This is a genomic window from Duganella kummerowiae (assembly GCF_053572355.1).
Map to the genome: position 1 here is coordinate 564,115 of NZ_JBKFEH010000008.1, position 57,671 is coordinate 621,785.

Genomic DNA, 57,671 nt, shown 5'->3' on the forward strand with positions numbered 1-57,671 from the left:
GATGCCGGCCGTGGCCACGCTCAGGGCGGCCAGCGCCAGCAGCGTGCTGTCACTATAGACCGTGGCCGCGCACAAGCCCAGGGCGCCGGCCATGGCGGCGCCGGCGATGTGCCAGCGCCGTTCGCCGCTGCGGTCGGAATGGCGCGCGGCCAGCACCATGGTCACGGCCGCCGCCACGTAAGGAATGGCGCTCAGGAGGCCGATCTGGAAAACATTGCCAACACCGCTGTTCCTGACCAGCTGCGGCAGCCAGAAGCTGACGCCGTACAAGCCCATCACGCACAGGAAGTACAGCAGCGCCAGCAGCCACACGCGGCCATCGGCAAACAGCCGGCGCAGCGGCGGATGCCGGCGCGCGGCCTGCTCGCCGGCCAGGGCACGTTCCAGCGCCAGCTTTTCCTCCTCGCTGAGCCAGCGCGCGGCGCGGATGCCATCGTCCAGGTAAAACAAGGTCCAGATACCGAGCAGCACCGAGGGCAGGCCCTCCAGCAGGAACAGCCACTGCCAGCCCGCCAGGTCCAGCAGCCCGGCGCAGGACTGCATGATCCAGCCCGACAGCGGCCCGCCCACCACGCCGGCCACCGCCACCCCGCTCATGAAGAAGGCCACCATGCGCGCACGCCGCTGTGCCGGATACCAGTAGGTGAGGTACAGGATCACGCCGGGGAAGAAGCCCGCCTCGGCCGCGCCCAGCAGGAAGCGCAGGACATAAAAGCTGGTGGCGTCGCGCGTGGCCATGAGCGCGGCGGAGATCAGGCCCCAGCTGATCATGATGCGCGCGATCCAGCGCCGCGCCCCGGCGCGCAGCATCAGCAGGTTGGACGGCACCTCGAACAGAAAGTAGCCGATGAAAAAGATGCCGGCGCCCATGCCGTACACGGTGTCGCTGAAACCGAGGTCTGCCTGCATCTGCAATTTGGCGAAGCCCACGTTGGCCCGGTCCAGGTAGGCCGCGACGAAGCACAGGAACAGGAAGGGCATCAGCCGCCGGCTGACGCGGGCATACAGGGCGTGGAGGGCATCGTCGTTCATGGCGCGATGGTGCCACATTGTGCGCCACATCGCGTGCCACATATTTATGCAAAAACACCGGCGCGAATTATTTTTAAAAAGACCCTTGCGGAACGCGCAAAGCGCCCTGTAGAATACGGCCTCGTTCAGCAGTTGTGACAAACGCTGAAATGTTTTCTGAGGTCTAGCGGGTGCTTAGCTCAGTTGGTAGAGCGGAGCCCTTACAAGGCTTAGGTCGGGAGTTCGAGCCTCTCAGCACCCACCAGCAAGAAACATAAAACGAATTAGGAGTGGTAGTTCAGTTGGTTAGAATACCGGCCTGTCACGCCGGGGGTCGCGGGTTCGAGCCCCGTCCACTCCGCCAATATTCCCTGGGGGCCCGATTCGTCGGGCCCTTAGTCATTTCCGCGCCAGTTTTCGCGGGTCGGCTGCACCAGTTACGAGAGTCCGTGACCATGTCTGTCTCCTTGCCAGGGTGTTTCAACATGAGCGTGGCCAGGCGCGGCGACGAAGACAGTGCGCCTGCACGGCGAGGAGCCGCAACGACGCCATGGTCATGTTGAAACGCCCTGCGCCGCATCCCTACCTGGGTTTCAGGGTACGCCTGGCGCGCCATGCGCTGCGCCAGTTTTCGGTCAGCCTGGGCAACTCCCTGGAAATCATCCTGCTCGGTTTCGGCCCGGTGCTGGTGGGCCTGCTGGCTTGCGTGGCCCTGCCCGGGATGTATGCCGCCACCCAGCCCTGGCCCATCGCGCTGGCCCTGCTGGCGGGGCAAAGCCTGATTGCCTGCCTGCCGGTGCTGCTGCTGCGTAAGCGCCTGCTGCCGGCCGCCGTGCTGCACTGGAGCCGCGCCCTGCCGATACCGCCCGCGCTGCGCTGGCTGGCCGATGGCGCCGTGGCGGCGCTGATCGCGGTGCCGCTGTGCGCCGCCTATGCGGTCTCGATCGCGATCTGGCTGTACCAATGGCCGGACTGGCTGCGTCCGGTGGTGGCGCCGGCGCTGGTGCTGAGCGCCGTGTCGCTGCTGGCCGGATGGCTGCTGGCCACGCTGGTGCTGGCCGTGCGCGCCCGCATGCCGTCCGCGCCGCGCCTGGGCACACGTCTTGCCGCCGCCAGCGCCTATGCGCCGGCCAGCGGTCCCGCCGCGCGCGGACTGAAGGCCGGCCTCAAATCCGGCCCCTATTACTGGCGCCAGCTGTTCTGGCTGCCGTTCTGGCGCGGCGAGAACGTGGTCGGCCTGCAGCAGACCGTGCTGCTGGCGGCCGCCCTGCTCAGCGTGGTGCTGTGGTTGCTGCGTCCGCCCGTGGTGCCGGCCGTGCTGTGGGGCTCCTGCGCCAGCCTGTTCCTGATGCTGCTGACCGACCGCGGCGACAAGGCCGTGACCGAACAAGTCACCCTGCTGCGGCCGGTGCTGGCCGGCTGGCCCATTGCCTCGCAGGGCTTGTTCCGCTGCGCCATCGGCTTCAGCCTGCTGCCCGGCCTGTGCGTGCTGGCCGTGTTCAGCGCACTGGTCCTGGGCCGCACCGGAAACTATAGCCACACCGTGGCCACCGTATGGATCTGCGTGGCCGCCGTGGCCCAGCTGGCGGTGGTGCTGCTGCGCGGCCTGACGGCGCGCGGCCGGGTCGCCCTCGTCATCGGCAGCATATTGATCCTGACCGCCATCGGAAGCGAACTATGGAACTGACACCCATCCTGCGCCTCAGCCAGCTGAGCTTTGAATTCGCCACCCGTCCCCTGTTCCAAGGCTACAGCCTGGCGCTGGGCGCCGGCGTGACCTGGCTGCGCGGCGAGAACGGCGCCGGCAAGACCACGCTGCTGAAACTGGCGGCGGGCGCCCTGCTGCCGCATGCCGGCAGCATCACGCTCGATGGCATCGACAGCAAGGCCAGCCCGCTGGCCTACCGCCTGCAATCTTACTACTGCGGCGGCGACACCCCGCAGCTGCCCTGGCTGACCGTGCAGGAAGTGCTGGACCTGCATCTGGCCCTGTATCCGGACGCCCAAGCCGCCGCCCTGGATGCGGAACTGCGGGCGCTGCATTTGCTGCCCGCGCTGCGCCAGGCGGTCACCACGCTGTCGCTGGGCCAGCACAAGAAGATGCAGCTGGCCCTGGCGCTGTCGCTGCCGGTACGCCTGCTGCTGATCGACGAACCGTTCAATGGCCTGGACGTGGACGCCGTGGCTTATCTGCGCGCCCGCCTGGCCGACCCGCAGCGGCTGGCGCGCCAGTGCATCGTGCTGACCAGCCACCTGGAACCGCAAGTGCCGCTGGCCGCCACGGTACAGCTATGATGGCCCGAGCTGTGATGCCTTAACAACACCGCCATGTGCAGGTGCAACAAAAGCGGCGACAATAGCCATACGTTCAGCTTGGACGTTTTCCCCACCCTGGAGTTATCTTGATTTTCGGCTTCCTCAAATCGCCCGTCCTGTCGCCGCGCCTGCTGCGCCTGAAGGAATCGGCCCTGTTCGCCTCGCTCACGCCGCTGGAACTGCAGATCGTGGACGGCCTCATGCACGAGCGGCGCTACTCAGCCAATGAGGTGGTGTTCGACGAGGGCGAGGAAGGCCAGGCCCTGTATCTGGTGATGTCGGGCCAGGTGCGCATCAGCCGCGAGGTCGATGGCGTGACCGAAGTGGTGGGCGACCTCGGTCCCGGTTCCTTCTTCGGCGACCTGGCCCTGCTGGACAACTCGCCGCGCAACGCCCAGACCCGCGCCACCGAGAATTCCGAGCTGGCCGTGTTCTTCCGCGCCGACTTCATGGGCCTGATGGAAACCGACGCCGTGATCGGCTACAAGATCTCGCTGGCCCTGGCGCGCCACATCGGCACCCGGCTGCGCGAGTGGATGGCCGGCATTCCCCAGCACGAGGCCCTGTGATGCAGGCGCCACGCCAGGAACGTTCCGGACCGGTGGTCTGGTGCGGCATCATTGCCGTCACCTGCGGCCTGCTGTTCCTGCTGCAGCAGGTGCTGTGGCTGGCCATTCCCTTCCTGCTGGCCATCATCCTGTACTACATCCTGACGCCGCCGGTGCAGCGCCTGCTTCGCATGGGCCTGAGCCAGGACGCCGCCGTGCTGCTGGTAGGGACCGTGTTCGCGCTGGCGGTGGCGCTGCTGGTGCTGGCGGCGGCCTACTGGAATGCGGCCGGCGAACCGTCCGAAACGCCGTGGCAGGATACGTTGGGCACCTACATCTCGGGCGGGCTGACCTTCGTGCGCCGCACCCTGTACGCGCTGGAGCAGCAATTCCCCATCCTGCGCCAGGTCAAGCTGGCCAAGACCCTCAACAGCCATATCGCTTCTTTCACCGGAACGTATGTGCAGAAGCACCTGACCGACATCCTGGTGTCGATCGCGGCCTGGCTGCCGTCGCTGCTGCTGGCGCCCTTCCTGGCCTTTTTCTTCCTGCGCGACGGCCTGCGCTTCAAGAAGTTTTTGGCGCGCGCCGTGCCCAACGCCTTCTTTGAAAAGACCCTGTGCCTGCTGCACGAGGTCGACCAGACCGCCCACAACTACTTCCAGGGCCTGCTCAAGCTGACCCTGATCGATACCGTGGTGCTGGCCAGCGGCCTGTGGGCCATCGGCGTATCGGCGCCGGTGGTGCTGGGCCTGATCGCCGCGCTGCTGGCCTGGGTGCCCTATGTGGGCTCCATCGCCGGCTGCATGCTGGTGGTGACGGTGGCTTCCACCGACGCGCCACACGATCCGGCCATCGCCTACCTGGCCATCAGCGTGTTCATCGCCGTGCGGCTGCTGGACGACTTCATCTTCATGCCCATGACGGTGGGACGCAGCCTGCACATCCACCCCTTGATCACGGTGCTGATGATCTTCATCGGCGGCGCCGTGGCCGGGGTGGCGGGCCTGATGCTGGTCCTGCCGCTGCTGGGCGTGGTGATGGTGGTGGGCGAAACCCTGGGCCGGCTGATCACCAACCCCAGGCTGCGCGCACGCCACCGCCACGCGATGGCGTTGCGGGCCAAGCAGGCCAACGCCGACCTGGTCGTTTAGAACCCGTATCAAAAAGACCATGGCGTCGTTGCCGCGCCTTGCCGTGCAGGCGCACTGTCTGCGTCACCGCGCCTAGCCCTGCTCATTTTGAAACGGGTTCTTGGCAGACTGTTTTTCACCAACGGCGGTGCGATTTTTACCTCACCTTTCCGTCGCAGCCAGTAGCTGTGCTCTAATCGGGGTGTCGCTGACGCAGCGATCCAACCGTGGAGGTGGACATGGTAGATTTCGACAGGCGCGGCCTGCTGCTGGCGGCCGGCGGCGTGCTGGCGGCCGGCGCGGCCGGGGTCCCGGCCTGGGCGGCTCCCGAGCCGGGCCGCAAGCTGGGCTACGCCATCGTCGGCTTGGGCGGCTACGGGTTGGGCGTCATCATCCCGCAGTTCAAACACTGCCGGCACAGCAAGCTGGTGGCCCTGGTCAGCGGCGACGCCGCCAAGGCCAGGCGGGTGGCGGCCGAGCATGGGGTGCCCGGGCACGGCATCTACAGCTACGACAACTACGACCGCATCCGCGACAATCCGGACATCGACATCGTGTACGTGTGCCTGCCGGTGTCCATGCACGCCGAGTACACCATACGCGCCGCGCAGGCCGGCAAGCACGTGCTGTGCGAGAAGCCGATGGCGGTATCGTCGGCCGAGTGCGAGGCCATGATCGCCGCCTGCAAGCAGGCCGGCAGGAAGCTGATGATAGGCTACCGCTGCCACTTCGAGGCCACCAACCTGGAAGCGCGGCGGCTGGCGCGCGCGGGCGAGATCGGCAAACTGCGCTACTTCCGTTCCGAGCACGGCTTCACCCAGGGTAATTCCAATTCCTGGCGATTGAAGAAAGCCATGTCGGGCGGCGGCTCCATGATGGACATGGGTATCTACGCCCTGCAAGCGGCGCGCTACATGACGGGCGAGGAACCGGTGTCGGTATATGCGCACGAAACCACCGACCGCAGCGACCCGCGCTTCCGCGAGGTGGAGGACATGATCGAGTTCCAGCTGGAGTTCCCATCCGGCGTGATCGGCTCCTGCATGTCCATGTACAGCGCCAACCAGAACCACATCCTGCTGATGGGCGACAAGGGCCGCATCGAACTGGAGCCGGGCACCGGCTACGGCGGCAACCGGCTGTGGGTGGGGCGCGGTCGCGAGAACGAAGTCACGCCGCCGCCCGGCCCCGGCGCTACCCAGTGGGCGGGCCAGCTGGACCATCTGTCGCTGTGCGTACAGCAGAACAAGGAGCCCATCGTGCCCGGCGAGGAAGGCTTGCGCGACATCCGCATCATCGAGGCCGTGTACCGCTCGGCGCGTGAGCAGCGGCGGGTATCGCTGCGCAGCTCAATCAGCTAAGACGCTACCCGTTTCAACTCATCCAACAGACTGGGATGAGAAGAGAAAATCTCCCATTCCGTGCTGTCGATCGCGCGCAGGGCAACTTCGCATTGCTGAAAATCCTCATTTTCGAGCATGCCGATAGTCAGGCGATCAATATTCAACACAGCGACCACCAGGCAATCGATCGTGTATTCCAAACCCTTGGCAAATTTGCACACCTCGCTCCAAGTCTGCAACAAACCGGTAGGTTGCTCGTGCAACTGCCGCTGAAATTCACCAAATGATAGCGGCGCAGGCATTTTCCCGACACCATCAAATTCCACGATACTCCACACCCAGTCGTTTGCCGGAATCTTTCTCAGCAAGTCGGCCAATTGAACACGCGTGCCGTTTGCCCGATACATGGGCACCGTCAAGGCCGCCATATCGCCACCTTCTTTCCGCAAAGGCTGCGCCGGGCCATGCTGCGCTGTGCCGCCGGTTGGGTTAGGGACATAGCGGTGTTCATGCGGATTGGTATGGCTCCCAGGCCGGCCATGGTCTGTAAAATCAATATCCTTGATGGGCCGTCCATCGGTATCCCATACCCGAGCCTGATCGTATTTTCCATATCGTCCGTCCTTTTGGCCCAACTGGCTATATGCGCCCTCTGCCTCCGGATCACGCAGTGGCGCGCCATTTGCATCGCGGGGCAGCTCCCGGTCAGGAAAGCCGCTCCCTTGACGAGACGCCTTACTTCCATGTCGGGTGGCTGATGTCATGTTGAGGATTTGACTGCAAAAATCCTCATTCGACCAGCCGTCAAATCAATAAGGTGAACCGCTGACGCCCAGGTGGATTTGCCACAGCGCGGCGGCGCCGGTCAGGTAGAGGGTTTGGCCGTCCTTGCCGCCAAAGGCGGCATTGGTGATGTTGGCGTCGACGTGGATCGTGGCCAACTGCCTGCCCTCGGGCGTGAAGACGCGCACGCGTTTGGCTGCGTGCTCGGTCACGTAGATATTGCCGTGGCAGTCGACCGCCATGCCGTCCGGACCGTTCAACCCTGTCACCAGGTCGCGCCCGGCCTGCGGTTCGCCGTCGCGGATGGGGTGGGCGCGCAGGATGCCGTCGGCCGCGTTCACGTACAGCACGTCGCCGGCCGGCGACAATGAAATGCCGTTCGGATTCCTGCGGCTGCCATCGACCAGGGTCACCTTGCCATCCGTGGCGACCCGGTACACGCCCGTCACCGGTTGCCCGCCCGGCGCCGCCGCCTTCTGGTAGTCGGGATCGGTGAAGTAGATCACGCCATCGGCCGCGATGGCGATGTCGTTGGTGGAGTCGAACACTTCGCCCTGGTAGCGCTCGGCCACCGGGGTGCGCTTGCCGCTGGCGACCACGTAGCGCGACAGGGCCTTGTACTTGTGGGTGGCTGCGATCAGGTCGCCACGGGCGTCCACCGCCAGGCCGTTGCTGCCGCTATCCTCGATCACGGTGCTGACCGTGCCGTCGGCGGCCAGCTTGCGGATGCGCGAGGCGAACGGCGGCTGCACGTTGAAGTCGGAAAAATACAGCGCGTCCCTGATCCACACCGGTCCCTCGTACAGCGAGGGTTCCGCCCGCGAGGGCGCGGCGGCGGCCACGCGCTGCGCCGTCAGCTCGCCGGACGGCGCCTTGCCGCAGGCAGGGGCCGCGGCAGCAGCGCCGCCGGCCAGCGCCAGCAGCATGGCGCCCACGGCGCGGGTCAGGGAAAAAGCAGACTCAGCCATTTGCCATCCTTTCCGAAAAAGGGAATGCCATGGTAGCACCCGCATAAAAAAAATGCCGCCCCAGCCAGCGGCTGGAACGGCATACATGGGCAATCAGTACCGGACTCAGGCGGCCACGGCGGCCTGGGCGGCAGGCGCTTCCGCCGCTTCCTCGTCGCCCGAACGTATCAGGTGGTCGAAGGCCGACAGCGCCGCTTTCGCCCCCTCGCCGGTGGCGATGATGATTTGCTTGTACGGCACCGTGGTCACGTCGCCGGCCGCGAACACGCCCGGCACCGAGGTCTGGCCGCGGGCGTCGACTTCGATCTCGCCGTGGCGCGACAGGGCCAGCGTGCCTTTCAGCCATTCGGTGTTGGGCACCAGGCCAATCTGCACGAACACGCCTTCCAGCTCGACCTTCTTCGCCTCGCCGGACACGCGGTCGGTATAGCTCAGGCCGTTGACGATCTTGCCGTCGCCGTGGATCTCGGTGGTCTGGGCCGAGACGATCACGGTCACGTTGGGCAGGCTGCGCAGCTTGCGCTGCAGGACCGCGTCGGCACGCAGCTCGGCGCCGAACTCGATCAGGGTCACATGCTTGACCAGGCCGGCCAAATCGATGGCCGCTTCCACGCCGGAGTTGCCGCCGCCGATCACGGCCACGCGCTTGCCCTTGAACAGCGGGCCGTCGCAGTGCGGGCAGTAGGCCACGCCGTGGTTGCGGTATTCCTTCTCGCCCGGCACGTTGATCTCGCGCCAGCGGGCGCCGGTGGCCAGGATCACGGACTTGGCCTTCAGCACCGCGCCGGAGGCGGTCTGCACTTCGACGATCTTGCCCGGCACCAGCTTGGCGGCGCGCTGGGTGTTCATGATGTCGACTTCGTATTCCTTGACGTGCTGCTCCAGCGCCACGGCAAATTTCGGGCCGTCGGTTTCCTTGACCGAGATGAAGTTCTCGATGGCCAAGGTGTCCAGCACCTGGCCGCCGAAGCGCTCGGCCAGCACGCCGGTCTTGATGCCCTTGCGGGCCGCGTAGATGGCGGCCGCGGCGCCGGCAGGGCCGCCGCCGACGATCAGCACGTCGAATACGTCTTTCTTGCTCAGTTCGGCCGCCTGGCGCACGCCGGCGTTCTTGTCCAGCTTGGCGAGGATTTCCTCGACATTGGTGCGGCCCTGGCCGAAGTGCTCGCCGTTCAGGAACATCATGGGCACGGCCATGATCTGGCGCGCCTCCACTTCTTTCGGGAACACGCCGCCGTCGATGGTGGTGACCTTGATGCGCGGGTTGATCACCGACATGGCGTTCAGCGCCTGCACCACTTCCGGGCAGTTGTGGCAGGACAGCGAGATGAAGGTCTCGAATTCGTAATCGCCGTCGAGGTTGCGGATCTGCTCGATCACGGCGTCGTCAAACTTGATGGTGTGGCCGCCCACCTGCAGCAGGGCCAGCACCAGGGAGGTGAATTCATGGCCCATGGGCACGCCGGCGAAACGTACGCCGATGCCGGTGCCGGGGCGGTTGATGCTGAACGAGGGTTTGCGCTCGTGGTCGTCGCTGCGCTCGACCAGCGTGATCTTGTCGCTCAACAGGACGATGTCCTGGAGCAGATCCTGCATCTCGCGGGATTTGGCGCTGTCGTCGACCGATGCAACGATCTCAATCGGTTGCACGACCTTTTCCAGGTAGGTTTTCAACTGGGCTTTGAGATTTGCATCCAACATGATATTTCCTTCTCTGTAAGAACTTTAAGCGTATGCCGGTCCCGGATGCCCGGGGAGCCGGCATCGCGGGTACTACAGTGTTTGTTGAATAGGCTTCAACGTCGATCCGTTAATTAGATCTTGCCGACCAGGTCCAGCGACGGGGTCAGGGTGGCGGCGCCTTCCGACCATTTGGCGGGGCACACTTCGCCCGGGTGGGTAGCCACGTACTGGGCGGCTTTCACTTTGCGCAGCAGTTCGGAAGCGTCGCGGCCGATGCCGTTGTCATGCACTTCCAGCACTTTGATCAGGCCTTCGGGGTTGATCACGAAGGTGCCGCGCAGGGCCAGGCCTTCTTCCTCGATCATCACTTCGAAGTTGCGGGCCAGGGCGCCGGTCGGGTCGCCCACCAGCGGGTATTGCACTTTCTTGATGGCTTCCGAGGTGTCGTGCCAGGCTTTGTGGGCGAAGTGGGTGTCGGTCGAGATGCCGTACACTTCCACGCCCAGTTTCGAGAATTCAGCGTAGTTGTCCGCCAGGTCTTCCAGTTCGGTCGGGCAGACGAAGGTGAAGTCAGCCGGGTAGAACACGAACACCGACCATTTGCCTTTCAGCGATTCCTCGGTCAGATCAATGAACTTGCCGTTGTGGTAAGCAGTGGCCTTGAAAGGTTTGACTTGGGTGTTGATCAGGGACATGGTGTTTTCCTCGTGGGGTTGTGAATCAATGAGACGCCAGTGTAAAGGCTTTTATGCGATTTGCAAAATTGATTGTCGCAATAGTTTCGATTTGTTTTTACTATCGAAACACGCTGCGCCGATTATTATCGCCGTTCCGGCGTGGATGTGGAGCAGCTCAGGCGGCGGGCTGGGTAGCGATGGTGACGCCGACGATCTGCGGCGCGCCAAACGGGCCGGACAGGGAGAAGGCGGCCACGCTGCGCTGCTCATCCCAGTCGATATGGCGCTCGCGTCCAGGGCCGCCGAACACGAAGGGACCGATGCGGAAACCAGTGGCGGCCGCCCACTTGGGGCGGTGGGCGGCATAGGTTTCGGCCGAGACCGCCACCCGCACGCGCGGGTTGAGCACGGCCAGCATGCCGGTCTTCATCAGCGGCAGCAGGCCGCCCTGGCCCAGCACATGGTTCCCCCCCTGGCCGGCGGACCGGGAAAAGCCGCTCAGGTAAGGGCCGTCGGCCAGCGGCGCCACGCCGGAAAACCAGCGCTCGGGCGTAATGGCGATGTGTTCCAGGGCCGCGCTTTCCACCGTTACCGACAGCTGCAGGTCGGCGTAGAACTCGTCCAGGCGCTGCCATTCGCCGTGCAGGTGGATGGCGAAGCAGGGGTGGTCCACATCATCGGCCTGGCCGGCCCAGGTGTAAACCCAGTGCTGGGCCTGGCCCTGCTGGCGGTAGCGCAGCGGGGCGGCCATGCCGGCGGCATGGCGATCGGCCCAGGCGCGGCTGTCCGCGCTGGTGTGCCAGGCAGGCACGGCGGGGAAGGCGGCCCCGGCCTCGCTCAGCGGGACACGGTGGCGCTCGTCGGCGTACGCGCCCACGGCGGCCGCCAGCAGCGGGCTGTCGCAGGCGTCCAGCAACCTGCGGTAGTCGCCCAGGTCGCCCGCCATCCAGCCCAACTCGTTTGCGATCTGGGTCCGGTAGACGCTGCCCGTTTCGGTATTCAGCCAGGCCATGAAGGGCAGGCGCGCGGGCCCGCTCAGGTAGGCGCTGTGGGCCTCGGCGATGGTGCACTCGACCATGCTGGCGTCCGACAGCAGGGTCACCTGGGCCGCTTCCAGCGCCGCCTGGCGCGCCCCGCCGGCCTCGGCGGCCAGCACGCACAGGAACTGGGCGTAGGCGTGGTCGTAGGCCGGTGCGGTGGAGTGGTACTCCGCCACCGCGCTCCAGGACGGGATGGCGGCGCAGAAGTTGTACTGGGCGGAGTCCATGCGGCCTGCGTCAGTGTGCCAGTCCCAGGGCACCGGCTGCGACAGCAGCTGGAACGAGGATGGGTCCAGGCCCAGCGGCGCCCGCATCAGCAGGCCGTACAGGACGGCGTAGGCATGCTGCTCTTCCTTGAGTTTTTGCGGCGACAGTTTGCTGGGTCGCACACGCAGGGGGTACAAATTCATCGCACGAACATTCATGGTGGTCACTTCCTGGAGCGGAGTCGCGGTGATGGCGCGTGCTGCCAGCTAGTCAAGAAGCATGCCAATGCTGAAACGGCCGATTTCGCCGCCGGCTGCGCCCGGCGGGGTCTCGACGGGGTCTCGACGGGGGCTCGACGATATGTCAATGACATGTAAAATGGCATGTCAATGACATAGCCCCACAATCCCACTACCACCGCGCGTGCATACAACCGACCCCGACCTCACCCTGACGTCCTATCTGGCCGCGCCCGGCCAGGATGGGGTGCGCCTGCTGGCCCTGACCGTGCTGTGGCATCCGGAGGCGGCGCGCATCGGCGAACAGCATGTGCTGGCCGACGGCGCCGAACTGGCCCTGCACCGCTACGCGCCGCCGTTCGCCGCACCGGGCGGGGCGGCGCTGCCGCTCGGGCATCGCGGCATTTCGCGCGAGGCCACCGTGCTGCGGCGCGGGCGCGACGACAGCGTGACCATCGCGCCACCGGCCAGCCGCATGCTGGTCGAGCTCAACGGGCAGGCCTGCGCCGGCGCCGTGACGCTGGAGGCGGCGCAAGTGTCGGCCGGCGTGGTGCTGGGCCTGGGCGGGGTGCTGCTGTGCCTGCATTGGATGGACCGCCTGCCGCAGCACCATGCGGTCTGCGCCTTCCTCGGCGCGGGCGCGGCCGCCATCAAGGTGCGTGAGCGCATCCGGCAGGCGGCGGCGGTGGACGTGCCGGTGCTGCTGCTGGGCGAGACCGGCACCGGCAAGGAAGTGGCGGCCCAGGCCATCCACGCGGCCAGCGCGCGCCGTGGGGCGCCGCTGGTGGCGGTCAATATGGCGACCCTGCAGGAATCGCTGGCGGCGGCCGACCTGTTCGGCGCCGAGCGCGGCGCCTACACCGGCGCCAGCGCCACCCGGCGCGGATTGTTCGCCGAGGCCGGCAATGGCGTGCTGTTCCTGGACGAGATAGGCGCCACCCCGGCGCCGGTGCAGCCCATGCTGCTGCGGGTGCTGGAAACGGGCGAATACCGGCCGCTGGGCGGGGCCGCCGTGGCGCGCAGCCAGGCGCGCCTGATCGCTGCCACCGACCGGGATCTTGACGATGGCGGCTTCAGCCAGCCACTGCTGCGGCGGCTGGAAGGCTATGTGCTGCGTTTGCCGCCGCTGCGCGAGCGGCGCGAGGATATCGGGCTGCTGGTGCGGCACTTTGTGCAAGCGTGGGAGGCGCGCAGCGGAGCGCCGGCACCCGAGTTGCCGGTGGCTTTTGTCAGCGCGCTGTGCCTCTATGACTGGCCGGGCAATGTGCGGCAGCTGGCCAGCGTGGTGCAGCGGGCGCTGATTGGTTTGCAGGGTGGGGAGTTGCCGTCGCTGGCGGAGCTGGCGGGGATACCCGCGCGGGCGGTGCAGGTTGATGAAGGCGATGAAGAAGCTACTCCTGGCGCGCCGCGCCGCCAACTGGCGGACATCGATCACGGCATGGTGCTGCAGGCGCTGGAACAGCACGGCTGGCGCATCCGCGCCGCCGCGCTGGCGTTAGGCATATCAAGGCCGTCGATGTACAAGCTGATCGCCGCGCATCCAGAGATCCGCAGTGTGGAAAAGATCCCGGTGGCCGAAATCGCTGCCACCGTAGCGCTGCATGACGGCGACCACGAACGTTGTGCCTCGGCGCTAAAAACGCCAAGCGAGGCGCTAAGGCGCCACCTAAGGCAAGATAATCAACTCAGGTCTGCTCGCTCTGGCATCCTGGAGGATTGACACCAGTTCCGACCTCACTTTCGGGATCAAAGCACAGTACTCGCAATTCAGCGCGGCCATTCGCACGGCGGATGCGGATAGTCAGGCAGCAAGACAATTCCCAACGGCCGTGTACCTTGGTTACATCCAATTCTCCGGTCCAGTCCTGGATAATCAAATGCCGTCCATCTTTCTGGGGTTTCGTGGTCGTGTGAAACTCCGGATTAATCGATAACACTGCGCCTTTTCCTTGCTCAAACATTGAAGGTAAAGAATACACCGTAGGAACTGTCGGACCGCAAGATATAAGTTGCGGCTCGGTCAGGAAACTACATTGAATAACATCAAAGCCCACAAAATCCTCTTTGCCGCCGCCCACAACTTGCAGACCTACTTGTTCCCCAGGATAAAAATATAGCGAACCTGCGTACTCTCCCTCCTCTGGAGTCGGCGGAATACCGGATGTTGATGCTTGCTGTAGCGACCTATCCAACTTGTAGTTCAATTGATTGCTGATCTGGTCAGCATCAAAACGAATAGTGAGCAAAACACGTTGCGGAACAGGATGAGTCATGGTGAAGTTTCCGTTATAGAGCTGGTGGGGTGGAAAAGCGGATCACGTCGTAGTGCTAGCAAATCAGGTTCTGATGCAATCAATTTCGCAGGGTAGCCTAATTCTTGCGCCTGCCTCAAATGTGAAATAGCCAAGCGCCGCTCTCCAGCCAGTTCACAAGCAACTGCAGCTCGAAAACGCACATCAGCATTGTTCGGCGCTAAACTGACCGCACGGGATATCCATTCCAGTGCCGCCGTGGGCGGTTCCAAATGGGCCAAATAAAGCCCGCGGCGGGAGAGAAATACGGGATCATCCTGAGAACGTTCTAACTCAAGCTGCTGTAATTCCAAAGCCCGTCGGTATGCACGCCGTGAATCCTCCATACGCCCCGGTATCCAACGCAAGGTATCTGCCAAGTTAGCCCATTTTAAAGCAACATTTGGACCACCTCGAGAGGCAGATACCGCGTGCTCGAATGCACTGGCCGCCGCTACATAATCGCCCCTGGCAAACAGGGTGGTACCAAGGTTGCTGTATAGAACACTACTGGGCCGAATTTGCAGCCCCTGTTGCAAGGTATGCAAAGCATCATCTTCTCGCCCTTGACGCAATAAAGCCGCGCTCATGTTGGCATAGGCAAAGCTGGCATCTGGTGCTAGCAGCAAGCTGCGCCTGAAAGCCTGCTCCGCACTCGCATAGTCACCTTGCACATAGAACAGCACGCCAAGCTGATCGATAAAGTTCCTTTCCTGAGGAAAGCGCTGTATCGCCAAATCTATCTGTGCACGCTGCTCCTTATATCGCCGAGTGCGCTGAAGAATGCCAATCTTGACATACCATGCCATGGCCTCATTTGGATCCAGAGACAAGGCTCGATCGATCGTCAACATTGCCTTTTGAGTATCACCTCGCACTAATTGCACGAACGCCAAGGCGGTATACGCCAACGCTAACTGATCATCCAGCTTCAGTGCAAATTGCGATGCTACATCAGCACGTTGGAGCCAAGTCTCATCACGGCCACTGCCATTATATAAAAAGCAATATGCAATCGCACTTCCAGCTACCGCAGCCGCATGACCGGGGCTATGCGCCAGTACACGGTCGAACTGGGCCAATGAAGCCTCTAGCGCCCCGTCTCGATCAAATACCCGTAATCCATCCATTCCCTGCTGCAGGGAACGCTGCTCTGAATACGGCGCCCAATCCTGCACCCACTCGGCCGGCGCCCAGCGCCAGGCGGCGCCCGCGATCAGGACTGCGCCCAAGCTGGACAGCAGCGCGACCCGGGCCCACACCGGCAGGCGGCGTCGGGGCACAGCGCCGGCAGTCGCTACAGGGAAGGCGCGCCGCAGCAGCGCCGTCGGCAACGCCAAGGTCCAGTTGGCCGGCACCACGGCCGAGGCCGGATCGCGTAGGGCCGCCACCCGCTGCGCCACCGCTTCCATGCTGGGCAGGCGGCGCGCCGGTTCGCGCGCCGTCATGTCCAGCACCAGCTGGCGCAAGGGGGCGGCGATGTCCGGCCCGAACGGCCATTGCTCGGAACTCGATTGCATCTGGGCCGCCGCCAGGGCCAGCCCCTGCAAATCGGCGAACGGCCGCGAGCCGGTCAGCATTTCGTACAGGATGATGCCCAGCGCGTAGATGTCTCCGGCCGGGTCCGGCGCCGTGCCCTGCAGCCGCTCGGGCGACATGTAGGCAATGGTGCCTTCCTGGCTGAACGGGGACATGGTCTGGGTCGCCAGCGGGTCGATGTGGCGCGCCAGGCCGAAGTCCAGGATGCGCACCGCGCCGGACGGCTCCAGCATCAGATTCGACGGCTTCAGGTCGCCATGCACCAGGTTCTGCCCATGCGCTTCCTGCATGGCGGCCGCCACCTGGCCGGTGATGTCGAGCGCGCGCGACGGTTCCAGCGGCGCGCCCTGCAGGGCGGCGCGCAGGGTGTGGCCGGGCACCAATTCCATCACGATCGATTGGCTCCAGCCATCCTGTTCCAGCGCGTGGATGCGCACGAAAGCCGCATGCTGCAGGGACGCCGCCAGGCGCGCCTCCTTCATCAGGCGTTCGGCGCCGCCGTCGGCGCTGGCCAGGCGCAGCCGCTTGAGCGCGACCAGGCGCTGCAGCCGCTCGTCCCAGGCCGCATAGACTTCGCCAAAACCGCCTTCGCCCAGGCGCTCGCGCAACTGGTAATGGCCGATCTGGCCGAGCTGGTCCGGCCCGGATGCCACTGCGCTTGCCTGCATGGAGATAACCGCTTCCTTAGAAAGCTGGCAAAAATTTTGCCATTAGGAATGATTATTCAATTCTAAAATATGTTTGTCAATCATCAGCGGACGGCAAAGGGGCCTGGGCCTGCAATAATTGATCAAATTGCTCGGCCGGCACCGGGCGCGCGAACAGATAGCCCTGGCCGTAATCGCAGCCGGCCGCCAGCAGCAGGTCGCGCTGCTCGGGCGTTTCCACGCCCTCGGCAATCACGCGCAGGTCCAGCTTGTGCGCCATCACGATGATGGCCTCGGACAGCGCCATGTCGCTGGAATCGGGCGCCAGGTTGCGGGTGAAGGAACGGTCGATTTTCAGGTAGTCGATGTCGAACTTCTTCAGGTAGGACAGCGAGGAATAGCCGGTGCCGAAGTCGTCCAGCGCCACCTGGATGCCGGCGTCGCGCAGCTGCAGCAGGCGGTCGGTGACGGCGCTGCTGGCGTCCAGCAGCAGGCCTTCGGTGATTTCCACCACCACCGCCTCGCCCGGCAGGTCATGGGCCTGCAGCTGGCGCAGCCAGCCCTGGTAGGAATGGCCCTCGCGCTGGAACTCCAGCGGCGACTGGTTCACGCTGAGCTGGAATTCCGGGTGATAGCCGCTGCGCCAGCGCCGCAGCCAGGGCAGCGACTGCTCGAACACCCACTGGCCGATTTCGGCGATCAGGCCGCTGGACTCGGCCAGCGGGATGAATTCCAGCGGGCTGACCTGGCCGCGCAGCGGGTGGTTCCAGCGTATCAGGGCCTCGGCCTTGTGGATGCGCCCCGTGCGCAGGTGCACGATGGGCTGGAAGTACAGCTGCAGCTGGCCGCCCTTGATGGCGCCGCGCAAGTCGTTGGTCAGGCGCATGCGGTTTTGCGCCGCCACCTGCAGCGCCGGGGTGAAATAGCTGTAGCGGTTGCGGCCGGCGCCCTTGGCGGCATACATGGCCTGGTCGGCGTGCTTGAGCAAGTCGTCCACCTGCACGGCGTCGTCCGGGTACAGGGTGATGCCTATGCTGGCCGACACGAAGGCCTGCTCCTGGCCCAGGGTGAAGGGTTGCAGCAGGCTGTCGATGATGTGCTGGGCGATGCGCTCGACCCGGCCGCCATCTTCACCCAGTTCCGCCAGGATCACGGTGAATTCGTCGCCGCCCAGGCGCGCCACCGTGTCCGACTTGCGCACGCAGGCGCTGATACGGCGCGCCGCATCGACCAGCAGCACATCGCCCAGCTGGTGGCCCAGGGTGTCGTTGACTTCCTTGAAGTGGTCCAGGTCGATGAACAGGATGGCGATGCGGCTGCCGTCGCGCTGGCTTTTCAGCATGTCGTGGCGCAGCCGGTCCAGGAACATGCGGCGGTTGGGCAGCTGGGTCAGGGTGTCGAAGTTGGCCTGCTGCCAGATCAGGGCCTCGGTCTGCTTCTTGTCGCTGACGTCCTCCATCATGCACAGCCAATGCGGCTGGCCATGGCCGTCGGCCGCCGCCGTCACCGAGACCTCGACCCAGGCCGTGTGGCCATCCGGGCGCTGCAGGCGGCGGGTCAGCTTGAAGCCGCCGATCTCGCCTGCCCGCAGGCGCGCTATCTGGGCTTCCACCTGGGGCAGGTCGTCCGGCCGGCCCGGCTCGTGCCAGCGCCCGGCGCGCAATTCCTCGGCGCTGTAGCCGGTGATGTCCAGGTAGCGCGGATTGATGTCCAGCAGCTGGCCGCTGCCGGCGTCAACCAGGGCGATGCCCAGCGGCGCCGCCTCGAACATGGTGCGAAAGCGCAGCTCGCCGGCGCGGATCGCCTCCAGCGCGCGCTTGCGCTCGCGCGCCAGCTGGCTGAAGTGGATGGCGGCCCCGGCCACCAGCAGCACCAGGGCCACCCCGGCCACCCGGTACAGCCACACCAGGCTGGTGCGGGCGCCGCCGTCCAGCTTGTACAGGAAGCCGCTGAAATCGGCGCCGTGCGGCATCAGGCCCAGGCCGGCGTAGACGTCGGCAATGTGGCGCCAGCGGTCCGGGTTCATGTAGCCGATTTCCACCAGCACCGGCTGCACCAGCGGCACCATGGCGCGCGCCTCGTACAGCAGGTGCTGGCGGTCGTGGCGGCGGCTGTACTTGTTGAGGATGAGGTCGGCGATCTCCTCCTGGTGGCCCATGGCGTATTGCCAGCCGCGCATGCTGGCGGCGCGGAAGGCCTTGACCCGCTCCGGGTGGGCGGCCAGTTCGCCCTCGCTGGTGAACAGGTTGTCGCCGTAGAAGTCGATGCCGGCCGCGCGCGGGCTGTAGACATCGTAGGGGAAGCCGGCGCGGTCGTAGAAATCCGGCTCGTTGGTGGTGTAGATGGCCTGGGCGTCCACCTTGCCGCTGATCAGGTCGTCCGGATTGAAGCTGTGTTCGACGCGCTGGATGTCGGCCGCGCCGATGCCTTCCTTCTGCAGGTAGGCCAGCAATTCATCGGCCTCGCTTGCCTCCTCCACCAGCGAATCGAGCATGACGCGCTTGCCGACGATGCGGCGGATGTCCGGTTCCGGCCCATCCTGGCGCATGGCCAGGGCGTAGGGCGTGTGCTGGAACACCACGCCCAGCACCACCAGCGGCCGCCCGCGCATGCGCGCCAGCAGCAGGCTGCTGCTGCCGACCCCGAACTGGGCCCGGCCGGCCAGCACTTCGCGCTCCGGCGCCTGGCCATCCTTGCCTTCGACAATGCGCACGTCCAGGCCGGCTTCGCGGTAATAGCCTTTTTCCTGGGCCGCGTAATAGCCAGCAAACTGGAACTGGTGGCTGTGCTTGAGCTGCAGCACGACCTTGTCCTGCGCCGCGCCCAGGGCGGGCAGCAGCACCAGCGCGGCCAGCCAGCGGCGCGGCGGCAGGAAAAAACGGACAAGGGCGGTCAGGTTGGGCAAGGCTGGGTTCCGAAGCGAAGTCGACAGTGCGGATTGTAGCGCCCCGCCCGGCGCCTACCCAGTCTTCGGGCGCGGGGCGGTGACCTGCCTGTAACCTTTTATTGGTTGGGCAGCATGGCCGGGGTCAGCTGGTTGGTATTGGCGCCGCGTCCCAGCTGGCCCTCCAGCCCGCGCCCGAAGCCCCAGGCGGTGCCGTCGGTCTGCTGCCCGTAGCTGTGCCAGGTGCCGGCCGATACATAGGCCCAGTTGGTGCCGGTGCCGATCTGGACCGGCGACACGCTGTCGACGCTGGTGCCATTGCCCAGCTGGCCGTAGGCGTTCGAGCCCCAGCCCCACAGCGCGCCCTTGTTGCTGACCGCCATGGTGTGCAGGCCGCCAGCCGCTACCACGGCCCAGTTGTTGGCGGTGCCGATGGCCAGCGGCGAGGTGGCGTTGGTGGTGGTGCCGTCGCCCACCTGGCCGCTGCTGTTGTCGCCCCAGGCGTACAGGGCGCCGTCGGCGCGGATGGCGGTCGAGTGCATGGCGCCGGCCGAGATCGAGGTCCAGGTCGAGGTGCCTATCTTGGTCGGGGTGGTGACGTCGGTGGTGCCGGCATTGCCGATCTGGCCGCTGGCGTTGCCGCCCCAGGCGTACAGGCTGCCATCCTTGAGCAGCCCCAGGCTGTGGGTGTCGCCGGCCGACACCGCCAGCCAGGTGGTCAGGGTGCCGATCTTGGTGGGTTGCAGCTTGTCGACCACGGTGCCGTCGCCCAGCTGGCCGTTGAAGTTGCGGCCCCAGCCGTACAAATTGCCGGTCTTGTCGATGGCGAAGGCGTGCGCCTTGCCGGCCGCCACATACACCCAGTTGGCCGTGGTGCCGACCTTGGCCGGGGTGGCGTGGTCGACCACGGTGCCGTCGCCCAGGCGGCCGTTCTGGTTGAAGCCCCAGGTCCACAGCGTGCCGTCGCTGCGCAGGGCGACCACGAACTGCTCGCCCACGGCGACCTGCTTCCACAGCTTGCTGGCGCCGTTGACTTCGGTCGGGGTGTTGCGGTCGGTGGTGGTACTGTCGCCCAGCTGGCCGCGCAGGTTGGAGCCCCAGGCAAACAGGCTGCCGTCGTTCTTGCGGGCCAGGGTCTGGTTGCCGCCGGCGATCACCATGCCGGCCGTCCACGGCGCGCGCACGGTCAGGGTGGTGCTGCCGACCACGCTGCCGACGGTGGCGGTCAGGGTGTCGGTGCCTATCGACACGCCAGTGACCAGGCCGCTGGTGTAGACCACGCTGGCGTTGCCAGTCTTGGCGGCCCAGGTCACGCCGGTGGACAGGGCGTTGGTGCTGCCGTCGCTATAGGTGCCGGTGGCTACCATTTGCTGCGACAGTCCGATGGAAATGGTGGGATTGGCCGGCGTGAGCGCGATGCTCTTGAGGGTGGGACCGGTCGGCGTGCTGGTGCTGCCGGAATCGCCGCCGCCCCCGCCACCGCAGGCAGCCAGGAGGGCGAAGACGGGAGCCAGCAGCAGGGCGGCGCGGGAAGCGGGTGTTTTCATGTTGTTCCAGTTCATGGCAAAAGGCCAGCATGCCGCCAGTGTAGCCCGGGGCCTGCGGCGCACATCGGCGGAGCAGGCCTGGAAATGGCTGGCAATTGTGGAAATACAACATGAGGCGCGCAGCCAGCATCCTCAGCATGGAATGCCGGCGGCAATGACGTGCGAACGCCGTCTCACCCTGGCCGCCGCACCGCCACCGTCGCTGCCGCCGGCAGCCCATGCCGAGCCGGCAGGCCGGCGGCTTACTTGCGCCCGCGCGGAGCGGCCGCCGCCGGCTTGGCCGGCTTCTTCACCTTGATGGTGTCCAGGATGGAGGGACGGGCCTTGTCCTCCACGGCCTGGCGCGCCGTCAGCGAGCCGGTCAGGGCGTTGGGCTTGCCACGGCCACCGATGACCGGCGCGGCCTTGCCGCCGCGCTGGCCGCCGCGCTTGTCGGCGCCCGGCGCCAGCATGGGCATGGCGCGCTTGCCCTGCGCGGGCTTGAAGTTTTCCTCGCCCACCACATACGGCGGGATCAGGTGCCGTTCGCCGGTGCCGATCAGGTCGCCCCTGCCCATGCGGCGCAGGGTGTCGCGCAGGATGGGCCAGTTTTTCGGATCGTAATAGCGCAGGAACGCCTTGTGGGCCTGGCGCTGCTTGAGCGTGCGCGGCGTTTCCACGGTTTCCGAATCGTCGGTCACCTTGTGCAGCGGATTCTTGCGCGAGTGGTACATGGCGCTGGCCATGGCCATGGGGGTCGGCATGAAGGTCTGCACCTGGTCCAGGCGGAAGTTGTTCTTCTTCAGCCACAGGGCCAGGTTCAGCATGTCCTCGTCCGAGGCGCCCGGGTGGGCCGCGATGAAGTAGGGGATCAGGTACTGCTTCTTGCCCGCCTCCAGCGAATACTTCTCGAACATGGCCTTGAATTCGTCATAGGCGCCTATGCCGGGCTTCATCATCTTGCTCAGCACATTGGTTTCCGTGTGCTCGGGCGCTATCTTCAGCAGGCCGCCCACGTGGTGGGTCACCAGTTCCTTGACGTACTCGGGCGAGCGCACGGCCAGGTCGTAGCGCAGGCCGGACTGTATCAGCACCTTTTTCACGCCGGGGATGGCGCGCGCCTTGCGGTACAGCTTGATCAGCGGATTGTGGTTGGTACCCAGGTTGACGCAGATCGAGGGGTACACGCAGGACAGGCGGCGGCAGGTTTTCTCGATCTCCGGGTCCTTGCACGACAGGCGGTACATGTTCGCCGTGGGGCCGCCCAGGTCGGAAATGATGCCGGTGAAGCCCTTGGTCTTGTCGCGGATGTGCTCGATCTCGCGCAGGATGGAGGGCTCCGAGCGGCTCTGGATGATGCGGCCCTCGTGCTCGGTGATCGAGCAGAAGGTGCAGCCGCCGAAGCAGCCGCGCATGATGTTGACCGAGAACCGTATCATTTCCCAGGCTGGGATGTTGGCGTTGCCGTAGCTGGGGTGCGGGGCGCGCGCGTATTCGAGGTCATAGACATTGTCCATCTCGTCCATGCGCAGCGGCAGCGGGGGCGGATTCATCCACACGTCGCGGTCGCCATGGGCTTGCACCAGGGCGCGCGCATTGCCAGGATTGGATTCGAGGTGGAACACGCGCGAGGCGTGCGCGTACATCACCGGATCGGTGCTGACGGTTTCGAACGAAGGCAGGCGCACCACGGTCTTGCGGTGCTTTTCCGCTTCCATGGCGCGCCGTTCCTCGCGGCTCATGATGCGGATGGGCTTGACCACCTCGGCCTTGGGTTCGACCATGGCCGGATTGACTTCCTCGCCGGCCTGGCCCTCGGCCTTGGGCGCGCCATTGTCGGTGGCGCAGGTGGGCGAGTTGGGCGTGACCATCAGGTAGGGATCGATATGCTTGTCGATCTTGCCCGGGGTGTCCACGCGGGTGCTGTTGTGCACGCCCCATTCCTCGCTGGGCATCCAGCCGCCCGGCACCAGGAAGGCGGTGCCGCGCAGGTCGCGGATGTTCTTGATGTTCTCGCCCTCGGCCATGCGGCGGGTCAGGTCCACCAGGGCGCGTTCGGCGTTACCGAAGATCAGCATGTCGGCCTTGGACTCGAACAGCACCGAGCGGCGCACCTTGTCCGACCAGTAATCGTAGTGGGCGATGCGGCGCAGCGAGGCTTCGATCGAGCCGATCACCACCGGGGTGCCGGGAAACGCTTCGCGGCAGCGCTGGGCGTACACGGAGACGGCGCGGTCGGGGCGCTTGTTCGGTTCGCCGTTGGGCGTGTAGGCGTCGTCCGAGCGCGGCTTGCGGTCGGCCGTGTAGCGGTTGACCATGGAGTCCATGTTGCCGGCCGTGACGCCGTAGTAAAGGCGCGGCTTGCCCAAGGCGCGGAAGGCGTCGGCCGACTGCCAGTCCGGCTGGGCAATGATGCCGACTTTATAGCCCTGGGCTTCCAGCAGCCGGCCCACCAGGGCCATGCCGAAGCTGGGATGGTCGATGTAGGCGTCGCCGGTGACGAGGATGACGTCGCACTGCTCCCAGCCCAGGGCGTCCATTTCGGCGCGGGACATGGGAAGGAAAGGCGCAGCGGGAGCGCGCGCGGACCGCTTGGGGACGGCCGCGAATAAATTGGTAGGGGAGTTCATCGGACAGCATTGTACCGGAAACACTCCCCGGACGCTCGTCCCCTGCCAATTTTTTGGGCAATGCCGCTACAGAATCCTTAGTGTTTTCAACAACTTGGCTATATGACTCTCAAATCCCCATGTTGGACAGGATGCGGCCCAGCTCGCGCAGCGCCGGTTCCAGGGTGGGATGCTGGGCGGCGAACCTGGCCGACAGCTCCTGGGCCCGTTCGGCCAGGCCGTAGGTGGTGCTTTCCGCCTGCTCGGCGGCCTGGCGGCGTTCCAGCAGGGCCTGGATATCGCCGTCCAGGTGGAACAGCAATTCTCTCAGCTCCTCATCCACCGGACCGGCATGGACCAGCTGGGCCTGCAGATCCTTGAGCGTATGCTTCAGATGACTTTCCATTTTTCTCGTCCTTAAATAGCTACGGGGGCGAGTACATTTTGACACAAAACCAGTAGCGCTCCTTTACGGCCACAGTAGTTACGATTGATTCATACCGTGATTCAAACGCCGTGTCCGGTCAGGTAAAACGCGGCCCAGTAAACTGGCTGCGGATAACGGGCCTGCAATGCCTGCTGGGCGTGGCGCAAGGCGGCGGCCTTGCTCTCGCCCCGCTTGAGGTTGCGGTAGAACGCAGTCATCAGCACGGCCGTGGCCTTGTCATCCACCGGCCACAGACTGGCGATGATATTGCTGCTGCCCGCGTACAGAAAGCCGCGCGCGAGCCCCACCATGTCGTCGCCGCTCATAGCACTGCTCAGCCCGGTTTCGCAAGCGGACAGCGTGACCAGTTCAGCGTCCAGCCGCAAGCCGTATACCTCGGCCACGGTCAGCGAACCGTCATTGTCGCCGTCCGCGGCCAGCATCAGGCGCGAGGCCAGTGGCGCGTCACCCTTGAATTCGCCGTGGACCGCCAGGTGCAGGTAGCGGAAAGCGCCAGCGTTGCGCTTGAACTCGGTCTCCGACGCGGCTTTGCGGGTGACCACGCGGTGCACCGGCAGCAGGTCTGCAATCAGCCTGGCTTCGGTCTCGGCACTGGGCAGGTCCCATGCTGCCCGCCCCAGGTCTGGATTGCCGAAGATAAGGATGTTGTCGATCGCTTGCGCGCGCGGCGCCCGCAGGTAGTGTTGCACGCTGGCGCTGGGCAGGAAGCGCAGCTGATGCGTCGCCAACAGGTAGTCCTGGCCGTCGTGCAGGGCGCCGAACGGCAGGTAATGCAGCGCGCCGTGCGGGACGATCAGCAGGGGACGGCCGGCGATCATGGCCGCAACCGGCGCCAGCAGCTTGCGGTACAGTGCCTGGCCGGCCGCCAGCGCGGCGCCGTCCTGCTGTTCTATCAACTGGCGCAAGCGGCGCACTTCCTCCTCCAGGCCTGCCCCATCGGCCACGGCGCTTATCTGACGTCCGGCGTCCACGGCCACCAGCACCAGCTGCTGGCCGCTCAGGTAGTATTCAACCAGCACTTCATCGGCATGCAGATGGGCACGCACCTGCTGCAAGGATAGCGAGTTCACGCTGACCAGCGAGGCCAGCGCCGGATCGCCGGCCTTCAGCTGGCGTGCCTGGTCTCGCCAGGCCGCCAGTTGGTCGTCGCCACCTCGCGCCATGTCCAGCGGCAGCTGGACATGGGCCTGCGCGGCCGATGCCTGGAATCCCGCCAGCAGGCGTCCGCTTCCGGCGCTTTGCGGGAGTACTGGACTGGCGCCGCGCCCGGCCAGCAGGTCGACCAGGGCCCTCGACTTGGAACGCTCCATCAACTCGTAGGCGGACTCGGTCCGGCCCAGCGCCAGCGCGGCATCCACGGCCCGATGATACAGCGCCTGCTTGTCGCCGACGAAACCGATCTTGCTGGCCTCGGTATCGATGCTGGCGCGCTGCTGTTCAACCACCTCCAGCGCCTGAAGGTACCAGTCCAGTGCGCCAGCCAGATCCTGCTCGCGGTCGGCAATGCGGCCGCGCTCATTCAACAGCAGCCAATATATTTCGCCGTTGGCGCGTACCTGCGGCAGCGCTAGCAGCCGCTCCAGGCCGGCCTTGGCGGCCGACACCCGGCCGGTTTCCAGTAACGCTTTGTTGAACATGAAGGCGCGCGGCAACTCCGCCCAGACCCAGTTGTTGACGCCAGTGAAATAGCCCCCGCTGAACAGGCGGTCCAGGAACACGTTGACGCCAAACTGCTTGTCGCCCTCCAGCACGGACAATACGCCAGCATAATCGCCCAAAGCCATGCGCACGCGCGCCAGCGCCAGCGTCCTCGCGCCCGCATAGTCGCCGGTCAGACCCGTACCAGCCCGCGCCAGCTGCGCCGCCAACTCCTGCGCTTCGCTGCGCTGTCCGGCCAGCACCTGGGCGATGGCGAGGGCCGCCTGGCTGTTGAACACCATGTCAAGGTCGTCGCTGCGTTCAGCCTTGAGCCAGTCCAGCGTGCGGCGCGCGGTGGCAGCAGCCTCCGGGTATTGGCCCAGTTCAATCTGGGCCTCGGCCCGCATCACGCCCAGGGCCGGGGTGGCATCATCGAGGGCGAACAGACGGGTGGCGTGGTCGCCCGGCTGGCGCAGTGCCTGCTCGAGCTGGTCCAGGCAGGCCAGCAGTGGCCCGTAGCGTTTGGTGCGGCTATAGGCATAGCACAGGGCATGGCGGTCGCGCACGTCGAGCGGCGCGCGTGCGGCCTGGGCTTCCAGCATCTGTTCCAGCAGGTCGTAGCGGCCGCTGGCGGCCAGTGCCACCTGCTCGGTACCGGAATCGGCCCGGGCCGGCGCCAGGCAGGCCAGGCTGGCCAGCAGCACGGCGAAGGCGCGGCGAGCAGCCTTATCAGAACCAGTAGCCGACGTTGACATTCACGCCGCGCGTGGATTTGCTGCGGAAATAGTTCAGGCCGGCGCGGGTATAGCTGCGCGCATTGCCAGCCGCGCGGTTGGTCCCCAAGGTCACGCCCAGTTCCTGGCTACTGTCGAGGAAAGGCTTGTCGCCCACATAGCGGGTATCGATCAGCGACCACTCCAGCGCCATCTTGCCGCCAAAGGCATCGGTCGGGGTGGAGTACATCAGTCCATTGCGGGTCATGGTCAGCTTGACGTCGGGATCGAAGGAATAGTCGCCGCTGGAGAATTTGCCTGTGCGATAGTAGCCAAGCATGTTACCGATCGCCAGCGCAGGGCCGCCCAGCGGCACCACGTAGGTGCTCATCAGGCTGGCCGACATTACGCTCGACACGGTGGCGCGGTCGCGCGAGGCCACGAGTGAATACTTGACGCCCGGTGTCAGGCTCCAGCGGTCGCTGACCGGCAAGCGGTAAGCAAGGCCAAAGCCTCCATTGACGCTGATGGCGTCGCCCACCTTGACCACCGTCAGCGGTACGCTCAGCACCAGCTGGCGGCGTGGATCGATATCGTTTCGTATCGTGTAGGTCAGCGGGATCAAGGTAGTCTTGACCTTGTCGCCGCTGCCATCGACCTGGTAGCTGCCGTAGCCGATGCCCACCCCCACCAGGTTGTTGTTCCCCCCACTCGCACCAGCGGCCGCGCCTTGCGGACTGGCAATCTGGCTGGCGGTATCGAACGAGGTGTCGAAATCGGTCTGGCCAGCCACAGGAATCGAACCGCCGACGCCCGTGATAGGACTGGTGGCCGAATGCATGGCCTGGTAATGGATGATGCGGCCCAGGATGTCCGTCTTCTTGATGTAATCGACGAACTGCTGCTCGGAGTCATCCCGGGTGAGACCGGTAAAAGCGCCGCTTAGGCCCAACTCGGGAAAACTGTACTTCAGGCGAGTGGAGTTGGCGTCGTAGCTGAACAGGATCGAGATGTCATTCATGCGCGCCTGTAGCGAGGCGGCCGAGGTCTGGGTATAGGAAGCGTTGCTCAGATTGAAATTGTCCAATCCATCGAGAAAGTCATCCACCTTGGAGCCACACAGGGTGGCGCCCTTGGTGCCGCCTACGTCGATGCGAATACCATAGGAGCGGTCGCACACCAAGGTGTTCTGCGCCCAAGCTGGAAGGGTGGCGCAAGCTGCCATGCCCAACAACACTGCTGTCAGTTTCATGATCATCCTTTTTATGAGTAGAGCCTGTATGGGATACAGGCAGTCTAGAAGCGCCGTTGCGAACTAAACAACCCTCAAATGAGTGATGAACACAAAAATAATTATAAGATAGACATGATGGCGCCGCCGCCCTGACAGGCGGCGGGCGCGGGCCGGCTTACTTCTCGGTCAGGCCGCGGCGTTCCAGCAGCGGCTCGATTTTCGCATCGCGGCCGCGGAACTTGCGGTACATCTCCATCGCGTCCATGGTGCCGCCCTTGGACAGCAGCATCTTGCGGAAGTAGTCGCCATTCTTGCGCGACAGGCCGCCATGCTCGTTAAACCATTCGACGGTGTCGGCATCGAGCTTCTCGGCCCACAGGTAGCCGTAGTAGCCGGCCGAATAGCCGCCCGAGAACACGTGCGAGAAGTAGGTGGTGCGGTAGCGCGGCGGCACCGGGGCGAAATCAACCCCGGCTTCCTTTAGCGCGGCAGCCTCGAAGCCCAGCACGTCGGTCGGGATCTGGTTCACGCCCAGCTGGTGCCATTTCTGGTCCAGGATGGAGGCGGCCAGGTACTCGGTGGTGCGGAAGCCTTCATTGAATTTCTTCGATGCGACCACCTTGTCCAGCAGCTCTTTCGGCATGGGCGCGCCGGTCTGGTAATGCTTGGCGTAGTTGGCCAGCACCTGCGGCTCGGCCATCCACATCTCGTTCACCTGCGACGGGAATTCCACGAAGTCGCGCGGCACGCGCGCCAGGCGCGGGTACTTGATGTCGGCGAACATGTAGTGCAGCGCATGGCCGAACTCGTGGAAGGCGGTGCGCACTTCGTCATAGGTCAGCAGGGTGGGCTCGCCATCGGCCGGCTTGGGGATGTTCAGGTGGTTGGCCACCACCGGCTTGTAGCCGGTCAGCGCCGATTGCGACACATAGGAATTCATCCAGGCGCCGCCGCGCTTGTTGGCGCGCGCATAGTAATCCATGATGAAGATGGCCAGCTGCTTGCCGTTGGCGTCGAACACATCGAAGGTGCGCACGTCCGGGTTGTACACCGGCAGGTCCTTGCGCTCCTTGAAGGTCAGGCCGTATTCCTTGTTGGCGGCGTAGAACACACCGTTCTGCAGCACGCTGTTGAGTTCAAAGTAGGGGCGCAGCTGGTTCTGGTCGAAGGCGTAGCGCTGTTCGCGCACCTTGTCGCTGTAGAACGACCAGTCCCAGGACGCGACCTGGAAGCCGCCTTGTTCGGCATCGATGACTTGCTGGATCTCGGCCGCCTCTTTCTTGGCGTTGGCCACCGCCGGCTTGGCGAATTCGGCCAGCAGCTTGTTGACGGCGGTGGTGTCGCGCGCGGTCTGCTCCGACAGCGAATACGCGGCAAAGCTCGGGTAGCCCAGCAGGGCAGCCTTCTCGGCGCGCACCTTGGCGATCTTCAGCACCACCTCGCGGTTGTCGAATTCACCGCCATGGCTGCCGCGCGCCAGCGACAGCGCCATCAGCTTCTCACGCACGGCGCGGTTGGTCAGCACCGCCAGGTTGGCCTGGCCGGTGGTGTTGACCACCGGGATGGCGAACTTGCCTTCCAGGCCGCGCGCGGCGGCAGCCTTGGCGGCGGCGGCGATGGCCTGGTCGGACATGCCGGCCAGTTCGGCGCGGGTGTCGACGATCAGGGCCGAGGCGTTGGCTTCCTTGAGCACGTTCTGGCTGAAGGCGGTGGTCAGCTTGGCCAGTTCGGCGTTGTAGGCTTTCAGCTTTTCCTTGTCGGCGTCCGACAGCTGGGCGCCGGCGCGCACGAAGTCATTGTAGTAGCGCTCCAGCAGGTACCTGGATTCGGTGTCCAGGCCCAGCTTGTTGCGCTTGTCGTACAGCGACTTGATGCGGGCGAACAGCTTGGGATTGAGACGGATGGCGTCGCCGTGGGCGGCCTGCTTGGGACCCAGTTCGCGCTCCAGCTTTTCGAAGTCGGGATTGGTGTTGGCGCCCGACAGGTTGCCGAACACGGCCGACACGCGGCCCAGCAGCTGGCCGGATTTTTCCATGGCCACGATGGTGTTCTCAAACGTGGCCGGCTTGGGATTGTTGGCGATGGCCTCGATCTCGGCGGCGTGCTGGCGCATGCCTTCGGCGAAGGCGGGCGCGTAGTCCTCGTTCTTGATCTTGTCGAACGGCGGATAGTGCAGCGGCAGCGGGCTGACCTGGGCGAACGGATTCGAGGCCGGCAGCAGGGAAGCCGGTTCGGCGGCCATGGCGGAAGCGCTGCAGATGGCGGCGACGGCGAGGAAGATGTGGCGGTTCATGTACTCTCTCTTGATCTTGGTATAGCTTGGTATAAACGGTATGGATTATTTCAGGCCGCGGCGTTCCAGCAGCGGTTCGATGACCGGATCGCGGCCACGGAAGTTGCGGAACAAATTCATGGCGTCGTCGGTGCCACCGCGCGACAGCAGCTTGGTACGGAACCAGTCGCCGTTCTTGCGCTGCAGGCCGCCGTTTTCCTTGAACCACTCGACGGTGTCGGCATCCAGTTTCTCGCTCCACAGGTAGGCGTAGTAGCCGGCCGAATAGCCGCCCGAGAAGCTGTGCGAGAAATAGGTGGTGCGGTAGCGCGGCGGCACCGGCGCGAAGTCCACGCCCATGTCCTTCAGCGAAGCCGCTTCAAAGGCCAGCACGTCGGTCGGCACCTGGGCCGGGGCCAGCTGGTGCCAGCGCTGGTCCAGCAGCGAGGCGGCCAGGTATTCGGTGGTGAGGAAGCCCTGGTTGAACTTCTTGGAGGCGATCACCTTGTCCAGCAATTCCTTGGGCATGGGCGCGCCGGTCTGGTAATGTTTGGCGTAGTTGGCCAGCACTTCCGGCCACACGGCCCACATCTCGTTGACCTGGGACGGATACTCGACGAAGTCGCGCGGCACGCTGGTGCCGGAGAAGCGCGGATACTTCACGTTGGAGAACATGCCGTGCAGGGCGTGGCCGAACTCGTGGAAGGCGGTCTTGACTTCATCGTAGGTCAGCAGAGTAGGCTCGCCGGCTGGCGGTTTCGGGATGTTCAGGTGGTTGGCCACCACCGAGTGGGTGCCCATCAGCGCCGACTGCGACACGTACTCGTTCATCCACGCGCCGCCCTGCTTGTTGGAGCGGGCGTACATGTCGGCGATGAAGATGGCCAGCTGCTTGCCGTTGGCGTCGAACACATCGAAGGTGCGCACGTCCGGGTTGTACACCGGCAGGTCCTTGCGCTCCTTGAAGGTGATGCCATACAGCTTGGTGGCGGCATAGAACACGCCGTTCACCAGCACGTTGTTCAGTTCAAAGTAGGGCTTGAGCTGGTTCTCGTCGAAGGCGTAGCGCTGGGCGCGCACCTTGTCGCTGTACATGGCCCAGTCGGCGGCGCCGACCTGGAAGCCGCCCTTCTCGGCATCGACCACGGCTTGCAGGTCGGCTGCTTCCTTTTTCGCGTTGTTGACGGCCGGCTTGGCCAGCTCGCCCAGCAGCTTGTTGACGGCCGTGGTGTCATGCGCGGTCTGGTCTTCCAGCGAGTAGGCGGCGAAGTTGGCGTAGCCCAGCAGGGTGGCCTTTTCAGCGCGCGCCTTGGCGATCTTCAGCACCACCTCGCGGTTGTCGAATTCGCCGCCATGGCTGCCGCGCGCCAGCGACAGCGCCATCAGCTTCTCGCGCACGGCGCGGTTGGTCAGCACGGCCAGCGGCGGCTGGCCGCTGGTGTTGACCACGGCCACCGCGTACTTGCCTTCCAGGCCGCGCGCCTTGGCCGCTTCGGCGGCGGCCTGGATGGCGGCCTCGCTCATGCCGGCCAGTTCCTCGCGCGTGTCCACCACCAGGGCCGAGGCATTGGTTTCCTTCAGCACGTACTGGGTGAACGTCGTTTGCAGGGTGGCGATGGCGCCGTTGATGGCTTTCAGCTTGTCCTTGTCGGCGGCCGACAGCCGGGCGCCGGCGCGCACGAAGTCGGTGTGGTAGCGTTCCAGCAGGTGTCTGGATTCGGGGTCCAGCTTCAGCTTGTCGCGCTGGTCGTACAGCGATTTGACGCGCGCGTACAGCTTTTCGTTGAGGTAGATGGCGTCGCCGTGGGCGGCCAGCTTGGGCGACATCTCGCGGTCGATCTCGTCCAGCTTGTCATTGGTGTTGGCGCCCTGCAGGTTGCCGAAGGTGGTCTGCACCCGGGTCAGCAGCTGGCCCGATTTTTCCATCGCCACGATGGTGTTCTCGAACGTGGCCGGCTTGGGATTGTTGGCGATGGCCTCGATTTCCTGGAGCTGGATGCGCATGCCCTCGACAAAGGCCGGCTTGAAGTGCTCGTCCTTGATCTTGTCGAAGGCCGGGTAATGGAAGGGCAGCGGGCTGACCGTGGCGAAGGGGTTGCCTTGCAGGGCGGGCGCCACGGGGGCGGCCAGCACCACCTGGGACATCGCCAGGCCCAGGCTGGCGGCGATGATGAGCAGTTGCGGACGGGGCATGGATCTCTCTCGATAAACACAGCGAAGGGCATGCTGGCAAATCAACAATGCAGCATGGAACCGCAAGATCATAGCAGCCGTGTTTTGCCCCGTCATCCGCAAAAATTGCTGCATTGCACATCTTAGGAATTATGCAGGTTAGACTGAATATTCCATGGTTCTTGTATCGCTTTGTGTCGGATCTGTCGCCTTTTCGGCACAACGGTCAATTAATGTGTGTTCTCCATGCGGCGGTCGGGGATGAACCAGATCATGGCCACCAGCACATACACCGCAAAGCCCAGCCAGGGCTGGACGAAGGACAGGCCGACTCCGGCCAGGTACAGCAGCATGGACAGCGTGCCCTTGCGGTCCTTGCCCAGGGCGGCCTTGAGGGCCTGGTTGCGCCCGCTCATGCAGTGCGACAGCACGATGAAGGACGTGCCGCACATGAACAGCACCAGGCCGTAGCAGGCCACCGGCAGCGCGGCGAAGTGGTTCTCGCCCACCCAGCCGGTGACGAAGGGCACCAGCGACAGCCAGAACAGCAGGTGCAGGTTGGCCCACAGCGCGCTGCCCGTGACCTGGGTCACGGTGTGCATCAGGTGATGGTGGTTGTTCCAGTAGATGCCGACGTAGATGAAGCTCAGCACGTAGCTGAGGAAGACCGGCAACAGCGGCCGCAGCGCCTCCAGGTCGTCGCCATGCGGCACCTTCAGTTCCAGCACCATGATGGTGATGATGATGGCGATCACGCCGTCGCTGAATGCTTCCAGCCTGCCTTTGCCCATGCCTGTCCTTTCAATGGTAATCGTCTTCCCGCTGGTGCCGTACCGCGAGGACGGTCACTGTATCCTTGCCATCGATTTCATACAAGGCGACGTAGCCTGCCCGGCCAAAAGGGATAAGCAGTTCGCGCATGAGAAGATTGTTACTTGCGGCCTTTGGCGTCGGCCAGCATGCGTTTCAGACGGTTTATGACGACATGGGCCGTGACATATTTACTGCTGGCGCGCGCTTCCTCTGCTGCTGCCAAGCCCCGCTCAATGAAGTCATGCTGGTGCTGGCGCCGCGCTACGCGGTCGCGTATGGATTTAGCAGACATTGGGCTCTCCCGTATCTTACGCAACTGAATGACTTGATCTTCGTTACGATAGACAGATTGTTGATTAAACAATAGAATTTCGGCTTACATAATACATAACTTCAAGACGGAGACGGCATGGGCGGCAAGCGGAAATATCTTGGATGGGCTGGCGTCGCCTTGGGCGCAGCCATGGGGATGAATACGGCGTGGGCGACGACGCCTGTCATCACCAACGCCGTGGCGGACTTCAACAGCTGCGCCAGGCCGGAATGGCCGAAGGAAGCGCTGCGCAAGGAGCAGACCGGCACTGTCACCCTGTCCTTCCTGATCGGCGACGACGGCCAGGTACTCGATGCCCTCGTCAAGAAGTCCAGCGGCTTTCCACTGCTGGACCAAGCGGCGCTGGAAAGCATACAGCGCTGCAAGTTCAAGCCGCGCACCGTGAACGGCGTGGCGGTCAACGGCTGGACCCCGATGCAGTATGTGTGGAGCATCGATTCCAAGGAAACCAAGGCCCAAGCCATCGCCACCGCCCAGCAATACCGCGATGCCGCCGCCGCCGGCGACCCGGCAGCCATGCACAAGCTGGCCCTTATGTTCAACAGCAATACCGGCATCCAGCCCAGCGCCGACAGCTACCTGAAGCTGCTGCAGGCCTCCGCCACCCGAGGCTATGCGGAGGCACAGTACGACCTGGCCAACAGCCTGATGTACGGCATCAAGCAGCCCAAGAACGTGGAGCAGGCCGTGGCCTGGTACCGCAAGGCGGCCGAGCAAGGCCATGTGCAGGCGCAAACCAAGCTGGCTACGCTGTACAACAGCGGCCAGGGCGTGGCGCGCGATCCGTCGCAGGCGGCGATCTGGTACCGCAAGGCAGCCGACCAGGGCGACGCCGGCGCGGCCTATCGCCTGGGCCGGATGTTCGAGTCCGGCAGCGGTGTCGAGCAAAGTTACGCCGAGGCGGCCGCGCTATACCGGCGTGGCGCCGAGGCTGGTTCATCCGAAGCGCAGGAGCGCCTGGCGAATTTATACCTGCAGGGACGCGGCGTGGAGAAGGATGAGGCGCAGGCTGCCGGGCTGCTGCGCAAGGCGGCCGAGCAGCGCGAACCGGGCGCTGAGGCGGCGCTGGCGCGCCTCTACTTCGCCGGCGCCGGCGTACCGCGCGACGACGCCGAAGGCGCCAAGTACCTGCGCCGCGCTGCCCGCGGCGGCGACTTCGGCGCCATCCGCCTGCTGGCCGAGAAACTGGCCAGCGGAGAGATCCCCGCCAGCGGCGCCGCAGACAGCGCCACGTGGACCGCCAAGGCCGCCGCCGTCAGCGGTTTGCCTCAGCAGGAATAAAGCGAACTTGCGGATGGATCAAAACTTGAGCAATGCGATCGGTATGCCCAACTTTTTCGCTGCATCCGCCATGGCCTGCTTCAGGCGTCAGATATGCCACCAATACGCTGGTGTCGACATAACGCATCAGTAGCGATCGCTGTCCCTTAATTTACGCATGAACTCGCCGGCCTGCTCGACTTGCCTGGGTATGCCGGCGCGCAGTTGCGCCAGGCTGGGAAGCTGCTGCTGTTGGGAGACGCTTTTTACCAGCCGGACCACTGCCTGCCCTCTCCGGGTGATGGTCACCTGTTCTCCTGCTTCCACCAACGCAATCAAACGGCTCAACTCAACCTTGGCTTGCGCCACCGTGAACGTGTGCATGATGCCCCCATGGCTAACGGTAGTCAGACCATCATAGCACTGACTAGCGGTCAGGCGGCATCTTCCTGCATCCGGTCCACGATCACGCAATCGCGGCCGGCATGCTTGGCGGCGTACAGGCAGCGGTCGGCGGCGGCCAGCAGGGTTTCGGCGTCGGCCAGGCGTTCCTTGTGGAAGCTGGCCACGCCTATCGACATGGTCACGTGCGGCCGCACCGCCTTGGGCGCGTGGGTGATGGCCAGCGAGGCAATCTTGTTGCGTATCGCTTCCGCGTGCACGGCGGCCTGCTCGGCCGTGGTATCCGGCAGCACCGCCGCGAATTCCTCGCCGCCATAGCGCGCCGCCAGGTCGGCCGGACGCTGCAGCATGGAGGCGAAGGCTTCCGCCACCATGCTCAGGCACGCGTCACCCTGCTGATGGCCGAAATGGTCGTTATAGGCCTTGAAGGAATCGATATCCATCAGCAGCAGCGACAGTGCATTGCCGTTGCGCTGTGCCCGGCGCAGTTCACGATCCAGGGCGACGTCGAAGTGGCGCCGGTTGGCGATGCCGGTCAAGCCATCCACATAGGATTGCGCGCGCAGCGCCTCGGCCTGGCCGCGCAGCAGGCGCTCGCGTCCGACCGTGTTGCTGACATCGCTGACCTCGATCAGGCAATAGCGTTCCTTGCCCTCGGTGAAAGGCGTCACCGACACCGCTTGTTCGATGCGCTCGCCGCCCCAGGTCCCGGCCGGAAACAGCGGGAAGGGGCTGCGGTTGAGCGCCTGCGGCAGCTGGGTCGGCAGGTTGCTCACCAGGGCGCTGTGCACGGCCTGCTCCAGGCGCTGTCCGGCCAGCTCGGAAAACAGTTCGAACAGCTCATTGCCCTGCACCCGGCTGGCCGAAAGTCCCGAATGGCTGGACATCCACTGGTTCCACAGCACGATGCGCTGGCTGGTGTCGAGCACGATCAAGCCCAGGTTGGCCAGCGCCAGCACGCGGGCATACAGCTGCGAGGGCGGCAGGGCGCTCATGCGCACACCTTGTGGAGGCCAGCGGCGGGACAGGATAAGGCAATGATGTGGTCGTGCATGCAGACTTTCCAATCAGCAATCAGGTTGCAGCGATTATAAGCGCAGCGGACGAGGCATTCATTTATCCCTACCCAATTTACTTTTTTGCAGGGGCGCTAGCATCAATGTGCCTGACCTGACTACCCCATGAAGGAGACGCACATGGCTATGCGCGGCCTGATCTGGACCTTGGCCCTGGCCAGTGGCTGGACACAAGCTGCCGGCCCTGAGTTGACAGAGCGCTTTCATGGTACCGGCCGTGCATGCTCTGGCGAATTGATCATCCGGCAGGCGGCTATTTCCTGGGTCACGCCCTTCAGCACCTGCGCTTCCGTGCCTGATGAACTGCTGGAACAAGGCAACGATGGCGGTAACGAACGGCGCACATACCGTTTGTTGCAAGCACCGCCGGCATGCCGCTATCGCATACTGTTCCTTACTCACGATAAATCCATGAGTCCGAATGCAGGCTGGGAGATCACCGCTTACGGACAAGAGCAAAGCTATCGCCGCGATAAGGAAAGCGGCTACCAGGCCGATGCCCCGGACATGATGTCCTGCTACTTGCTGCGTCAACCAGGAAGACATGCCAACCCACAGGGCTAGAGCTTACGCAGTATCCACGCATGGCTATGGGCCAGCACCTGCCGGGCCATGCGGAGCGGGAAGCGGATGAAGCCGTGCGGCGCTTCGGGCGGCAGTTGCACCTCCACCTCGGCGCAGCGGCCCCAGCGCTGCGCCAGTTCCACCGTATCGTCGCGCAGCGGATCGAGTTCGCCCGCGAACAGCAGCGCCGGCGGCATGCCGGTCCAGTCGCCGTACAAGGGCGACAAAGGCGGCTGGCGGCGCTGCTCATCGCTCATGCCGGGCGTGAGTAGCCGCAGCCCTTCCACCATGCCCGGACCGTCCAGCACCAGGGTATCGGCGCCGGCCTGGCGCACGCTGGCCGTGCCGGCCAGATCGTAGACCCCGTAATACAGGACCGCGCCGCGCACGCGCCGCAACAGCTCCGGCCAGGCCTTCAGGCGCAGCAAGGTCGCCGCTGCCAGGTGTCCGCCGGCCGACTCGCCCACCACGATCACGGGCAGGCCGGCCAGGACCGGTTCTTCGCTGTCCAGCAGCCAGCGCGCGGCAGCCAGGCAGTCGTCCATGATGCCCTGGATGGGGATGAACACCGCCAGCCGGTAGTCGACCGACACCACCGCCACCTGGCAGGCCAGCGCCAGCGCGGCGTTCTGCGGATCGTCCATTTGCGCATTGCCGATCACCCAGCCGCCGCCGTGAAAATCCAGCACCACGCCGCGCACCTCCCCGGGCGGCCGCAGTATCCTCACCGGCACCCGCACGCCTCCAGTCGCCACCACGCGCCGCTCCACCGTGACGCCCTGCCGCGCCAAATTGCGTCCGCCGCCCACTTGCGACATCTTCAGCAGGGACTGCACCAGCAGCGGCGTGTAACGGTTGCGCACCTTGAAGCGTGGCAGCAATGCCAGCCTGCGGTTGAAACCGCGCGCCTCGTCCAGCGCCTGCGTATCGAAGGAGAGTTGCGTCATCGGCGCCGGGCATCGCGTATCAGTAGTGCGGCGGGCGTTCGTTGATGGGGGCCTGGCCGTTGTGCTGCTGGTCGCGCAGGCGCTGGGCCAGGGTGGCGCACAGCAGCTCCAGCTTGTCGATCTGCTGTTGCTGCTCGTAGATGCGCTGGTTGAGCGACTCCACCAGGTCTTCCTGGTGGGCCAGCTTGATTTCGATGTCGATGAAGCGGTCTTCTATACTCATGGGGACTCCTGCTGCAAAGCCGGCATTCTAGCCCGCCGCCGGCGGCTTGGGCGTGGCCAGCAATTCCTTCATACGCGCCAGGCGCTCCTTGGGCGACAGCACTTCCGATTCCATCGGCGGCGCCGTGCCTTCGTCCAGCTGCATCTCCTTGATGAAGCGCGAGGGGTCGCAGTGCACCTGTTCGCCGGCGCGCTTGCGCTTCTTGCACCAGCTGATGGTCAGGGTGCGCTGGGCGCGCGTGATCCCCACATACATCAGGCGCCGCTCCTCCTGCACCCTGGCCGCGATGCTCTCGGCCGGCGCGTCCGGATCGCCCTTGTGCGGCAGGATGCCTTCCTCGCAGCCGACCAGGAACACGTGCGGATACTCCAGCCCCTTGGAGGCGTGCAGGGTCGACATGCGCACCGCGTCCGGGTCCTCGTCCTGCCCTTCCAGCATGGACATCAGGGCCACCATCTGGGTCAGCTCCAGCACGTTCTTTTCCTCGCCGTCGCGATCCTTGCCGCCGCGCCCCCGGTCCTTGAGCCAGTTGACGAATTCCAGCACGTTCTGCCACTTGGCCTGGGCCGCGCGCTCGTCGAACATGTCGTACAGGTAGGATTCGTAGTTGATCGCTTCCAGCAGGTCGTCCAGCACCTCGGCCGCGTTGTCGCCGCTGCCGGACGGTCCGGGACGCGAGGCGCGCGATTCCAGGTTGTTGATGAAGTTGCAGAATTCGCGCAGGGGATTCAACTGGCGGTCATTCAGCAGCCCTTCGATGCCGCCCTTGAACACGGCCTCGAACAGCGAGCATTGCCACTGTCCGGAGAAGGTGCCCAGGGTCTCCAGGGTGGACTGGCCCACGCCCCGGCGCGGCGTGGTCACGGCGCGGATGAAGGCCGGGTCGTCGTCGGTGTTGGCCAGCAGGCGCAGATAGGAAATGATGTCCTTGATCTCGGCCTTGTCGAAGAAGCTCTGCCCGCCCGAGATGGTGTACGGGATGCGCTCCTTGCGCAGCGCCTGCTCGATGATGCGGGCCTGGTGGTTGCCCCGGTACAGGATGGCGTAGTCCGACCACTTGTTCTTGCGCTCGAAGCGCGCCGCCGAGATCATGATGGCCACCTGGTCGGCCTCCTGCTCGTCGTTGGGCATGCTCATCACCTTGATCGGCTCGCCCAGGCCGTGCTCCGACCACAGCGATTTCTCGAACAGCTTGGGATTGTTGCCGATCACCGCGTTGGCGGCCTGCAGGATGCGCGTGGTGGAGCGGTAGTTCTGCTCCAGCTTGATCACCTTCAGGTCGGGGAAATCGGTCTGCAGGGTTTTCAGGTTCTCGACCGAGGCGCCGCGCCAGGCGTAGATGGCCTGGTCGTCGTCGCCCACGGCGGTGAACATGGGCTTCTTGCCGATGCCGGTCACCATCAGCTTGACCAGCTCGTACTGGCAGGTGTTGGTGTCCTGGTACTCGTCCATCAGCAGGTAGCGCAGGCGCCGCTGCCATTTGTCGCGGATGGCCTCGTTATCGCGGAACAGCACCACCGGCAGGCGTATCAAGTCGTCGAAATCGACCGCCTGGTAGGCCGACAGGGTGGCCACATAGCTGCGGTAGACACGCGCCGCCATGGCCTGGTCCTCGTCCTTGGCGTTGTGGAGGGCCGTGTCGGGATCGACCAGGCCGTTCTTCCACAGCGAAATCTCGGTCTGGATGGCGCGCACCACCTGCTTGTCGGTGGTCAGCGCCATGTCCTGTATCAGCGAGCCGCAGTCGTCGCTGTCCATGATGGAGAAGCGGTCCTTGAGGCCGACGCCGTTGGCTTCCTGGCGCAGTATCCTCACGCCCAGCGAATGGAAGGTGGACACGGTCAGCTGCTTGGCCTGCTTGGGCTGCTTGAGCAGCTTGGCGATCCGCTCCTGCATCTCCAGCGCGGCCTTGTTGGTGAAGGTCAGGGCGGCGATGCTGCGCGGGTCGTAGCCGCGGTCCTCGATCAGGTGGGCGATCTTCTGGGTGATCACGCGCGTCTTGCCCGAGCCGGCGCCGGCCAGCACCAGGCAGGGGCCGTCCAGGTAGGTGACCGCCTGGCTTTGCGGGACATTCAGGCCGAATTGGGGGACGTGGGACATCGTTTAGAGAGGAGAAACACAGCCGCTCATTGTAACAGCGCCAGCCGTCCCCATATCCTCCGGTAGACAGCATGGCGGCGCGTATGCGTTACCATGGCTTACAGGCGCCGCGCGCCCCAGCTTATACAGGGTACAACCATGAAATTTGAACATCTGATTGAAATCAACGACCCGCTCAACCCGCTGATGGACGCCCTCAGCCACGAGCAGGTGTGGCGCGGCCTGGTGCTGCGCGCCGAGTCGCCCAAGCTGTTCGTGCCCTACCTGGACGAGGCCGATATTTTCGACCGCCACACGGCCGGCTTCAGCCGCCGCCTGCGCTACGGCCAGGTGGTAATCGAGGACAAGGTAGTGCTGGACCCCATGCGCGAGGTGCGCTACGACATCGCGGCCCAGCAGGACATCAGCGCCTCCAGCCTGGTCATGTCCATCGAGGACCATGGCGAAGGCCGGCTGTACGTGCGTTTCCGCTATGACGATGGCAACGACGAAGCCACCGACGCCGCCAACGCCATGTACAACGACATCCGCCGCTCGGCCTACAAGGAATCGGACATCGACACGGTGGGCATGATGCGCGAACTGGCGTCCTCGGGACGGCTGGATGCCGTGCTCAACTAAGGCGCCGGCGTGCAGTCCACGCAGGGATGCTGGCCCACCGGCTCGTTGGCCAGCTGGTGCGCCAGGTCGCGCAGGGCGGTGCGCAAGCCCTCCTCCACCACCGGATGGTAGAAGGGCATGTCCAGCATGGCCGCCACGGTCAGCCCGGCCTGGCGGGCCCAGGCCAGCAAATGGCCGATGTGCTCGGCGCGCGGCCCTATCATCTCGGCTCCGAGGAAACGGCCGGTGCCATACTCGCCGTACACACGCAGCATTCCCTGGTTCTGCAGCATGACCCGGCTGCGGCCCTGGTTTTCAAATGATACCTTGCCGATGGCGAAATGCTCGCCGTGGCTGTCGCCCAGCTCGCGGTAGCTGACGCCGGCCGTGGCGATCTGCGGTTCGCAGAAGGCGATGCCCAGCGGCGTGCGGCGCAATCCCGGCTGCACCTTGGGATAGCGCGCCGCGTTGTCGCCCGCGATGCGGCCCTGGTCGGCCGCTTCCGGCAGCAGCGGGCGTTCGTCGTCGGCGTCGCCGGCAATGAAGATGTGGCTCTGGCCGCACTGCATGGTGCGGCTGTCGTACAGCGGTACGCCGGCGCGGTCCAGCGCCAGCCCGGTGTGCTCCAGGCCGATCTTGTCCACATTCGGGCTGCGGCCCATGGTCACCAGCAGGTAGTCGTAGCGCTCGCTGGTGGCGTGGCCGTCGGCGCCCACGCTGCCGACCAGCACCCCGTCGTCCTCGTGCGTCACAGAGGCCACCGGGGTCTGGAAGCGGATATCGAGTTCCTGCGACAGCGCCTTGCGCGCCACCTCCAGCAGCACCGGGTCGCTGAGCTGGGCCACGCTGCCGCCGCGCGCGTAAATGGTGACCTTGACGGCCAGACGGTGCAGGGCCTGGCCCAGCTCCAGGCCGATCACACCGGCGCCCACCACCGCCACCGAGCGCGGCAAATCGGTCCAGTCGAACACGGCGTCGCTGGTGATCACGCGCGGACCGGCCGTCTTCCACTCCGCCGGCACCACCGGCGAGGAGCCGGTGGCGATCACCACGCGCTGGGCCTCGATCACGGTGTGCTCGTCCACCTGCAGGCGATTCGGTCCAATGAAGCGGGCATGGCCGCGTATCTTGTCCTCGGCGGGAATCTCGTCCACGCCCTCCAGCACGAAGCCGACAAAGCGGTCGCGTTCGCTGCGCACGCGCGCCATCACGGCCGCGCCATCGATGCGGATCTCACCCGGATGCACGCCGAAGGCAGGCGCCGCCGCCAGCCCATGGGCGGCCTCGGCCGCCGCGATCAGCAGCTTGCTGGGCATGCAACCGACCCGGGCGCAGGTAGTGCCGTACGGCCCGCTTTCGATGAGCAGCGTATGCTTGCCTTGTGCGCGGGCGGCGCGGTAAGCCGTCAGGCCGGCGGTGCCGGCCCCGATCACGGCCACCTCAGTGTGCAGGGTGTTCATGCGTTCTCCGTTTTCTCTGCTGCAAATCAACACGCGCATGGTAACCTTTTTCTGGGTTTTACTTCGGGGCAAAACCAGCTTAGGATTGCATTTTGGAATTTATTGATATCGGGACCCTATGGAAGCCTTGGACTACCGCGCACTGGCCATCCTGGACGCCGTCGCCACCCACGGCGGCGTGGAACAGGCCGCGCGGGCGCTGGGCCTGGGCGTGCAGGACGTGGCGCACGCCATCCAGTCCCTGGAAGACGCCTGCGGCCGGCTGCTGATCCTCCCCGGTCCGCCGGCCGTGGCCACCCGGCTGGGCCAGCGCCTGATAGCCCACCAGCGCGGCGTCCGGCTGATGGAAGCGTCGCTGGACATCGACCTGGGACGGCCGGTCAGCCTGCCCCACATCGCCCTGGCGGTGGAGGCGGCCAGCCTGGCGACCTGGTTCCCCCTCTGCTTGCACCCGCTGCTGTCGCCGCCGCGCTGCCAGCTGGCGCTGCAGGCCGCTCCCCGCGCCGAGGCGCTGCGGCTGCTGCGCTCGGGCGCCGTGTTCGGGGCCGTGGCGGCGGCTGCGGATGGCACGGACGACAGGTGCCTGGACGATGACGGGGTGGACGATGACGGGGTGGACGATGACGGCGTGGACGAGCAAGGCGCCGGCGTGGCGGATACCTGCGCCGGAGCGGTCTCCATCGGCGCCGCCCCTGCATGGCGCGGCGCCATCCGTGTCACGCCGCTGGGCGCCATGCGCCACGTGTGCGTGGCCACGCCCGCTTTCGCGGCACGCTGGTTCGGCGACGGCTTCTCGGCCGAGGCGGTGGCGCTGGCCCCCTCCGTGGTCAGCGACCCGGCCGCCATGGCGCGCCTGCTGCGCGAGGCGCTGGGCGTGCAAGGCGGCCATCCGCGCCACCGCATGCCGCTGTCGGCCGCCACCAGCGAATGCATCTACGGCAGCCTGGCCTATGGCTTGATGCCCATGGCCCAGGTGGTCGGCGCCCTGTCCAGCGGCAAGCTGGTGGAACTGGCGCCCGCGCATCCGGTGGATGTAGCGCTGGAATGGCATGCGTGGCCGCTGGAGACGCCCTTCACCCAGGCCCTGTCGGAACAAGTGCTGGCCACGGCGCGCCGCTATTTACTCTAAATATCGAGCGGATCGACTTCCAGCGACCACTTGACGCGGCTGACGCGGGTTTCGCGCAGCCTGGCCATCCACTGCTTGAGGAAAGCCTGCAGCGCCGGGCGCGAGGACGACTCCACCAGCAGCTGCGCGCGGTCCACGTTATGCACCCGCGTCAGGCTCATGGGAATCGGATCGTTGATGGTGATGCCGGGATGCTGCACGCAATCGCGCGCCTGCGACAGGAACTCGATGGCCATGGACAGCTCCGGCGCCTCGGCGCGCAGCATGGCCTGGAACAAGTAAGGCGGCAGCGCGGCCTGCTCGCGCTCTTCCAGCAGGGCGCTGGCAAAGTGGTCGTAATCATGGTTGACCACCGCGCCATACAGCGGGTGCTGCGGATAGCGGGTCTGTATCAGCACCTCGCTGGGGGAGCCGCCCTCGCTCTGCCCGGCCCGTCCGGCGCGGCCGGCCACCTGCATCAGCTGCGCGAACAGGCGCTCGCTGGCGCGGTAGTCCTGCGAGAACAGCGCCGTATCGGGATTCAAGATTCCCACCAGGGTCAGGCGTTTGAAGTCATGGCCCTTGGCCACCATCTGGGTGCCGACCAGGATGTCGACCTCGCCCCGGTGCACGGTATCGAACGCGGCCTGGGCGCTGCCCTTGCGGCGCGTGGAGTCGGCGTCAATGCGCAGGATGCGCGCCTCCGGGAACATCGCTTGCAGCCCCTCCTCCACGCGCTGGGTGCCGCGTCCCAGCGGCTGCAGGTCGACATTGCCGCAGGTCGGGCAATGGCGCGGGATGCGTAGCTCCAGGCTGCAGTGGTGGCAGCGCAGCCGGTGCTCCGGCTTGTGCAGCACCATGAAGGAGGTGCAGCGGGTGCAGTTGCTGATCCAGCCGCAGGACTCGCAGCAGATCACGGGCGCATAACCGCGCCGGTTCAGGAACAGCAGCGATTGTTCGCCACGCTCCATGCGCAGCTTGAGGGCCGCCACCAGTTGCGAGGTCAGGCCGTCCTTGGGCTTGTCGCGTTCCATGTCCAGCAGGCGCACGCGCGGCAGCACGGCGTTGCGCACGGCGCGCTCGCGCAGCTCCAGCTTGCGGTAGCGCCCCGAGCTGGCGTGGTGCCAGGTTTCCAGCGACGGCGTGGCCGAACCCAGCACGATGGGGATGGACAGCTGCCAGGCGCGCCACACGGCCAGGTCGCGCGCCGAATAGCGCAAGCCTTCCTGCTGCTTGTAGGAGGGATCGTGCTCCTCGTCGATGACGATCAGTTTCAACTGGGGCAGCGAGGACAGGATGGCCAGCCGCGTGCCCAGCACGATGCGGGCGCGGCCCTGGTGCGCGGCCAGCCAGTGCAGCATGCGTTCACCCTCGGACAGGCTGCTGTGCAGGGTGGCCAGCATCACGCCGGGGAAACGCGCGCGGATATTGCCCTCCAGCTGGGGCGTGAGGTTGATCTCCGGGACCAGGATCAGGATCTGGCCGTCCGGCTCGCGCGCCAGCACCTGGGCGCAGGCTTGCAGGTAGACCTCTGTCTTGCCGCTGCCGGTCACGCCATACAGCAGCGTGGGCGCGAACCCCCGGGCGCCGCCGATGGCGTCGGCGGCCTGCTGCTGGGCCGCGTTCAGCACCGGCATGTTGGCGGGGGCCGGGTCGTGGCTGTCTTCCAGCTTGGCCAGCTTCTTCAGGGCCCGGTCCAGCGCCACCGTGGTGGCGGTGCGGGCATTCCTGGGCAGGCCGGGCAGCGCCACCTCGCCCAGCGGACGCTGGTAGTAATCGGCGGCGAAACCGGCCAGCGCCAGCCATTGCGGCGACAGCGGCGCCAGCTGGGTGCGCACGGCCAGCGCATCCTTCAATTTATCGGCCGGCACCTCGGTGTGCTCGTGGACCGCCACGATCAGGCCCACTACCTCGCGCCTGGCGAAAGGCACCAGGGCCAGTTGGCCCACCTGCGGCCTGGCTTCCGGCGCGCACGGCCAACGGTAATCGAACACGGCGTTCAGCGGCGTGTCTAGCGCGATCTGCAAGATGCAATGTGGGGAGGGCACTGGCGACTGGGTGAAAACGGGAGCGGCCATTGTACCCGATGGCGGCGCCATTCCCACGTCGGGACAAGTATCCACAGTTTTTGTGGATAACTTTGTGGAAAAGGGAAAATTAATTAGGGGAAAGCAGTCTGTTTCGGCTTGCAAGCATCCCGAACAGCCTCAAAACCGGACTTTTTTCCCTTTTAAAATCAATTACTTGGAAAACGCTTCAGAGAGGGGCCGAATAGCCCGTCGCTCGCGTCCCGCTGTGCATAACTGAAGTATTGTTGGGAATTACTCCAGCGCTAGCAACCATTTCCCTGCTTAAAATATGTGCAATGCAGCATATTTTCTGTGCAAATAGGAAACGTTTAGGCTAAGTCACGGTTTACTAAGCGATTTTCTTTTTTATCCACAGTTTTAGTGGATAACTTTGTGAACAACGGGCCGATAAACTAGTTTCAGACCCGGAATAACTTTTCCACATCCCCCGTCCGCCACGTCTTGTACCTAGAATATATCTTTTCAAATCAATGACTTGCAGCGTGACGGGAAGGCCGGAAAATAGGCTTGCCAGTTATTTCAGCACAAAAAAATATTGTGCATAAGTCGTTCTGCTGCACTGGGAAGCCGGTTCAAAACGAGCAGGGCTAGGCGCGGCGACGAAGACAGTGCGCCTGCACGGCAAGGAGCCGTAACGACGCCATGGTCATTTTGAAGCGGGTTCTTAGCGGGCACGCTGGCTGCGGCTGTACTGGTGCACGGTCTCCACCATGGCGGCCACGTTGTCCGGCGGGGTGAACTGGGAAATGCCATGGCCCAGGTTGAACACATGGCCGTGGCCGGCCGACGGCGTACCATAGTCGTCCAGCACCTTGCGCACCTGGTCGGCGATCTGCTCCGGACTGGCGAACAGGATGGCGGGGTCCAGGTTGCCCTGCAGCGCCACCTTGTCGCCCACCAGGCGGCGCGCCTGGCCCAGGCTGGCGGTCCAGTCCAGGCCCACGGCGTCGGCGCCGCTGGCGGCGATTTCTTCCACCCAGTGGCCGCCGCCCTTGGTGAACACGATGGCCGGGATGCGCCGGCCATCGTGCTCACGCTTGAGCTGGGACACCACCTCACGCATGTAGCGCAGCGAAAACTCCTGGTAGGCGCCGTCGGCCAGCGCGCCGCCCCAGGAATCGAACACCATCACGGCCTGGGCGCCCGCCTCGATCTGGGCGTTCAGGTAGGCCGCCACGGCGCGCGCGTTCACCGCCAGCAGGTGGTGCATCAGGTCGGGGCGGTTGTACAGCATCTTCTTGATGGTGTGGAATTCGCGCGAACCTTCGCCTTCCACCATGTAGCAGGCCAGGGTCCAGGGGCTGCCGGAAAAGCCGATCAACGGCACCCGGCCGTGGAGCTCGGTGCGGATCTGGGTCACGGCCTTGAACACATAATCGAGCTTGTCCAGCTCCGGCTCGCGCACGGCCAGCACCTCGGCCTCGGTGCGCACCGGGCGCTCGAATTTGGGGCCTTCACCTTCGACGAAATGCAGGCCCAGGCCCATGGCGTCCGGCACTGTCAGGATGTCGGAAAACAAAATGGCGGCATCCAGCGGATAGCGGTCCAAAGGCTGCAGCGTGACTTCGGTGGCGTAGTCGGGATTGGTGGCCAGGCCCATGAAGGAACCGGCCTTGGCGCGCGTGGCGCGATACTCCGGCAGGTAGCGCCCGGCCTGGCGCATCAGCCACACGGGGGTGTAGTCGGTGGGCTGGCGCAGCAACGCGCGCAGGAAGGTATCGTTCTGGAGCGGAGCAAATTGGGGCATGGGAGCTATCGGCAACGGGTAAAAGGGTATTATCGCATCCCCCGCCGTTTTTTCATGCGTAAGAGGAGAGACCATGAGCACCGCCAACCACACCATTGCCCCTTATGGCGCCTGGCCTTCGCCGCTGGACGCGGCCCACGTGGCCGCCGGCGCCACCCCGCTGGCCCAGCTGGCCCTGGACGGCGACGCCATCTACTGGCTGGCAGGGCGCGCCGCCGAGGCCGGCCGCAATGCCCTGCTGCGCCGGCGCGGCGGCGCCACTGAGGAACTGACCCCGGCGCCGTGGAATGTGCGCACCCGGGTACACGAATATGGCGGCGGCGCCTATCTGGTCGATGGCGATACCGTCTACTTTTCGCATTTTGCCGACAACGTGGTGTACCGCCAGGTGGCCGGCGCCGCGCCGCAAGCCCTGACCCGTCCCCAGCATACTCCCGCCAGGCAGCGCTTTGCCGATTTCGCCATCGACCGCGCGCGTGGCCGCCTGCTGGCGGTGCGCGAGCTGCATGGCGAGGATCACGCCCATCCCGTCAACACGCTGTGCGCCATCGCCGCGGACGGCGCCGAGACCGTGCTGGCCCAGGGCCACGACTTCTATGCCGCGCCGCGCCTGTCGCCGGACGGCGCGCAGCTGGCCTGGCTGAGCTGGGACCATCCGCGCATGCCCTGGCAGGGCACGGAACTGTGGCTGGCCGAGGTACGCGCCGACGGCAGCCTGGGCCAGCCGCACCTGGTGGCCGGCGGTCCGGAGGAAGCCATCTGCCAGCCGGAGTGGTCGCCGGACGGCGTGCTGCACTTCGTGTCCGACCGCAGCGGCTGGTGGAATCTGTACCACCTGGAGGGCGACGGTCAGGCGCGCGCCCTGTGCCCCATGGAGGCCGAATTCGGCGGCCCGCACTGGAACTTCGGCAACGCCATGTACGGCTTCCGCTCGGCCGGCGAGATCGTCTGCACCTATATCGAGAATGGCGTCAGCCGCCTGGCCACGCTGGCGGTGGACAGCGGCCAGCTGCAGCCCATCGCCAATCCGTATGAAGAAATCCGCGAACTGCGGGTGGCGCCCGGTTATGTGGCCCTGCTGGGTGGCAGCCCCACTATCGCGCTGGAGCTGGCGCGCATCGACCTGGCCAACGGTGAACTGGAGGTGCTGGCGCGCTCCATCGCCGGGCTGCCGGATCAAGGCTATCTCTCCATCCCGGACAGCATCAGCTATCCGTCGGCCAACGGCCGCACCGCGCACGCCTTTTATTACGTGCCGCGCAACCGGGACGTGGCGGCGCCAGCCGGCACCCTGCCGCCGCTGATCGTGATCAGCCACGGCGGCCCGACCGGCATGGCCACCAGCACCCTCAAGCTGGCCACCCAGTTCTGGACCTCGCGCGGTTTTGGCGTGCTGGACGTGAACTACGGCGGCAGCACCGGCTTCGGGCGCGCCTACCGCGACGCGCTCAAGGGCCAGTGGGGCATCGTCGACGTCGAGGATTGCATAGCCGGCGCGCGCGCCCTGGTGGCGCGCGGGCTGGTCGACCCGGAACGCCTGATCATCCGTGGCGGCAGCGCTGGAGGCCTGACCACGCTGTGTGCGCTGACCTTCCACGACGTGTTCAAGCTGGGCGCCAGCTACTACGGCGTGTCCGACCTGGAAGGCCTGGACCAGGACTCGCACAAGTTCGAGTCGCATTACAATGCCTACCTGATCGCGCCGCAGCCGCAGGCCGCCGCCATCTACCGCCAGCGCTCGCCCATCCACCATACCGACAAGCTGGCCCGCCCCATGATCTTCTTCCAGGGCCTGGACGACAAGGTCGTGCCGCCGCAGCAGTCGGAAGCCATGGTGGCGGCGCTGCGCGCGCGCGGGGTGCCGGTGGCCTATGTGCCGCTGGAAGGCGAGGGCCACGGCTTCCGCAAGGCCGAGAACATCGTGCGCACGCTGGAGGCCGAGCTGTACTTCTACCAGCGCATGTTCGGCCTGCACGACCCGGCCGCGCCCGCGCCGGTGTCCATCGACAACCTGAAGCAATGAGTATCACCGTATGACCGACACGCAGCTGCAGGCCGAATTCGACGCGCTGGCATTCAACGAGAAAATGGTGCTGGCCCTGCTGGCGCTGGTGGGCGAACCCATGGGCCGCACCGCCATCCTGGACCACCTCAAGCTGGCACGCATCGAGGACGACAACGGCGCGCCCTACACCGTGGCGACCCTGGACGAAGCGCTGCGCAAGCTGGAGCGGGTGGCTTTCCTGAGCCAGGTGCTGGGGCGCGGCTTTGCCTGCAATCCCAAGCTGCGCTGGCCGGCCATGCGCGCCGCCATCGGCACCCATGCGCTCGATGACCTGAGCCAGGCCTACGATGAGCTGGCGCCGCTGCGCCAGACCTGGAACAGCACCGAGCCGCGCAGCTACCGGGCCGGCATGGCGCGCCTGCGCATGGCGCTCTTGCGCGGCCAGGCGCCGCAGCAGGTGCTGCCGCTGCTGACCTTCTGCCTGGGCTGCTATGAGGCGGCCCAGCTGCATCCGATTGTCGATATTTTCGGCCGCCCCTTCGAGCCGGGCATGCTGGCCCGCGTGCACCCGCTGCTGCAGGACGATGTGCTGACGGTGCTGCTGCAGCACACCCAGCGCGAACCGCGGGCCGCACCCACCGTACGCGCCTTCATCGAGCAGCACTTGGAGCGGCGCCTGGCCGCCAAGGATGATGTCAGCCCGGTGCTGCGCCTGGCGCTGGCGGAAGACGCCATCCTGTGCGGCCGCCTGGACGACGCCAAGCGCTACCTGGACCGCACCGGTGGCGCCGTGAGCCAGTTCCTGGCCAGCGTGGTGGTGCTGCTGCGCGGGGCCAGCGGCGCCGCCATCGCCGGCTTCGACGCCGCGCTTAAGACCATGCGGCGCGAATCAGGCAAGCGCAAGCAGGTCTTCAGCGGCATGGGTGGCCATTTGTACGTGCTGTCGCTGCTGCGCGGCGACGCCGCCCAGGCCAAGGCGGCCGAGGCATATCTGGACATCGCCGTGCGCGCGGCCCACAATCCGGACAGTCCGGTGCACCAGCAGCTCGACATGCTGCGCCAGATTCGCGGCGGCGTGCTGCAGGCCGAAGCCCTGGCCAGCCGTCCGTGGGAAAGCGGGCTGCAGGCGCAAATGTTCCAGGCCCTGCTGTTCTACTGGCTGTCGCACACGCTGCTGCACCGCCACCTGGACCAGGTGCGCGAACTGGCGAGCCAGGCCGAGGCGGCAGGCTACCACTTCATCGCGGCCCAGGCGGCGGCCGTGCTGGGCCACATGGGCGAGGCCGAGCAGGGCGTGCGCGCCGCCGCCCTGCGCAAGCAATACGGCTTCGCCGACCTGACGCCGTGGTTCGAGCGCCAGGAAGCGTGGCAGCGCCAGCTCTCGGCCCTGATCAACCTGCAGCAGCCGGCGCCGGCCGAGCGCGGCGCCACCCGCCTGGCCTGGATGCTGAGCTACGACCCGCGTTACGGCCTGACCGCGATCGAGCCGCGCGAGCAGAAGCGCGACGCGCGCGGCATCTGGAGCAGGGGCCGCGCCGTGGGCCTCAAGCGGCTGCGCTTCGAGACCGAGCAGTTCGACTACCTCACGCCGCAGGACATGCGCGCGGCCGAGACCATCAGCGTGGCGCACCGCGGCTACCAGTCGTCCGGCCTGGCCTACGAGATCGACCCGCAGCGCGCCGCGCCGGCCCTGGTCGGCCATCCGCTGCTGTTCTGGGCCGATGCGCCGGACGCGCGCGTGGACCTGATCGCCGGCGAGCCGGAACTGTTGATACGCAAGAGCGACGGCAACCTGCACCTGAGCCTGCAGCCAGCCATTCCCGACGACGGCAACCGCCTGATCGTCACGCGCGAAACCCCGACCCGGCTGCGCGCCATCAGCGTCACCGATGAACACCGCCGCATCGCCGCCATCGTCGGCGACGGCCTGGTGGTGCCGGAGCACGCCGAGGCCCAGGTGATGCAGGCCATAGGCTCGGTCTCCTCGCTGGTGACGGTGCAGTCGGACATAGGCGGCTCCTCCTCCAACATCGAACAGGTGCAGGCCGACGCCCGCCTGCACCTGCACCTGCTGCCCTACCAGCACGGCTTGAAACTGCAGATACTGGTGCGGCCCCTGCCGGACGGCGCCTACTACGCGCCCGGCAGCGGCGCCGAGAGCGTGATTGCCGACGCCGGCGGCCGCCCGGTGGAAGCCAAGCGCCAGCTGAACGCCGAACGCGACGCCCAGCGCCAGCTGGTCGAGCACTGCGACGTGCTGCTGGAGGCGGAGCAGGAGCACGGCGAATGGGCGCTGGGCCAGCCGGCCCTGTGTTTGCGCCTGCTGGAGCAGGTCCAGGCCCTGGACCCGGACAGCATCGTGCTGGCCTGGCCCGAGGGTGAGCGCTTCCGCCTTACCAACAAGGCTTCGTCGCAGCAGCTGCGGCTGGCCATCAAGAGCCACAAGGACTGGTTCGCGGCCAGCGGCGGCCTGGCCATCGACGAAACCAGGGTGCTGGACCTGCGCACCCTGCTGGACCTTATCGCGCAGAGCAGGAGCCGCTTCGTGGAGCTGGGCGAGAACCGCTTCCTGGCCCTGACCGAGGAGCTGTACCGCAGGCTGCAGGAAATCTCCGCGTACGGCGACCCGACCGCCGACGGCGTGCGCCTGCATCCGCTGGCCGCGTTCGCGCTGGAGGAACTGGCCGGCGAGGCGGGCAGCCTGAAGGCCGACCAGCGCTGGAAGGAACACCTGGAACAGATGGAGCGGCAGGCCGCCTTCGTGCCGCAGCTGCCCTCCACCCTGCAGGCCGAGCTGCGCGACTACCAGCTGGAAGGCTACCAGTGGCTGGCGCGCCTGGCCCACTGGGGCGTGGGAGCCTGCCTGGCCGACGACATGGGCCTGGGCAAGACGCTGCAAACCCTGGCCCTGCTGCTGGCCCGCGCGCCCGAGGGTCCGGCGCTGGTGATCGCGCCCACCTCGGTGTGCCTGAACTGGATCAGCGAGGCGGCCCGCTTCGCGCCCACGCTCAAGGTGCGCCTGTTCGGCGGCGGCGACCGCGACGCCTCGCTGGCCGGACTGGGCGAGCACGACGTGGTGGTGGCCAGCTACGGCCTGCTGCAGCTGGAAGCGGCGCGCTTTGCCGCCGTGCGCTGGCATACCATCGTGCTGGACGAGGCCCAGGCCATCAAGAACGCCGCCACCAAGCGCTCGCAGGCGGTGATGGCGCTGCAGGGCGATTTCCGCATGGTGTGCACCGGCACCCCGCTGGAAAACCACCTGGGCGAGCTGTGGAATTTGTTCCGCTTCATCAATCCGGGCCTGCTGGGCAGCCTGGAACAGTTCAACCTGCGCTTTGCCGCACCGATCGAAAAGCCGCAGGACCACCGCGCCACGGCGGCCGCGCGCCAGCGCCTGCGGCGTTTGATCCAGCCCTTCATCCTGCGCCGCACCAAGACCCAGGTGCTGGACGAGCTGCCCTCGCGCACCGAGATCACGCTGGAGGTCGACCTGTCGGCCGAGGAAACCGCGCTGTACGAATCGCTGCGCCGCGCGGCGCTGGACAACCTGGAACAGGTCGAGGGACCGGCCGAGAAGAAATCGATACAGATCCTGGCCGAGATCATGCGGCTGCGGCGCGCCTGCTGCAATCCCAATCTGGTGGCGCCGGAGCTCAAGCTGGCCAGCAGCAAGCTGGCCGCTTTCGCCCGCCTGCTGGAAGGGCTGCTGGACAACCGCCACAAGGTGCTGGTGTTCAGCCAGTTCGTCGACCACCTGGGCCTGATCCGCGACCATCTCGACCAGCACAAAATCGCCTACCAGTACCTGGATGGCGCCACCCCCATGGCCGAACGCAAGAAGCGGGTCGACGCCTTCCAGGCCGGCCAGGGCGAGGTATTCCTGATCAGCCTGAAAGCGGGCGGGGTCGGCATCAACCTGACCGCAGCCGACTACGTGGTGCACATGGACCCGTGGTGGAATCCGGCCGTGGAAGACCAGGCCTCGGACCGCGCCCACCGCATGGGCCAGCTGCGCCCGGTGACCATCTACCGGCTGGTGGCGCGCCACACCATCGAGGAGGGCATCGTCGAGCTGCATGCCCACAAACGCGAGCTGGCCGACAGCCTGCTGGAGGGCAGCGACGTGGCCGCGCGCATGTCGGCCGGCGAGATGCTGGCCATGCTGCAGGAAGGCCTGGCGCGCTGAAATCCGGTTACAAACTGGCGGACTCCCGGTACGCCCAAACGGGCTGATTAATGTTAATCTCCACCGCTTCGGGCCGGGCGTGCAGGGCGCGCCCGGTCCAAAACGCTGACAAGGTAGTAGACACATGATCAAATCCAAGATTGCCCTGGCCGTCATGGCGGCCGCCCTGGCGTGCGCGCCGGCCGGCGCCGCCACCACGCACAAGAAACCCGCCGCCGCCAAGACCAAGGGCGGCGCCAAATCCTCTGCCCACGGCGGCAGGAAATCCGCCAAGGGCGGCAAAGCCAGCGGCGGCAGGAGCAAGGCCGTTGCGGCCGCCACGCCCATGATCAAGGCCACGCCGTCCGAACGGCGCCAGGACAAGGCCATGGACGCCCTGTCCGGCCAGTTCATCAACGCCCTGTGGCGCATCGATTCGGAAAGCGCCATCTACGCCGGCAAGTACGACACCGCCGCCAACCTGACCGTACCGGACCGCGCCACCCAGGCCGCCCAGCTGGCCTTCATCGACGACTGGCTCGGCCGCTTCGCCAAGGTTGACGCGCGCCAGCTGTCGCCCAAGCAGCGCACCGACCTGGCCCTGCTGGTCAACAAGCTCAACACCGACCGCTTCAATCTCACCACGCTGCGCGAATTCGAATGGAATCCGGCCAGCTACAACGTGGCCGGCCCCATCGACCTGGTGCTGCACACCGAGTACGCGGCCCAGCCGCAGCGCCTGCGCACCCTGCTCAAGCGCATCGCCAGCATTCCGGCCTACTACGAGGCCGCGCGCGCCAACATCGTCAACCCGACCCGCGAACATACCCGCCTGGCGATTGCCCAGGCGCCCGGCGTGCAGGCCGTGCTGACCGACCTCGACAAGGCGGCCCAGGCTTCCATCCTCACGCCCATCGAGAAGCAGCAATACACCCAGCGCGTCAACGCGGCGCTGTCGGCGGTGGATGGCTATATGGCCTTCCTCAAGGACCTGGACCAGAACATGGATACCAAGGGCCGCCGCACCTTCCGCCTGGGCCGCCAGTTGTATGAGCAGAAGTTCGCGCTGGAGATCCAGTCAGCCAGCACCGCCGAGCAGACTTACCAGAAGGCCCTGGCGGCGCGCGAGGAACTGCTGGCGCGCATGGACCAGTTGTCCGACCAGCTGTGGACCCAGACCATGGGCGCCGCGCCCAAGCCGGCCGACCGTTACGCCAAGATAGGCGCGGTGATCGCCAAGCTGTCCGAGCGCCATGTGGCGCGCGAGGATTTCGTCAGCGAGATCAAGCGCCAAGTGCCGCAGCTGCAGGACTGGGTGATCAGCCACGACCTGCTGACCCTGGATCCGAACAAGCCGCTGGAAGTGCGGCCCACGCCCGCCTACCAGGCCGGCGTGGCCGGCGCCAGCATCGACGCGCCCGGCCCCTACCGCCCGCAGGACCGCACTTACTACAACGTGACGCCGCTCGATGGCGCCACGCCGGAAGCGGCCGAAAGCAGCCTGCGCGAATACAACCACTGGATACTGCAGATCCTCAACATCCACGAAGCCATCCCCGGCCATTACGCGCAGCTGGTGTACGCCAACAAGTCGCCCTCCATCGTCAAGTCTCTGTTCGGTAATGGCGCCATGGTGGAAGGCTGGGCCGTGTATGGCGAGCGCATGATGCTGGAGTCCGGCTACGGCGGCGACACGCCGGAAATGTGGCTGATGTACTCCAAATGGAATTTGCGCAGCGTGACCAACACCATCCTCGACTACAGCGTGCACGTGCTGGGCATGACCGAGGAGCAGGCCATCGACCTGCTGACGCGCCAGGCCTTCCAGACCCGCAGCGAGGCGGTGGAGAAATGGCACCGGGTGCAGGTCTCGTCGGTACAGCTGACCAGCTATTTCAGCGGCTACAGCGAGATCATGGAATTGCGCGAACAGCGCAAGCAGGCGCTGGGCGACAAGTTCAACCTCAAGCAATTCCACGAGCAATTCCTCAGCTACGGCAGCGCGCCGGTGCGCATGATACGCGAGCTCATGAGCCAATAAGCGCGCGCCCGCGGCCCGTGCCATGACGGGCCGCAAGCGGCGCCGGCGCTTGCCCCGGTAGGATGGTGCAGTCCCGCGTTTCTGCTACCATCCAAGGAGGGAGTGATCATGACCATGCCGGTACCGTTTGACACCCACGCTTACATCCATACCCTGATACAGGCGGGCTTCCCGCCGGACCAGGCGGAAGCACACGCCCAGGCACTGATCGACGCCCTGGTCAGCGCCACCGTCACGCCCGGCGAGCATATAGTGCTCAAGGTGGAATTGCTGGCGCGTATGGACGGGCTCAGAAACGAATTGCTGGCCAGGATGGACATGCTCAGGGACGAAATGCTGGGCAGGATGGACATGCTGAGGACCGAGCTGTTGGCCCGCATCGAAAAGCTGGAGGCGGACTTGACGGCACGCATCACAAAACTGGAGGGCCGCGTGAATATATTGTATTGGCTGGCTGGCGCCACCCTGCTGTTGCAAGGCGTGACGCTGGCCCTGGTGCTCAGGCTGCCCGGTTAGCCAACTCGGCGTGGCGGAAGGCCGCTCAGGATTGCTCTTCCGGAGCCTGGGTCGCCCGCACGAACATGGGAGCCACAAACAGGCCCAGCTCGTACAGCAAGCACATCGGGATAGCCAGCGAGAACATGCTGACCGCGTCCGGCGGCGTGACCACGGCGGCCACGGCAAACGCGCCCACGATGGCGTAGGGACGGATCTCCTTCAACTTGTCAACGCTCACCAGGCCCATGCGCACCAGGATCACCACCACCACCGGCACCTCGAAGGTGGCGCCAAAGGCCAGGCACATGGACATCACGAAGTCCAGGTAGTTCTCGATGTCGGGCGTGACGGCGATGGACTGCGGCGAGAATTCGGCAATGAAGTGGAACACGCGGCCGAACACGAAGAAGTAGCAGAACGCCACCCCCAGCATGAACAGCAGCGAGGACGAGATCACCAGCGGCGCGATCAAACGCTTCTCATGCGCGTACAGGCCGGGCGCGATGAAGGCCCACAGCTGGTACAGCACCCAGGGCAGGGCCAGCACCAGCGCCACCACCAGGGTCACCTTCATGGGCACCAGAAAGGGCGAAGTGACGCCGGTGGCGATCATCTTGGAGCCGGCCGGCAGCGAGGCCAGCATGGGTGCGGCGATGATGTCGTAGATCCTGGCCGGACCCGGATAAATCATCAGCCCCACGCACACGATCAGGATGCCGATGACGGCCTTGACCAGGCGGTCGCGCAGCTCGACCAGGTGCGAGATAAAGGTTTCCTCGCCGCTCGCAGGTGTAGTCATTTAATAAAACGATGTGTTGGAGGAGGAGCGCGGACGGAAGCGGGCCACGCGCGCGGCGCCGGAGGTCACGTGCGACTTGCCGCCATGCCGGTGCTTGTACCAGGCCGGAATGGCCGAGCTGCGCACCAGCTTCTTGCGGCGGAACTCACGCGCCTTGCGCTGCTGGTCCTCCGCCGTGGCGGTGGCGATGCGCGGCGCGTCCACGCTGCTGGGCGCGCCATGGCTGTCGTTCCACGCATTTTCCATTTCCGACACGTGGGAGGAAATGGATTGCTCGACATCCTGCTTGACGGCCTGGGCCGCGTCCTGCACTTCCTTGTGCAGGTTGCGCAGCTCTTCCATTTCGATTTCGCGCGTGACTTCGGTTTTCACCTGGTTCAGGTAACGCTGGGCGCGGCCGTACAGGGTGCCGGCCATGCGCGCCACCTTCGGCAGTTTTTCCGGACCGATGACGACCAGGGCGACGACGCCGATGATGGCTAGTTTGGTGAGACCGAGATCGATCATAAGGGTTCAGCCAGGAGCAGGCGGGCCGCGGCCCGCGGCGCTCACTGCTTGCTCTTTTCCTTGGCCTCGACGTCGATGGTGGATTTGTCGGCGACTTGCGACGGCGCGGCCGGCGACTTGTCTTCCTCGCCCTTGATGCCGTCCTTGAAGCCCTTCACGGCCTTGCCGATGTCCGACCCCACGTTACCCAGCTTCTTGGTGCCGAAGATCAGGATCACCACCACCAGCAAAATTGCCCAATGCAACCAGCTACCAGTACCCATTTCTATTCCCCTAAGCAGGCGCGCACGCCCAGAAAAAAACCATCAAAGCCTTGCAAACAGCAACAGTATAAGCGATGCGCCCCCTGTCATGGTGCTGTCATCTCCGCAAAGCAAGTATGCAGATATGCAAGTTCAGTGTTCGCCGCGCCAAGGATGGGCGCCGCCTATCACGTGCAAATGCAGATGGTACACCTCCTGCCCGCCATCCGGCCCACTGTTGATCTGGGTGCGGAAGCCGCCGGTCGGGGTACCGTCGGCATCATAGCTGACTGCGCAGCCGGCTTCCTCCGCCAGACGGGGGGCCAGCGCCAGCAATTTGCCCAGCAGCGGGGCCTCGTTGGCGCTGCAGTCGGACAGGGTGGAATAGTGTTTCTTGGGGATGATCAGCAAGTGCACGGGCGCGGCCGGACGGATGTCCTTGAAGGCCAGCAAGTCCTCGTCTTCGTAGACGGTGGTGGAAGGGATTTGCTTGGCGGCGATCTTGCAAAACAGGCAGTTGTCCACGGGGGCTCCGGTTTAGTCGTGTTTCTGGGCTTCGGCGGCGTCGCGCAGCTCGTCCTTGCGGGCCGCTTTCTCTTCCAGCCCGGACATGCCCTCGCGCCGCGCCAGCTCGTCCAGCACCTGCTGCGGGGTCAGGCCGAACTGGGCCAGCATCACCAGCGTATGGAACCACAGATCGGCGCACTCGTACAGCACCTTGCTGCTGTCGCCGGCCACGCGGGCGTCCTTGGCCGCCATCACGGTCTCG

General features: G+C 65.5%; 45 protein-coding genes, 2 tRNA genes and 1 pseudogene (2 of these 48 only partly in view). 17 read left to right on the forward strand and 31 right to left on the reverse strand.

Annotated elements, in window-relative coordinates:
* Positions 1-1,032, reverse strand: partial view of an MFS transporter gene (locus ACLB1G_RS10335; RefSeq protein ID WP_491627107.1) — the 5' portion only. The gene continues 246 nt to the left of window position 1, outside the view; the window shows 1,032 of its 1,278 coding nt (coding positions 1-1,032); the start codon lies at positions 1,030-1,032; its stop codon lies beyond the left edge, outside the window.
* 168 nt (positions 1,033-1,200) lie between these two features.
* On the opposite strand from ACLB1G_RS10335, the gene ACLB1G_RS10340 reads away from it, so the two are divergent.
* From ACLB1G_RS10340 to ACLB1G_RS10370, 7 genes are all read left to right on the forward strand, one after another.
* Positions 1,201-1,276, forward strand: a tRNA-Val gene (locus ACLB1G_RS10340).
* A gap of 22 nt (positions 1,277-1,298) precedes the next feature.
* A tRNA-Asp gene (locus ACLB1G_RS10345) sits at positions 1,299-1,375 on the forward strand.
* A gap of 192 nt (positions 1,376-1,567) precedes the next feature.
* On the forward strand, positions 1,568-2,698 hold the full coding sequence (locus ACLB1G_RS10350) for a hypothetical protein (protein ID WP_491627108.1): 1,131 nt from the start codon (positions 1,568-1,570) through the stop codon (positions 2,696-2,698).
* A complete protein-coding gene (locus tag ACLB1G_RS10355) occupies positions 2,689-3,306 on the forward strand; it encodes an ABC transporter ATP-binding protein (RefSeq protein WP_491627109.1) in 618 nt (205 codons plus the stop codon). The genes ACLB1G_RS10350 and ACLB1G_RS10355 overlap by 10 nt, the downstream gene beginning before the upstream one ends.
* Positions 3,307-3,413: 107 nt before the next feature.
* Positions 3,414-3,896, forward strand: coding sequence for a cyclic nucleotide-binding domain-containing protein (locus ACLB1G_RS10360; protein WP_491627110.1), 483 nt, complete (start codon positions 3,414-3,416; stop codon positions 3,894-3,896).
* Positions 3,896-5,029 carry an AI-2E family transporter gene (locus tag ACLB1G_RS10365; protein ID WP_491627111.1) on the forward strand — a complete coding sequence of 378 codons (1,134 nt, stop codon included), beginning with the start codon at positions 3,896-3,898 and terminating at the stop codon, positions 5,027-5,029. The genes ACLB1G_RS10360 and ACLB1G_RS10365 overlap by 1 nt, the downstream gene beginning before the upstream one ends.
* Positions 5,030-5,247: 218 nt before the next feature.
* Positions 5,248-6,369: a Gfo/Idh/MocA family protein gene (locus tag ACLB1G_RS10370; protein WP_491627112.1), complete on the forward strand. Its 1,122-nt coding sequence runs from the start codon at positions 5,248-5,250 to the stop codon at positions 6,367-6,369.
* On the opposite strand, the gene ACLB1G_RS10375 is transcribed toward ACLB1G_RS10370, so the two are convergent.
* From ACLB1G_RS10375 to ACLB1G_RS10395, 5 genes are all read right to left on the reverse strand, one after another.
* A complete protein-coding gene (locus ACLB1G_RS10375) occupies positions 6,366-7,115 on the reverse strand; it encodes a hypothetical protein (RefSeq protein ID WP_491627113.1) in 750 nt (249 codons plus the stop codon). The genes ACLB1G_RS10370 and ACLB1G_RS10375 overlap by 4 nt on opposite strands.
* Positions 7,116-7,160: 45 nt before the next feature.
* Positions 7,161-8,102 (reverse strand): SMP-30/gluconolactonase/LRE family protein, encoded by a 942-nt coding sequence (locus tag ACLB1G_RS10380; RefSeq protein WP_491627114.1) that lies wholly within the window; start codon positions 8,100-8,102, stop codon positions 7,161-7,163.
* 105 nt (positions 8,103-8,207) lie between these two features.
* Positions 8,208-9,803 carry an alkyl hydroperoxide reductase subunit F gene (ahpF, locus tag ACLB1G_RS10385; protein ID WP_491627115.1) on the reverse strand — a complete coding sequence of 532 codons (1,596 nt, stop codon included), beginning with the start codon at positions 9,801-9,803 and terminating at the stop codon, positions 8,208-8,210.
* A 113-nt stretch (positions 9,804-9,916) separates the two neighbouring features.
* Positions 9,917-10,480, reverse strand: a complete 564-nt coding sequence (gene ahpC / locus ACLB1G_RS10390) for an alkyl hydroperoxide reductase subunit C (RefSeq protein ID WP_491627116.1) — start codon at positions 10,478-10,480, stop codon at positions 9,917-9,919.
* Between the two features lie 157 nt (positions 10,481-10,637).
* Positions 10,638-11,891 (reverse strand): hypothetical protein, encoded by a 1,254-nt coding sequence (locus ACLB1G_RS10395; RefSeq protein ID WP_491627117.1) that lies wholly within the window; start codon positions 11,889-11,891, stop codon positions 10,638-10,640.
* A gap of 241 nt (positions 11,892-12,132) precedes the next feature.
* Between ACLB1G_RS10395 and ACLB1G_RS10400 the strand changes: the two genes are divergently transcribed.
* The gene (locus ACLB1G_RS10400; RefSeq protein ID WP_491627118.1) at positions 12,133-13,668 is read left to right on the forward strand and encodes a sigma 54-interacting transcriptional regulator; all 1,536 of its coding nucleotides are present in this window, start codon (positions 12,133-12,135) and stop codon (positions 13,666-13,668) included.
* Here the strand turns inward: ACLB1G_RS10400 and ACLB1G_RS10405 are convergent.
* The 12 genes and pseudogenes from ACLB1G_RS10405 to ACLB1G_RS10460 all read right to left on the reverse strand — a co-directional run.
* Positions 13,634-14,221, reverse strand: a complete 588-nt coding sequence (locus ACLB1G_RS10405) for a hypothetical protein (RefSeq protein WP_491627119.1) — start codon at positions 14,219-14,221, stop codon at positions 13,634-13,636. The genes ACLB1G_RS10400 and ACLB1G_RS10405 overlap by 35 nt on opposite strands.
* Entirely contained in the window at positions 14,218-16,446 is a 2,229-nt protein-coding gene (locus ACLB1G_RS10410) for a protein kinase domain-containing protein (protein WP_491627120.1), read from the reverse strand. Before ACLB1G_RS10410 ends, ACLB1G_RS10405 begins: the two co-directional genes overlap by 4 nt.
* A 76-nt stretch (positions 16,447-16,522) precedes the next feature.
* A complete protein-coding gene (locus ACLB1G_RS10415) occupies positions 16,523-19,330 on the reverse strand; it encodes an EAL domain-containing protein (protein ID WP_491627121.1) in 2,808 nt (935 codons plus the stop codon).
* Positions 19,331-19,428: 98 nt separating this feature from the next.
* Complete coding sequence (locus ACLB1G_RS10420) at positions 19,429-20,856, reverse strand: RCC1 domain-containing protein (protein WP_491627122.1); 1,428 nt, start codon at positions 20,854-20,856, stop codon at positions 19,429-19,431.
* Between the two features lie 242 nt (positions 20,857-21,098).
* Positions 21,099-23,390: a YgiQ family radical SAM protein gene (locus ACLB1G_RS10425; RefSeq protein WP_491627123.1), complete on the reverse strand. Its 2,292-nt coding sequence runs from the start codon at positions 23,388-23,390 to the stop codon at positions 21,099-21,101.
* Between the two features lie 184 nt (positions 23,391-23,574).
* Positions 23,575-23,850 (reverse strand): DUF4404 family protein, encoded by a 276-nt coding sequence (locus tag ACLB1G_RS10430; RefSeq protein WP_491627124.1) that lies wholly within the window; start codon positions 23,848-23,850, stop codon positions 23,575-23,577.
* A gap of 101 nt (positions 23,851-23,951) precedes the next feature.
* The gene (locus ACLB1G_RS10435; RefSeq protein WP_491627125.1) at positions 23,952-26,285 is read right to left on the reverse strand and encodes a CHAT domain-containing protein; all 2,334 of its coding nucleotides are present in this window, start codon (positions 26,283-26,285) and stop codon (positions 23,952-23,954) included.
* Complete coding sequence (locus tag ACLB1G_RS10440) at positions 26,260-27,495, reverse strand: hypothetical protein (protein ID WP_491627126.1); 1,236 nt, start codon at positions 27,493-27,495, stop codon at positions 26,260-26,262. Before ACLB1G_RS10440 ends, ACLB1G_RS10435 begins: the two co-directional genes overlap by 26 nt.
* A 157-nt stretch (positions 27,496-27,652) precedes the next feature.
* Positions 27,653-29,770: a M3 family metallopeptidase gene (locus ACLB1G_RS10445; RefSeq protein ID WP_491627127.1), complete on the reverse strand. Its 2,118-nt coding sequence runs from the start codon at positions 29,768-29,770 to the stop codon at positions 27,653-27,655.
* Between the two features lie 45 nt (positions 29,771-29,815).
* Positions 29,816-31,942: a M3 family metallopeptidase gene (locus ACLB1G_RS10450; protein WP_491627128.1), complete on the reverse strand. Its 2,127-nt coding sequence runs from the start codon at positions 31,940-31,942 to the stop codon at positions 29,816-29,818.
* Between the two features lie 209 nt (positions 31,943-32,151).
* Entirely contained in the window at positions 32,152-32,712 is a 561-nt protein-coding gene (locus ACLB1G_RS10455) for a TMEM175 family protein (protein ID WP_491627129.1), read from the reverse strand.
* A gap of 10 nt (positions 32,713-32,722) precedes the next feature.
* Positions 32,723-32,842 (reverse strand): annotated as a pseudogene (locus tag ACLB1G_RS10460) (type II toxin-antitoxin system RelE/ParE family toxin); the annotation flags it as partial.
* Between ACLB1G_RS10460 and ACLB1G_RS10465 the strand changes: the two are divergent.
* Both ACLB1G_RS10465 and ACLB1G_RS10470 read left to right on the forward strand, forming a co-directional pair.
* Positions 32,841-33,101 (forward strand): hypothetical protein, encoded by a 261-nt coding sequence (locus tag ACLB1G_RS10465; protein WP_491627130.1) that lies wholly within the window; start codon positions 32,841-32,843, stop codon positions 33,099-33,101. The pseudogene ACLB1G_RS10460 and the gene ACLB1G_RS10465 overlap by 2 nt on opposite strands.
* A 96-nt stretch (positions 33,102-33,197) precedes the next feature.
* Positions 33,198-34,349, forward strand: a complete 1,152-nt coding sequence (locus ACLB1G_RS10470) for a TonB family protein (RefSeq protein ID WP_491627131.1) — start codon at positions 33,198-33,200, stop codon at positions 34,347-34,349.
* Positions 34,350-34,475: 126 nt separating this feature from the next.
* Here ACLB1G_RS10470 and ACLB1G_RS10475 read toward each other — a convergent pair whose 3' ends face one another.
* The gene (locus tag ACLB1G_RS10475; protein ID WP_491627132.1) at positions 34,476-34,712 is read right to left on the reverse strand and encodes a type II toxin-antitoxin system Phd/YefM family antitoxin; all 237 of its coding nucleotides are present in this window, start codon (positions 34,710-34,712) and stop codon (positions 34,476-34,478) included.
* 50 nt (positions 34,713-34,762) lie between these two features.
* Positions 34,763-35,725, reverse strand: coding sequence for a diguanylate cyclase domain-containing protein (locus ACLB1G_RS10480; RefSeq protein WP_491627133.1), 963 nt, complete (start codon positions 35,723-35,725; stop codon positions 34,763-34,765).
* Between the two features lie 201 nt (positions 35,726-35,926).
* On the opposite strand from ACLB1G_RS10480, the gene ACLB1G_RS10485 reads away from it, so the two are divergent.
* Positions 35,927-36,370 (forward strand): hypothetical protein, encoded by a 444-nt coding sequence (locus ACLB1G_RS10485; RefSeq protein WP_491627134.1) that lies wholly within the window; start codon positions 35,927-35,929, stop codon positions 36,368-36,370.
* On the opposite strand, the gene ACLB1G_RS10490 is transcribed toward ACLB1G_RS10485, so the two are convergent.
* From ACLB1G_RS10490 to ACLB1G_RS10500, 3 genes are read right to left on the reverse strand one after another with little or no spacing between them, the layout of a single operon-like run.
* On the reverse strand, positions 36,367-37,317 hold the full coding sequence (locus ACLB1G_RS10490; RefSeq protein WP_491627135.1) for an alpha/beta hydrolase: 951 nt from the start codon (positions 37,315-37,317) through the stop codon (positions 36,367-36,369). The genes ACLB1G_RS10485 and ACLB1G_RS10490 overlap by 4 nt on opposite strands.
* 19 nt (positions 37,318-37,336) lie before the next feature.
* Positions 37,337-37,540, reverse strand: a complete 204-nt coding sequence (locus ACLB1G_RS10495; protein WP_491627136.1) for a SlyX family protein — start codon at positions 37,538-37,540, stop codon at positions 37,337-37,339.
* Positions 37,541-37,567: 27 nt separating this feature from the next.
* Complete coding sequence (locus tag ACLB1G_RS10500) at positions 37,568-39,640, reverse strand: UvrD-helicase domain-containing protein (RefSeq protein ID WP_491627137.1); 2,073 nt, start codon at positions 39,638-39,640, stop codon at positions 37,568-37,570.
* A 138-nt stretch (positions 39,641-39,778) separates the two neighbouring features.
* Between ACLB1G_RS10500 and ACLB1G_RS10505 the strand changes: the two genes are divergently transcribed.
* Positions 39,779-40,261 (forward strand): SRPBCC family protein, encoded by a 483-nt coding sequence (locus ACLB1G_RS10505; RefSeq protein WP_491627138.1) that lies wholly within the window; start codon positions 39,779-39,781, stop codon positions 40,259-40,261.
* On the opposite strand, the gene ACLB1G_RS10510 is transcribed toward ACLB1G_RS10505, so the two are convergent.
* Positions 40,258-41,700, reverse strand: a complete 1,443-nt coding sequence (locus tag ACLB1G_RS10510) for a dihydrolipoyl dehydrogenase (protein WP_491627139.1) — start codon at positions 41,698-41,700, stop codon at positions 40,258-40,260. The two genes, ACLB1G_RS10505 and ACLB1G_RS10510, sit on opposite strands and share 4 nt — an antisense overlap.
* A gap of 118 nt (positions 41,701-41,818) precedes the next feature.
* On the opposite strand from ACLB1G_RS10510, the gene ACLB1G_RS10515 reads away from it, so the two are divergent.
* Positions 41,819-42,829 carry a LysR family transcriptional regulator gene (locus ACLB1G_RS10515; RefSeq protein WP_491627140.1) on the forward strand — a complete coding sequence of 337 codons (1,011 nt, stop codon included), beginning with the start codon at positions 41,819-41,821 and terminating at the stop codon, positions 42,827-42,829.
* Here the strand turns inward: ACLB1G_RS10515 and ACLB1G_RS10520 are convergent.
* Positions 42,826-44,886, reverse strand: a complete 2,061-nt coding sequence (locus ACLB1G_RS10520; protein WP_491627141.1) for a primosomal protein N' — start codon at positions 44,884-44,886, stop codon at positions 42,826-42,828. The genes ACLB1G_RS10515 and ACLB1G_RS10520 overlap by 4 nt on opposite strands.
* Before the next feature lie 676 nt (positions 44,887-45,562).
* Positions 45,563-46,645, reverse strand: a complete 1,083-nt coding sequence (gene hemE / locus ACLB1G_RS10525; RefSeq protein WP_491627142.1) for a uroporphyrinogen decarboxylase — start codon at positions 46,643-46,645, stop codon at positions 45,563-45,565.
* 73 nt (positions 46,646-46,718) lie between these two features.
* Between hemE and ACLB1G_RS10530 the strand changes: the two genes are divergently transcribed.
* From ACLB1G_RS10530 to ACLB1G_RS10545, 4 genes are all read left to right on the forward strand, one after another.
* Positions 46,719-48,668, forward strand: coding sequence for a dipeptidyl-peptidase 5 (locus tag ACLB1G_RS10530; RefSeq protein WP_491627143.1), 1,950 nt, complete (start codon positions 46,719-46,721; stop codon positions 48,666-48,668).
* Positions 48,669-48,678: 10 nt separating this feature from the next.
* Positions 48,679-52,836, forward strand: a complete 4,158-nt coding sequence (locus tag ACLB1G_RS10535) for a DEAD/DEAH box helicase (RefSeq protein WP_491627144.1) — start codon at positions 48,679-48,681, stop codon at positions 52,834-52,836.
* Positions 52,837-52,960: 124 nt separating this feature from the next.
* Complete coding sequence (locus tag ACLB1G_RS10540) at positions 52,961-54,856, forward strand: DUF885 domain-containing protein (protein WP_491627145.1); 1,896 nt, start codon at positions 52,961-52,963, stop codon at positions 54,854-54,856.
* A gap of 108 nt (positions 54,857-54,964) precedes the next feature.
* On the forward strand, positions 54,965-55,372 hold the full coding sequence (locus tag ACLB1G_RS10545; RefSeq protein WP_491627146.1) for a CCDC90 family protein: 408 nt from the start codon (positions 54,965-54,967) through the stop codon (positions 55,370-55,372).
* A 25-nt stretch (positions 55,373-55,397) separates the two neighbouring features.
* Here ACLB1G_RS10545 and tatC read toward each other — a convergent pair whose 3' ends face one another.
* The 5 genes from tatC to ACLB1G_RS10570 all read right to left on the reverse strand — a co-directional run.
* Positions 55,398-56,153: a twin-arginine translocase subunit TatC gene (gene tatC, locus ACLB1G_RS10550; protein ID WP_491627147.1), complete on the reverse strand. Its 756-nt coding sequence runs from the start codon at positions 56,151-56,153 to the stop codon at positions 55,398-55,400.
* On the reverse strand, positions 56,154-56,660 hold the full coding sequence (gene tatB / locus ACLB1G_RS10555) for a Sec-independent protein translocase protein TatB (protein WP_491627148.1): 507 nt from the start codon (positions 56,658-56,660) through the stop codon (positions 56,154-56,156). It abuts the gene before it with no gap.
* A gap of 41 nt (positions 56,661-56,701) precedes the next feature.
* On the reverse strand, positions 56,702-56,923 hold the full coding sequence (tatA, locus tag ACLB1G_RS10560; RefSeq protein WP_491627149.1) for a Sec-independent protein translocase subunit TatA: 222 nt from the start codon (positions 56,921-56,923) through the stop codon (positions 56,702-56,704).
* A gap of 132 nt (positions 56,924-57,055) precedes the next feature.
* Complete coding sequence (locus ACLB1G_RS10565) at positions 57,056-57,427, reverse strand: histidine triad nucleotide-binding protein (protein WP_491627150.1); 372 nt, start codon at positions 57,425-57,427, stop codon at positions 57,056-57,058.
* 12 nt (positions 57,428-57,439) lie between these two features.
* On the reverse strand, positions 57,440-57,671 hold the 3' portion of the coding sequence (locus ACLB1G_RS10570; protein WP_491627151.1) for a phosphoribosyl-ATP diphosphatase. The gene runs 143 nt beyond the window's last position; only the last 232 of its 375 coding nucleotides appear in the window; the start codon falls outside the window, past its right edge; its stop codon occupies positions 57,440-57,442.

Bases quoted from the DNA above. Each gene is read 5' to 3' on its own strand.
- hemE (WP_491627142.1), bottom strand. From the start codon at position 46,645: ATGCCCCAATTTGCTCCGCTCCAGAACGATACCTTCCTGCGCGCGTTG.
- ACLB1G_RS10410 (WP_491627120.1), bottom strand. From the start codon at position 16,446: ATGCAGGCAAGCGCAGTGGCATCCGGGCCGGACCAGCTCGGCCAGATC.
- ACLB1G_RS10380 (WP_491627114.1), bottom strand. From the start codon at position 8,102: ATGGCTGAGTCTGCTTTTTCCCTGACCCGCGCCGTGGGCGCCATGCTG.
- ACLB1G_RS10520 (WP_491627141.1), bottom strand. From the start codon at position 44,886: ATGGCCGCTCCCGTTTTCACCCAGTCGCCAGTGCCCTCCCCACATTGC.
- tatB (WP_491627148.1), bottom strand. From the start codon at position 56,660: ATGATCGATCTCGGTCTCACCAAACTAGCCATCATCGGCGTCGTCGCC.
- ACLB1G_RS10480 (WP_491627133.1), bottom strand. From the start codon at position 35,725: ATGAGCGCCCTGCCGCCCTCGCAGCTGTATGCCCGCGTGCTGGCGCTG.
- ACLB1G_RS10455 (WP_491627129.1), bottom strand. From the start codon at position 32,712: ATGGGCAAAGGCAGGCTGGAAGCATTCAGCGACGGCGTGATCGCCATC.
- ACLB1G_RS10420 (WP_491627122.1), bottom strand. From the start codon at position 20,856: ATGAAAACACCCGCTTCCCGCGCCGCCCTGCTGCTGGCTCCCGTCTTC.
- ACLB1G_RS10370 (WP_491627112.1), top strand. From the start codon at position 5,248: ATGGTAGATTTCGACAGGCGCGGCCTGCTGCTGGCGGCCGGCGGCGTG.
- ACLB1G_RS10515 (WP_491627140.1), top strand. From the start codon at position 41,819: ATGGAAGCCTTGGACTACCGCGCACTGGCCATCCTGGACGCCGTCGCC.
- ACLB1G_RS10425 (WP_491627123.1), bottom strand. From the start codon at position 23,390: ATGTCCCGCGCCGAAATGGACGCCCTGGGCTGGGAGCAGTGCGACGTC.
- ACLB1G_RS10350 (WP_491627108.1), top strand. From the start codon at position 1,568: ATGTTGAAACGCCCTGCGCCGCATCCCTACCTGGGTTTCAGGGTACGC.
- ACLB1G_RS10545 (WP_491627146.1), top strand. From the start codon at position 54,965: ATGACCATGCCGGTACCGTTTGACACCCACGCTTACATCCATACCCTG.
- ACLB1G_RS10535 (WP_491627144.1), top strand. From the start codon at position 48,679: ATGACCGACACGCAGCTGCAGGCCGAATTCGACGCGCTGGCATTCAAC.
- ACLB1G_RS10470 (WP_491627131.1), top strand. From the start codon at position 33,198: ATGGGGATGAATACGGCGTGGGCGACGACGCCTGTCATCACCAACGCC.
- ACLB1G_RS10490 (WP_491627135.1), bottom strand. From the start codon at position 37,317: ATGACGCAACTCTCCTTCGATACGCAGGCGCTGGACGAGGCGCGCGGT.
- ACLB1G_RS10485 (WP_491627134.1), top strand. From the start codon at position 35,927: ATGGCTATGCGCGGCCTGATCTGGACCTTGGCCCTGGCCAGTGGCTGG.
- ACLB1G_RS10355 (WP_491627109.1), top strand. From the start codon at position 2,689: ATGGAACTGACACCCATCCTGCGCCTCAGCCAGCTGAGCTTTGAATTC.
- ACLB1G_RS10450 (WP_491627128.1), bottom strand. From the start codon at position 31,942: ATGCCCCGTCCGCAACTGCTCATCATCGCCGCCAGCCTGGGCCTGGCG.
- ACLB1G_RS10505 (WP_491627138.1), top strand. From the start codon at position 39,779: ATGAAATTTGAACATCTGATTGAAATCAACGACCCGCTCAACCCGCTG.
- ACLB1G_RS10365 (WP_491627111.1), top strand. From the start codon at position 3,896: ATGCAGGCGCCACGCCAGGAACGTTCCGGACCGGTGGTCTGGTGCGGC.
- ahpF (WP_491627115.1), bottom strand. From the start codon at position 9,803: ATGTTGGATGCAAATCTCAAAGCCCAGTTGAAAACCTACCTGGAAAAG.
- ACLB1G_RS10500 (WP_491627137.1), bottom strand. From the start codon at position 39,640: ATGTCCCACGTCCCCCAATTCGGCCTGAATGTCCCGCAAAGCCAGGCG.
- ACLB1G_RS10465 (WP_491627130.1), top strand. From the start codon at position 32,841: ATGAGAAGATTGTTACTTGCGGCCTTTGGCGTCGGCCAGCATGCGTTT.
- ahpC (WP_491627116.1), bottom strand. From the start codon at position 10,480: ATGTCCCTGATCAACACCCAAGTCAAACCTTTCAAGGCCACTGCTTAC.
- ACLB1G_RS10530 (WP_491627143.1), top strand. From the start codon at position 46,719: ATGAGCACCGCCAACCACACCATTGCCCCTTATGGCGCCTGGCCTTCG.
- ACLB1G_RS10430 (WP_491627124.1), bottom strand. From the start codon at position 23,850: ATGGAAAGTCATCTGAAGCATACGCTCAAGGATCTGCAGGCCCAGCTG.
- ACLB1G_RS10510 (WP_491627139.1), bottom strand. From the start codon at position 41,700: ATGAACACCCTGCACACTGAGGTGGCCGTGATCGGGGCCGGCACCGCC.
- tatA (WP_491627149.1), bottom strand. From the start codon at position 56,923: ATGGGTACTGGTAGCTGGTTGCATTGGGCAATTTTGCTGGTGGTGGTG.
- ACLB1G_RS10375 (WP_491627113.1), bottom strand. From the start codon at position 7,115: ATGACATCAGCCACCCGACATGGAAGTAAGGCGTCTCGTCAAGGGAGC.
- ACLB1G_RS10445 (WP_491627127.1), bottom strand. From the start codon at position 29,770: ATGAACCGCCACATCTTCCTCGCCGTCGCCGCCATCTGCAGCGCTTCC.
- ACLB1G_RS10440 (WP_491627126.1), bottom strand. From the start codon at position 27,495: ATGAAACTGACAGCAGTGTTGTTGGGCATGGCAGCTTGCGCCACCCTT.
- ACLB1G_RS10405 (WP_491627119.1), bottom strand. From the start codon at position 14,221: ATGACTCATCCTGTTCCGCAACGTGTTTTGCTCACTATTCGTTTTGAT.
- ACLB1G_RS10435 (WP_491627125.1), bottom strand. From the start codon at position 26,285: ATGTCAACGTCGGCTACTGGTTCTGATAAGGCTGCTCGCCGCGCCTTC.
- ACLB1G_RS10540 (WP_491627145.1), top strand. From the start codon at position 52,961: ATGATCAAATCCAAGATTGCCCTGGCCGTCATGGCGGCCGCCCTGGCG.
- tatC (WP_491627147.1), bottom strand. From the start codon at position 56,153: ATGACTACACCTGCGAGCGGCGAGGAAACCTTTATCTCGCACCTGGTC.
- ACLB1G_RS10475 (WP_491627132.1), bottom strand. From the start codon at position 34,712: ATGCACACGTTCACGGTGGCGCAAGCCAAGGTTGAGTTGAGCCGTTTG.
- ACLB1G_RS10495 (WP_491627136.1), bottom strand. From the start codon at position 37,540: ATGAGTATAGAAGACCGCTTCATCGACATCGAAATCAAGCTGGCCCAC.